Origin of the sequence: Comamonas koreensis, assembly GCF_014076495.1 — a bacterium.
GTDB lineage: Bacteria > Pseudomonadota > Gammaproteobacteria > Burkholderiales > Burkholderiaceae_C > Comamonas > Comamonas squillarum.
The window spans coordinates 3000263-3056580 of sequence record NZ_CP043575.1; the positions used below are offsets into that span (position 1 = coordinate 3000263).

Genomic DNA, 56318 nt, shown 5'->3' on the forward strand with positions numbered 1-56318 from the left:
GAACCTATGAGTGCCCCCATTCTTGAACTTGTTGAACTGCGCAAATCCTACGGCTCGCTGGACGTCTTGCGTGGTGTGAACTTGCGTGTGTACCCGGCAGAGCTGGTGTGCGTCATCGGACCTTCTGGCTCTGGCAAAAGCACGATGCTGCGCTGCTGCAACCGGCTGGAAGAGCCCAGCGACGGCCAGGTGGTCATCAACGGCCAGGACATCATGCGGTCCGATGTCGATGTCAACCAGGTGCGCCAAAACGTCGGCATGGTGTTCCAGCACTTCAACCTGTATCCCCACCTGAACGTGCTGGGAAACATCACCCTGGCACTGCGCCAGGTGCAGAAAAAAAGCAAAGCCGAGGCCGAGACCATTGCCCAGGAGGCGCTGGCCAAAGTGGGTCTGGCCCACAAGGCGAGCGCGTTTCCCAGCCAGCTATCGGGCGGGCAGCAGCAGCGCGTGGGCATTGCGCGCGGCATTGCGCTCAAGCCCCAGGTGATGCTGTTTGACGAGCCCACCAGCGCGCTGGATCCGGAGCTGGTTGACGAGGTGCTGCAGGTGATGCGCGCGCTGCGCGATGAAGGCATGACCATGCTGGTCGTGACCCATGAAATGGCGTTTGCCCACGCAGCGGCTGACCGCGTGATCTTCATGGATGGCGGCGTGGTCGCCGAAGCGGGTACCCCGGCTGAGATTTTTGAGAACCCCCAGCAAGAGCGCACCCGCAGCTTTGTGGGCCGCTACATGCATGGCACGAATGGAGTCAAAGGCGCTGCATTGCAGGCATTCATTGGCGCAGGTGGCAGCCTATGAGCGAGTCCAGCGGCGGTTTTTTATTTACCTTTTTCAACCTTGCCATCGCGCAGGAATACTGGGCCGACATCGCGCGTGGCATGCTGGTCACCATCGGGGTCGGCATAGCGGTCGTCATCACCGGTCTGGCGCTGGGTCTGGCCATGGCAATTGGCCGCGCATTGCAGCTGCGCTGGCTGACGGCAGCCACTGTGATCTTCTCGGACGTGATGCGCTCGCTGCCACCGCTGGTGGTGCTCATCCTGCTGTATTTTGGCCTGCCGACCCTGGGGCTGGAGTTATCGGCCTTTGCCGCGACCTGGGTGAGCCTGTCGATGGTGCTGGCCGCTTATGCGCAAGAAAGCATCTGGTCGGCGATGGCCTCGCTGGCCAAAGGCCAGACCGAGGCGGCGCGCTCCACCGGCCTGTCGTGGTGGCAGGCGATGCGCTGGGTGGTCTTGCCCCAGGCGCTGCGCCGCGCGGTACCGCCGCTGACCAACCGTGTGATCTCGACGACCAAGAACACCGCACTGGGCTCGATCGTTGCCCTGGGGGAAATTCTGAGCAATGCGCAGGCCGCATCGGCGGTGGCGGGCAACCCCACGCCGCTGACGATTGGGGCATTTCTCTACCTGTTGGTGTTCTTGCCGATCGTGATTTTCTCGCGGTGGCTGGAGCACAAAACCAAAACCACCGCGTAAGTGCCAAGCCATGGAAATTTTCTTACAAAACTTCTTCAACCTCGAGGTCTTCCAGCAAGCGCTGCCGTATTTGCTGCAAGGTTTTTGGACCACGATCTGGCTCTCGGTGCTGGTGATTCCGCTGGGTGCAGCTGCAGGCTTGCTGCTGGCCCTGGGCCAGACGCAATCGAGCCGCCGCAGCCTGCGCTGGAGCATCATTGCCTATATTGATTTCTTTCGCGCCTTTCCGCCGCTGGTCTTGCTGATTTTTCTCTACTTTGGCCTGCCTTTTGTCATCGGCGATGTGCCCAAGCTGATTGCCGTGATGCTGGCCTTTACGCTGAACAACTCCAGCTACTTTGCCGAGGTGTTTCGCGCCGGCATCGAGGCCATTCCCAAAGGTCAGATGGAAGCGGCCCGCTCCACCGGTCTGAGCCGTTTGCAAGCACTGCGCTGGGTGATCTTGCCGCAGGCCACGCGCCATGTGCAGGCCGACTTGCTGGGCAACTGTATTGAGGTGGTCAAGCTCACCGCGATTGCCAGCGTGGTCGGGATTCCGGAATTGCTGCGCAACGCCCGCGATGTGCAGTCGCTGGTCTACAACCCCTCGCCCGTGGTGCTGGCCGCACTGCTCTACCTGGCCTTATTGTGGCCGCTGACGCGCTGGCTGGCGCGCCTGGAGCACCGCAAGCTCGCCATGTTCAGCCACTGATAGACGCACTAGCAGGCCTGCCATTGAATGGTTTCAATCGCAGGTTCATTGATCCATTTAATTGCGCACGCCCCATGACCCTGCACGCTACACCCATCCCATTGCCCATTCTCGGCCCCTGGCTGGCCCAGGACCTCAGTGCCAGCTTGCCTGACAGCTTCCTGCCTTTGGTCTTGCACAGTGCACCGGACTTTATGGCCCAGCTCGCACCGTACGTGCCGCGCATTCGCGCCCTGGTGTGTACCAGCGGCGGCCAGGCAATTGATGCGACCTTGATGGAGCAACTGCCCCAGCTCGAACTCATTTTGAACCTGGGTGCGGGCACGGAGTGCGTGGATTTGGCCGCCGCACAGGCACGTGGCATTCAGGTGCTGACAGGCGCAGGCGTCAATGCGGTGGACGTGGCTGAGCTTGCGATTGGCATGATGATTTCGATGGCCCGGCGCATCCATTTTGCCGACCGCGAAGTGCGCGCGCTGCAATGGGGCGCTGACCGAAAGCCGGTGCGCCGCCTGGCTGGCCAGCGCGTGGGCATTGCCGGCATGGGCGCGATTGGCCAGGCGATTGCCAAGCGCTTGCTCGCCTTCGACATGCCGATCAGCTATTTCTCACGCCGCCCAGTAGAAGCGCTGCCTTATACCCACCATGCCGATCTGCAAAGCCTGGCCACTGCGGTGGATTTTCTGTTTTTAGCCTTGCCCGGAGGCAGCGCGACACTGCATCTGGTCAATGCCGACATCCTGAGCGCCTTGGGCCCTCAGGGTTATGTGATCAATGTGGGCCGTGGCAGCGTGGTCGATGAACAAGCGCTGGCCCAAGCGCTGGCCGCAGGCCAGATTGCCGGGGCATCCCTCGACGTGTTTGAGCACGAACCGCAGGTGCCCGATAGCCTGGTTCAAAGCCCCAACACCTTGCTGCAGCCGCACCGTGGCGGCTTTACGGTCGAAGCCCACGAGGAAATCATTGCACTGACTTTGCAGCGTTTAGCCGGTTTGTACGCTAAGAGCTCCTCTCTAATCCGCTAAAAACTCAATCCACTCAATGTCAAGTCGGGGCGGCTGACATCACCTGTTCATGGTCGTCGAGAACAGGGGAGGGGCGGGCGGCTTGCTCGGTGCCGAGGTCGTGACCAGGGCGCAGGCGGATGGCTATACAGTGTTGATAGCTTTGTACCGGTGGTGCTCATTTCACAGTCGCCCAATATCCTGGTGGCCAGGCCACGCGTTGGGTGGCAAGACGCTGCGATACCCGCCAACGGCTTGCCGCCCAAGGCACCGACTTGGTCGCCATGCCATCGGCCCAGTTTGCCGAGAAGATGCGCCGTGAGACCCAGGTCTATGGCGACATCATCAAGCGCTTTGGTATCAATGCCAGCTGAGGTGGGCGCTGATACGGTGACGACCTCACCCACCACCAAAGGCCTGCCCGTATGCAGGCCTTTTTCAATGCTGGAAGCAGAACCAGCCGCTAGGATTCGCGCAGAGAATACGTAAGGAAATGTATGCGCTTTCTGATGGCCCTGGGCCTGCTGCTCGCAGGCTCAGCCGGTGCCCAAGAGGTCTACCGCTGCGGCAATAGCTATAGCGCCGAGCCCTGCAAAAACGCCAAAACCATTGATGTGACGCCCGCAGTCAGCAATCCCGATGGGCCGCTTACCCGGCTGATCTACCTGTGCAAAAGGCCTGACAAAACCGAGCTGTGGTGGATCGATCGGCCTTGTTCGCAGGAGCGTTGGGGCCTGGTCGAGAGCGCCCGAGTGCCGAGCAATGTGGACTGGAAGACCCAAATGGCCATCGCCCAACGAAAACGGGCGGACGATGCTCGGCGCGCTAGCCGGGCCCGTCATCACTACCATTCGGCGGCGCCTGGCAGCGTACGATCCAACGAAGCGCGTTGCGAGGAATTCAAGCAAAGGGTGGAATATCTGGATGCCGCCGCTAGATTTGGCGGTACCGCACGCAAGATGGAATGGATCCGCGAGGAACGGCAAAGCGCGCGAGACCAGCAGTTTCGGGCGGGGTGCTGAGGTTCCTGTTACAGCGCTTGCATGCGCTGGCGGGTTTCAGACCCGCACGCAGCTACACTGCGCGGCAGGAGGAGTCGCAATGGACTGGGCAAGATGGCAGATGGAGATGGATCGACAGTTCGCTTGGATGCTGTTGTGGTGGCTGGTTGGCAGCATCATCTCGTTGTGGGTCGGTTACGAGATTCTGAAGGCCGCCATCAAAAACGGCATCAATGCCTCCAGTCTGGGTGACCGCCGGAGGTCGACGCAGGCGGCGCAGCCACCAGTTGCACCAGCGGGCTACCGTTGGGTGCTGGTCAAGGATGACAAGTCTGACGCAGATATTCGGCCTGAGCGCTAAGAGCAAGAAATTGCAGGTTCTAGGCGGCGCTGAAGGAATGGCAGCTGCAAGTACTGCTGAGCACTGCAGACAGCTCCTTAGTTAATTGATACGATGTATATTACTGTTAACTCCGAGACACAGAATTAACGTATAAACAACATATCAAAGCGCAAAAAACCCACCTAGAAGGTGGGTTTTTCTGTTGGCTTTGCGAAAGCGCAAACCCTTAGGATGCGCGCAAACAAACAGTAAGGGAATGTATGCGCCTGTTAATCGCCATATGCGTGTTTTTCACCGGGCAAGCTGCTGCTCAGGAGATATACAGATGCGGAAACACCTACACCGACGAGCCATGCAGGGAGGGAAAAGTTATTAACCCAGCACCCGCTTTAGCCGAAGCAACGATGGTCACAATCTATCGATGCGACCCGGTTTATGCCAGACCATTCTGGATAGCAAAGCCATGCACAGCACCGAACGGCGGCATCCTCAACGAAATTGACAGAGCTAGAGTACCCGCAGAAATGAGCCTGGAGCAACAAGTTAACCACTTGTACAAACAGAGAGCTAACCAAAATAGCGGCACGAGATAGAACTAGCGTCTACATGGGGTTTGTCACCCCATACCCCGACCCCACCACTACGACACAAGGTCTCCGTTCCCGGGGCCCCTGTTTGTCCTCAGATAAGCACGCTCAACGCTTGAGACTTGACACCACCGTTGCATTACGCGCGGCCATGCGTTCTTCAAATCCGACCAGTTCAGGCGCTTTTTGGTAAGGCTGGGCAGGACGATAGTCGGCCTGCTGCTGTTGCTTCTGCTGTACTGGTTGTGGAGCTTCCCGCTTGCTCCGGCCATCGTCCCAATCCATGAAGTAGCCATACTTCACGATCTGCGAACAGACTTCGCCAGACGTGCGCAGCAGGGTGCCTTGCTGGGTGTAGCAAAGGCATCGCTTGGCGTCTTGCACGCATGCAGCTGGATAAGGCGCAGTCACCGGCTTCGTGACCTCGTCATAGGCAGGCGCGGTATGCGGCAAATCGGGGATGCGTGCTTGCCGCGATTCCAAGTACTCAGCCATGGACATGAACCGGCTTGCCGGTGCACCGCCTCCAGGGCCACCGGCAGACGCTTGCATTGCGGCCCCAGGCTTTGCAACGGGCTCAGCAGCTTTGCCCATGTTCAGGAAGTGTTGCCACACGAAGTAGATCAGCACCGGTATCACGAGCATGCAGGTCAGGAAGATCCACAGCTGCTTTGGCAGCTTGCGTTTGCCGGTATGCAGCGATGCGGACTTGTACCAGTCGTAGACCTCTTTCGGATAGGCCCGCATGCTGACCTGACCGCTCTTGCCCGCATTGGGCTTTTCGCAGCTCATCTCAGCATGGTTGAAGCGCAGCTCAGACACCATATCGGCACCAAACGTCCGCTTGAAGTGACGATGCCAGCTGGGCGATTCGATCAGCCGGCGCACGTTCACATGGATCAGCGACGGATGCGGCGTAATCATCCAGAAGTCAAAGCCACGCTTGCGACGGTACTGCGCTACTGCGTTGATGTAGTCAGGCAACTCGCCCTGAATCTTTGCGGGGAACTCATTCTGGCATTCGTCAAACACGCACACCGAGCCGTCAGGCAGGTCTTGCCACTTCTTTGGGTCAAACTCTTGCCAGCCCCAGTCCAGCAGGATTTGATTGGCCGTGAAGCCGTGGAAATAGACGGGGCGATTTTCTTTGAGCTGCTGAGCTCGCACGTCATGGAGCGTAAACAGCGTTTTGCCCGCGCCATTACCGCCAGTGGTCAGATAGATCATTTACCCACCCACTTTTTCATGGTGTCGCCACTCAGGCCGTTAAGCACTTGGCGAGCGAGTAGGGCAGAAGTCACAATGCTGATGGCCACACCGACTTTCATGGTTGACAGCATGCCCATCACTTCCACGGGCAGCCCGCCAAGAGCTGCTACCGCTTGAGCTTTCATCCAATCGAGCGTGAAGGACAGGCCCGAGTAGGTCACTACGCTGATACCCAGCGCGATCAACACACGGCCAACCAACGTGCCCACCAGATTGATCAACATGCCGCCAATTGCGGCCACGATTAAAGGCATGGCTTACCCCTTAAACAGAATGCGCATGGCCAGCAGCATTGCTACGGCCACCAGGACGTTACCGAGCATGCCCAGGTATGGGCACACCCTCGACATAGGAATCGTGATGGACGAGCTGGCCACCTCAATAGTCAGGTCAGTAATGCAACTGCCGCCGCCCAAAGCATTTGACGTATCAATGCGGCCTGACATGTTGAACAGCTCATTACCGGGCAAATCACCCGTCTGGTTGCCTTGCTTGCCCTTGCTACTTTCGTACAGCTCAGACTCAGGGCTTTTGGTCTCAAACAGTTGGCAATTGCGCACGTGCTGCTCGCGGGCCATGGCGCATTGCACGGCATCGCCCTCACACTTGAAATTCGCCGTGCACGAGCCAACGAACGAGCCTGTTTTGCAGGAGTCGAGCGTTGGGTTTTCTTTGCAGAAATCTTTGCCCTTGTCGCTATCGGGCAGTGGCTTATTGCCGATGCAGACATCACCTTTTTTGGTGTAGCCAGTAGGGCAATTGCCAGCGCTATCGGTAGGCTTCTTCACCTCTTCATTGGGGTAGCACTTACCACCTGATTTATAGGTGCCGGTAGGGCACTTGCCCTCAGTATCGGGCTCAGTTCCAGGCATGGAAGGCTTGGTGCCACCACCGCCAGTCCCACCAGTTCCTCCTGGACCGGTGCCAGGGTCAGTACCTGGGCCAGTCCCAGGGCCGGTGCCGGGATCAGTACCTGGGTTCGTTCCAGGATCACCCGGCTTTGTCGGAGGCGAATCAGAGCCGTTGCAGGTATCGCCAGTGCCCTCATACTGAATCGTGCAGTAGGCCGAACCAGCGCTTGTACCGGGCACACAGACGGTTGCATAGGGCGGTGCACCGATCGAATACAGGCACCCACCATGGCACATCGCAGTTGGCATGTTTGCCGACGTGATTACACCCATGGTGTCACCGCGCTTGCACTTCTTTTCGGGGCACTTACCGTCGACCTTTTTCTGACCATCCGGGCAAATGTCCGGATCAGGGACGCAGACACCAGCGCTCAAAATCTGACCCTCAGGACATTTGTCAGGAACGCAAATAGCGCCCTCAAGGTGCTGGCCTTCAGGGCATTTAATTGGCGCTTTTACACACTGCCCGTCCTTCTCCTCGTAATTAGTAGCGCAAATACAGGCGCCCTTACCATCCGAATTTGAATTAGCAGGACATTGCTGTATGAAATCCCCCTTTTGACACATCGGCCCAGCCTTACCACTACCACCCGCCGTCTTGCCGTACCAGCCGCATGTGTTAGCCCCAAAATCCGCGAGAGGCCCCCCACAAACCCACGTTGCTCCGGTCACTGTCTCCCAGCCCTTAGTGGGTATTGGGTAATTTGTTGGATTGCAACGATCAACTTGTTCAGGAGGGACCGCCGCACGCGCGCTACCCAGAAATAGCAGAGCGGCAATCAAAAATGCTAAGCGGTAAAAACGAGCCATGCCGCCCCCAATACTGCAATGATGACGAACAAGCCCATATGAACCCCTTTGAAGAAACGCACGTTGCATGCGCTTTTGCAAAGGCCCCAGCCGGCCGGTCTGGGGACTCGCAGTCCAGGTTTAGGACATTGCCGAGCGGACCCACTTGAACGCCTTGACTGCGGCATACACCAACAGCACAGCGCCACCCAGCAGCACCACAGCGCCAATCTGGGCCTTCACGTCGGTCACGACAGCAGCGACGTCGATGACTTCTGCCATGGCAGGCTGCGCAATGGTCAGCGCACCAGCGGTTGCGGCCAGAGCGACCAGCTTTGCTTTTTGACCCAGACGGGCGATTGCGAACTTGCTCATATCTCACTCACTTTCATTGGTTGATCCGTCATTAGTTTTGAGCACTTGTATGAGCGCCCGAAAGGCGAACCCAACTGCCCACACCGCGAGGACGGCGCCCGCGATTGCTGCCCCAGCTGCTGGGTCTAAGTCCAGCAGTGGAGTCGTTATTTCGTGCTGCACAGTGATCGTGCAGGCTTGATCGCAGACGATGACTTGTTGAGCCATCACAGCACCAGCCTTTGCACTACTGGCACCTGCTCAACCGGCTGCCCCACGACAAGGCGAGCCAGGAGCAAGGTATTAACCAGGGTCAAGGCCAGCAGAAGCAAAAGCATGGTTTTCATCGCGCTTAGGCTTGCTTCTTGACGACTTCGGTCGGAACGATATCGGTGACGATGGATTCACGCTTGCCGAAGCGCATAACGTCTTCGGTGGTAACGTCTGCGGCAATAGGGAAGGGCAGATGCTGAATCTTGCGGATGATGTTTGCGTCACACTGGTAGCGATCACCCATGAAGCCCTTGGACACATTGTCAGCACCGCCCATTGCAGGTGCGAGCTTGGTCATCGTGTGCACCGTGCCGATGCTGTATGCGTTGCCGGTCTTCTTGGAAGTGCCTTCCATGATTTCAATGCCGACGATCTGTTTGCGTTCTACTGCCATGCTTATGCTGCCTTTCGAGCAAGGTCACAAACCCCTGACCAAGTGGGGCCAGCCGCGACACTAGATAAATTGACCCGGCGAGGCACGCCGATTACTCGGACTTCCTCTACGAGACTCGCGATTTCAAAGCCTTCAACGGTCGACAGAACGTCAATCGTTTTGCCGTAGGTACGGCGCATGTGGTGCAGCAAATGGGCGAGGGTGGTTTCACCTTCGGTTTGCTTGGTAGGAATCTTTTCCGCTGCGCTGTCGATCAGTTCAGCAAGCACTGGATAGGCCCCGGCAAAATACTTGTCTCGCTCGGTGAGGGCTTCCAGTGGGATGACGCGATCACGACTACCAAACTGGACTTCGTAGCGTGTCCAGGGGCTTTGCAGGTTGCCTAGCTGGTGGCCTTTTTCGTAGGCCCGCAGGACTTTGCCGTTTTGAGCTTTGCCGATATACAAGGTGCGCTCTCTTTCGTTCAACCAGTCACCAGCTTGGCTAGTCGCAGGCGGGCGACCGGATGATGTGAACTTGCCTGCGCGGTAGAACGCGACTGCATCCTCTACCGTGTATTCACCGTTGAGAAAATCGACGCACAGATCAAGGCGCGTGATCCTGGCGTCCAGTTCTTCGAGTAAGTCGCGCATCTCGTCCCATGCTTCGATCAGTGAGCAACCAGAGCCAGGAATGGACACCATCCAGGTGCCACGCTGGGCATCGCCACCAAAGCCGATGAAGCCCATAGGCTGCTTGCGAGAGCCGACATGGGCAAACAGCGTTACGCTGCTCTTGTAGCCCCGGATTCCCTTGCCTTCATCAACGCCAGAAATTGGGCGGCGCATGATCTGGGACAGCTTGACAATCAGGCCTTCGATGGTCATTTCACCGGGCTTGAAAGTGGCATTTAGCCAATCGACCCGCGCTGATTGGTTGGGGGTACTTTCCCCCCGTGTTACCGGACGGGGGGAGCGCTTCGCGCTGCTCATGCCACCACCTGCTGTGGAGCCAGGGCTGGCAAGATGATCGATTCGATCACCGCAGCGAACTTGCCGATAGGCATGGCAGCGCCGCGCTCCGCCAGCGGCGCTGCCATCGCCTTACGGCAAGCTGCATCGGCGAATTGCTTTGCAAGACCTTCGGCCAGGGATTGCCATTGGATGCGGTTGTGAAAAGCATTGGCAGGCCAGCACGCATTTGCTGCGCCCTGTGTGCTCTCGATAGCCCCAACTGCCATGTTTGCCCCTGTGGTATAAGTTCGCCATGTACCAAAAATGCGCATCCCAAATTTGAGATGCACAAAACTTGGATGGATGCTATCCCAAAAATAGGATGCCCATGTACGACGCAGAACTTACCAAAACCCTTATTGACAAAGCACGGGATTCGTGCGGCAGTTATTCAGAAGTTGCTAGACGGCTTGGAATTCCGCAGCCTCAAATCACTGATATGAAGGCTGGCCGACGAAAAGCCCAGCCAGCGGATGTGGCCGCTATCGCAGAGCTAGCGGGGCTTGATGCTCTTAAATTCCTAGCAATCGCCCAACTTAACGAGCTTGAAGGATCTAAGAAAGGTCAGATACTTGCGCGTGCATTGGGAAAATTAGCGCTAGCGACTGGCGGGGCACTCGCTGGCGTTTCAGCCCACGCAAGCCCGGCCATTGAGTTGATACGATGTATATTATGTTAAGTCATATTTCTGCCTAGCCAACAGACCAGCACCGAACCAGGAACCATCTACTCGCCCCGCCTGGGCAAGGCGGTCAATTTGTTGCCAAACCGAGGGTTAACCACGGCTCATACAGCCTTTCGATGATTCGTTTTGCTAAGACAATTTCCTGTCAATTGATCCAAGGAAAAGTTATATGAAAAACGAAAAATCGCTGGGCGCCGTACCTGCGCGCTACAGCATGGCCGCATTGGCAGCGATCGTCGCGCTGACGATGACCGCCTGCGGCGGCTCCAGCCACAACGACAAAGAAGACCTGGTGAGCACCGCTTGCGAAGCTGGCACGTCGGACGGCTCGGTAGTGGTGGGCTCCGGTCTGCCTGGCGATCCTTCGTTCCCCGAGCTGGCTTCGGGTTACCGCACCGGCAAGAAGGTCGTCGAAGGCCATAAGTACATGGTGGTGACGGCCAATCCTCTGGCGTCCAAGGCCGGTTGTGAAGTGCTGAAGTCCGGCGGCTCGGCCGTCGATGCCGCAGTGGCCGTGCAGATGGTGCTGGGTCTGGTCGAGCCCCAGTCCAGCGGCATTGGTGGTGGCGCCTTCATGCTGTACTACGATGCAGCGACCAAGAAGGTAACGGCCTACGACGGCCGCGAAACAGCCCCTGCGGCCGCGACACCCGATTACCTGCGCTATATCGACAGCAGCACACAAACCACGCCACTGCCCAGCGCCCGTGCCAGCGGCCGCTCCATCGGCACGCCTGGCGCCGTGCGCATGCTGGACCTGGCCCACAAGGACCACGGTGCCAAACCCTGGAAGGACCTGATCCAGCCCGGCATTGACCTGGCCACCAATGGCTTCAAGATCAGCGGCCGCATGTCCGATGCGCTGGCCGGTGCCAAGACCGCGCTGCAGGCCGATGCCGATGCGCTGGCTCTGTATTTCAACGCCGATGGCTCGACCAAGGGCCTGGGTGAAACCTTCAAGAACCCCGCTTACGCAGCCACTTTGACGAAGATGGCGACCGGCGGTGCCGATGCGTTCTACACCGGATCGGTGGCACAAGGCATTGTCGACAAGATTGCCGTGACCCAGAACGTCACGACTGGCGCGCCCATCACCCCTGGCGTGACCACGCTGGCCGATCTGGCCGGCTACCAGGCCAAGAAGCGTGATGCCGTCTGCACCACCTACCGTGCCAAGTATGTGATCTGCGGCATGCCACCACCGTCATCCGGCGGTATTGCCGTGGCCCAGGCCATGGGTGTGCTGGAGAATTTTGACCTGGCCCCCCACAAGCCCACCGCGCTGGATGTCGAAGGCGGCAAGCCCACCGCCATGGGCGTGCACCTGGTGAGCGAAGCCGAGCGCATGGCCTATGCCGACCGCGACATGTATGTGGCCGACACCGACTTCACCCCCCTGCCCGGCCCGCTCTACAGCACCTTGCTGGACAAGAGCTACCTGAAGTCGCGCGCCGCGCTGATCTCGCCCACCCAGAGCATGGGCACCGCGACTGCCGGCCAGTTTGGCAACACCCGTCTGGGCGTGGGCAAGGTGACCGAAGCGGGTACCACGCACATGACCATCGTCGACGGCAAGGGCAACGTGGTGAGCATGACCACGACGGTGGAAGCGGGCATGGGCTCCTACCACATGACCCAGGGCTTTATCCTGAACAACCAGCTGACCGACTTCTCCGCCGCGCCCACCTCGGCCGATGGTCTGCCGATCGCCAACAAGGTGGAAGCGGGCAAGCGCCCACGCAGCTCGATGGCGCCCACGCTGGTGTTTGAAGCCACGGCGGACGGCCAACCTGGCGCCTTCAAAATGGCTACTGGCTCGCCTGGCGGTGCCACCATCATCCAGTTCGTGACCAAGACCCTGGTGGGCGCACTGGACTGGGGCCTCGATGCGCAGCAAGCCACCAACCTGGTGAACTTTGGCGCCTCCAACAGCCGCACCACCAACCTGGGCGGCGAGCACCCCAACATCAATGCCACCAACAGCGGTGACAACGATCCGCTGGTGCTGGCACTGCGCGCCATGGGGCATACCGTGTCGGTCAATGCGCAGTCCAGCGGTGTGGGCACCGTGATTCGCACCGCCAATGCAGCAGGCGAAGCCCGCCTGAGCGGTGGCGCAGATCCACGCCGTGAAGGTGTGGTGCTGGGCGATACCTACAAGGCCAAGTAAGCCTCGGGTTTCACCATCGTCAAAAAGCCGCTGTGGGTTGATGCCCGCGGCGGCTTTTTTGCTGGTTGGCGCCCTGCTCTTGGCGCTTATCTGATTAGCGCATCAAGCGGCAGTGTGTGCGGGCAGCTCCTGGCGCTGCAGATGCTGGTTGATCTGCTCGATCACTGGCAGCAGGTCAGCCACGCTGTCGATCACAAAATGGGCGCCGGCGCTGCGCAGCTGTTCGCTCGCAGTGCTGCGGATCTCTGATTGCGCGTCCGAGCTCAGTGCCTGCCATTCGGGCAGGGACAGTCCATTGGCATTGCCGCTGACGGCCACACCGACCGTCCAGCAACCGGCATTCAGCCCTTCGGCAATGCCCACACTGGTGTCGTCCACCTTGACCACGGTCGAGGCCGGCCAGATGCCCAGATCGGCAAAGCAGCGGTACATCATCAAGGGGCTGGGGCGGCCAGCGGCCAGGTCGCCGGCGCAGACGATGTTGTCTGGCGCGTAGCCGGCGCGGGCTGCGATGGGCTCGAGCACATCCATGATTGGGCGGTTGTAGCCGGTGGTGCTGCCGATCTTGATGCCATCGAGCCGCAGGCGGTTGACGACTTCGAGCGCGCCAGGGATAAATTCGGCAAAGTCTCCGACCACGCGCGCGTTCATCGGCGTGAACACCTCGTAGAGATGGTCGATATCGCTGCTGGACACCGGCTTGCCATAGCGGCGCTCCCACTGGGCTGCCACCTCGGGCAGTTGGCACAGCGCCGCAATATGGTCCCATTTGGCCGAACCCATAGGGCCCCGGGCCTGGGCAATGCTGATCTCGATGCCGAAATCCTGGAACAGCTGCACAAAGGCGCCCATAGGCGCGCGTGAGCCAAAGTCGACAATGGTGCCGGCCCAGTCAAAAACAACGGCTTGTACGCGTTGGGGGTTGTGAAAATTCGTCATGGTGTCCTCTGCCCCTTGGCCCGGCCACTGGCCAGGGTCCGCGTTGGGGCTGTCTATACAAGAGATGTGTCGTTCTGCGTGCCCGGCAACCCTTACCAATGGGCAAAGGTGTCGTGCGCCACGCCAAAGCCGGTGCTCGCGCCCGTGCCGCTGGTGACGATGGCTACGCGGGTGGCAGCGTCCGGCGCCTCGATAAAGCAGTCCGTGCGTGGGGCCGAAGGGTAGATGCCCAGCCAGCGCTCGGTAATGCGGAAGTCGTCGATATTCAATGCCTCGCGCATGTGGCGCAGCATCAGGGCATCGACCTCGTCCTGCGCAAAGGGCTGGACGGAGGCGCCGTAGTGGTGCGAATCGCCGACCACCAGGCTGCCGTCGGCGCTCTGCACCACGATCAGGTGGATGCCATGGGCAAGGCTCTCGCCCTCTTCCTGCTGCAGTTGCTCAAGCAAGGCGCGGGCCTCGGGCAGCTTGCTGTAGCCGTGGTAGCGCACCAGGCTCAGGTCGCCCATCACCGATGCGTTCAGGCGCAGATCGCCAGCCGGCTGCACGCGCAGCATCTGCAGCTGGCACAGCTGCACCTGGTGTTTGGCAAACAGCTCGCTGTAAAGGCCATGGATGTCGGCATTGGTGCAGACCACCACGCGCTCGGCATGCAGCTGGCCCTTGGATGTCACCACCTTGGGCGTGGCCACCTCCCACACCGCTTCGCCAAAGCGGAAGGTGACTTGCATCTGCTCGGCCAGCCAGCGCGTCAGCTGGGCGATTGCGTCGCGCGATTCGACCCGCAGGTCAATGGGGCTGTGCAACACGGCCTTGGCCTGGTCCAGCCGCAGCTCGGGTGCGTGGCGGGCGGCTTCTTCGGGGCTCCATAGTGCGCAGTTCACGCTCTGGGCCATCTCGGTGTGCATAAAGGCCTGCAACACATCCAGCGCCTTGTCGCGTGTGGCCACCAGGTTCAGGCCCTGGTGCTGCACAGTGATACCGGCCTTGGGCGCAAGCTCGGCCCAGACGTCGCGCGCATGGCGCGCACGGCGCCAGGTGTCCCCTGCCCCCTGGCCGGTCACCGTCACAAAGCCAAAATTGCGGATCGATGCGCTCACACAGGCGGCATCCCGGTCGACCACGCAGACCTTAAGGCCCCGGCGCGCCGCCTCATAGGCATGGGCGAGGCCCACAATGCCTGCACCCACCACCATCACATCAAAACTTGTGCTTCCCACCGTCATTCCTGTCTTTCCTGGTTCTCGAATCATCTTGTCCATCCACGCGATCAGCGCTTGCGCCAAGCCTGCGTGCGCTTGTTCAACCACCAGCCCAGCGCCTGGTAGAGCACGGTCACCACGCAGCTGATCGCGGCAATCATCACCGCCATCGCAGCGGCAGCGGCCATGTCGCCGGCCTCATCCAGGTTCAGGATCGCAACCGCGCCCAGGCGCGTTTCTGGCGAGTAGAGGAAGACGACGGCCGAGATCGTGGTCATCGCGGCCACAAAGAAGTAGCGCGAGACCTCCAGCAAGGCCGGCAGGCACATCGGCAGGGTCACCTTCCACAAGGTGCGGTAGAACGGCACCTTGAGCGAGGCGCTGACCGATTCAAACTCGCCATCAATCGACTTGAGCGCCGTCACCAGGGTCATGTGGCCGGTGGTGTAGTAGTGCATCACCGTGCACAGCACCATCAAGGGCATGGTCTGGTACAGAAAGTTCAGCGGGTTGCCGGGGGCATTGAAAAAGAAGATATAGCCCAGGCCGAGCACCAGGCCGGGCACGGCCATGGGGAGCATGGCCAGCATGCGCAGCACCGGGCGCAGCGCAGGCATGCCCTTGGTTTTTTCCAGCAGATAGGCGCCCATGAAGACCACGATGGGCCCGGCCACCGCAGCGCTCGCAGCCATGGTCAGGCTGTTGAAGACGGCAGTATCCACGCCGGCATCGACCAGGCCGCTGGTGTAGTGGCTCAGGGTCAGGCCCAGCTGGTACGGCCAGAACTGCACCAGCGACGCAAAGATGGCCATGCCGAACATGGCCAGCATCAGCGCGGCCAGCGTCCAGCACAGCAGGCTGCAAAAGCGGTCGGTGGCGGCATGGCGGCTGGGCTGCAGCACCACGGCGCGCGCGGTCAGCACCGCGGTCTGCTTTTTCTGCACCTGGCGGTCAATCGCATAGGTGATGACGGCCGGCAGCAGCAGCAGCAAGGCCACGACGGCGCCACGCTGGAAATCCTGCTGGCCGATCACCAGCTTGAACACATCGGTGGCGAGCATGTTGAAATTGCCGCCGATTACCTTGGGGATACCGAAATCAGTGATCACCAAGGTGAACACCACGAGCGCGGCTGAGACCACGCCGTAGCGCGCCGCCGGCAAGGTCACAGTCAAGAACTGGCGCGTGCGACTCGCTCCCAGCGCGGTGGCGGCCTCGTAGAGGCGCTGGTCGCCCAGGGCCAGTGCGGTGATCAGGATCATCAGCGCATGCGGAAAGGTGGCAAAGCACTGGGCCAGCACGATACCGGGCGCGCCGTAGATGCTCTCAAAGCCCAGCGCATTGAGAACGGACTTGAGCACGCCCTGGTTGCCAAACCAGTAGATCAGCGAGATGGCAGACAGCAGCGACGGAGCCAGCAACGGCAGCAGGCTGATGCTGCGCAGCAGAACCTTGGCGCGGATGCCCGAGCGCGTGATGGCATAGGCAAAGCCAAAGGCGAGCGGGATCACCACGGCGGTGACCACCAGCGATACCCACAGGCTGTTCCAGAGGCTGCCCAGCAGCGCGGGCGACTGGAAATAGCGCACAAAGCGCATGAAGGCCGAGCCGTCGTCAGCCGAGGTGGGCGCAAAGGCCTGGCCCAGCAAGGCGGCCAGCGGTGCCAACAGGCCAAGCAGCAGCAGCGCAGTGATGGCGACCAGCGCCAGTTGCGCGATGCGGTCACTGGGCGCTGCATGCAGGCCGGTATGGCGGGGGAGCGCTGCGGGCGCTGAAACGGATGAGGTCATAGTGTGTCGGTAAGGCCCCGTGACCGGGGACATGGCCGCGAGCGGCCCCTGCCCCGGCGCTTGCCAGGGCAACGGCCGGGCTCAGGCGGCCTGGGCAAAAATCTTCAACTGCTGCGCATGGATGGAAAACTGCAACCAGCGGCCCACCTGGATATCGAGCTGCAGGCACTGCGCCGGGCTCAGCTGCAGCTGCACATGGCGCTCGGGTAGGCGCTGCACATCGACATGGACGATGCACAGCGCTCCGAGAAACTCCAGCTGCTCGACGACACCGGTGAGCACCGGCGCGCCATTGGGCGCAGGCGCGCTGCCGATGGGCGGCATGGCCGTGCAGTCATGCACGCTGCAGTCTTCTGGCCGCAGGTAGACATGCAGGCTTTCGCCGGGGCTCATGCGCGGCGCCTGCGGGCAGTACAGCTTGTGGCCTGCCAAGGTGATGCCGCCATTGCCGGCGGCCAGGGCCTGCAGCTTGTTGGCCTTGCCGATGAACTCGGCCACAAACGGGGTGGCCGGGCGTTGGTAGATGTCGCGGGGCGTGCCCACTTGCTCGACCACGCCATGGTTCATCACCACAACGCGATCGGCCATGGCCATCGCCTCTTCCTGGTCATGCGTGACCATGATGGTGGTGACATACAGGCGCTGCTGCAGCGCCCGGATCTCGTTGCGCAGGTGCACGCGCACGGTGGCGTCCAGGGCGGACAGAGGCTCATCGAGCAGCAGCAGGCCGGGCGACATGGCCAGCGCACGGGCCAGGGCCACGCGCTGCTGTTGGCCACCCGACAGCTGGGCCGGGTACTTGCCGCCACTGACCGACAGGCCCACGGTATCCAGCAGGCTTTGCACCTTCTGGGCCACCAGGGCCTTGGGTTGGCGCTGGCTGACGAGGCCATAGGCCACGTTGTCGGCGACCGTCAGATTGGGAAACAGCGCATAGGACTGGAAGACGATCCCGTAGTCCCGCTGGGAAGCAGGCAGTTGGGAGATGTTCTTGCCGTCCTGCCAGATCTCGCCGCTGGTCTGGGCTTCGAGCCCGGCAATCGCGCGCAGCAAGGTGGTCTTGCCGCAGCCCGAGGGGCCCAGAAAGCACACCAGCTCGCCACGGCGAATCTGCAGGTTGATCGACTGCAAGGCGGTAAAGCTGCCGTAGGACTTGTGCAGATGGCGAATCTCCAAAAAGGGCGGGCCGCCTTCTTCGCGGCCACGGCGCAAGCCCTGCTCGGCGGACTCGAATGCATACGAGGTATCGCGCACGGGCGTGGTCTGCGCCGCCTGGCCCTGCGCTACTGGCAAACGTGCTGTCTCCCTGTCACTCACTTCTTGGCCTCGCTCTTGGCGTCGTAACGCTTGGTCCACTCGGCCAGCACGCGCTCGCGGCTGTCGGCCATCTTGGAGAAGTCCAGCGGAATCAGGCGCGACTCATAGTCGGCAGGAATATTGGCCAGCTTGGGGGCGACGCCGGGCATGGCGGTGACGGCAAAGTTCTTGCCGTACAGCTCCATCGCCTCCTTGCTCACGGCCCAGTCCACCAGCTTCTGGGCGGCATCGGCTTGCTTGGTGCCCTTGTAGATGCTGATGCCTTCCAGATCCCAGCCCAGGCCTTCCTTGGGGAACACCAACTCGATGGGGGCGCCCTTGGCCTTGTTGGCGTGCGCGCGGTATTCAAACGAGATACCGGCGACATACTCGCCCTGGGCGGCCATGTTGCAGGGCTTGGAGCCCGAGTGGGTGTACTGCGCAATGTTCTCGTGCAGCGCATCCATGTACTTCCAGCCGCCGCCGTTGCCGTTGTCGTCGCCAAACAGCTGCAGCCAGGCAGCGACGTCAAAGTAGCCGGTGCCGCTCGAGGCGGGGTTGGGCATCACCACCTGGCCCTTGAACTCGGGCTTGGTCAGGTCTTGCCAGCTGGTGGGCATGGGGATGTTGCGCTTCTTGGCTTCGACGGTGTTGAAGCAGATGGTGGCGCCAAACACATCCATACCGACCCAGCTGGGTGGGTTCTTGCTGTCGCGGTACTTGGCCGTGATGGCGTCGAGGCCCTTGGGGGCATAGCCCTGGAGCATGTCGTTCTTGTCGAAAATCGCCAGGCTCGATGCCGCCACGCCCATGATCACATCGGCCTTGGGGTTGGCTTTTTCGGCCAGCAGCTTGGCGGTGATAACGCCGGTCGAGTCACGCACCCATTTCAGCGCGATGTTGGGATGGTTCTTGTTGAAGGCCGTCTCGTAAGCCTTGAGCTGGTCCATCTCGAGCGCCGTGTAGACCGTCAGTTCCGTCTTTTGGGCATACACCAGGCCCGTTGCTGCCATGGCGGCAGCTGCAGCCACCAGCTTTTTCCAGTTCTTCATTGCGTACTCTCTCGCCTGGGTTAATAGGATCGATGGAGTATCGGAAGCCTTTGTGACAATGGCATGGCGGATTGGCGAATCTTGGATGACACAGGCGCTCGTCATATTGACGAGGCATTTGGGCTGTATCGCAGGCGCTACAGTGGCCTGCCATCCTGCGCCTGAAGGCCGCCATTCCCGGTGGCCCTGCGCTGGATTGGGCGCCACTTTATGCTGTTCGCATGACATCAGCCACCTGGATCGCCTATATCGACGGCAGCGCCCTGCCCAACCCGGGGCGCATGCGCATTGGCGGCATTGCCTATGCGCCCGATGGGGCGAGCCACCGCTTTAGCCAGGCAGTAGGCCATACCGGCTGCAACAACGAGGCCGAAGCACTGGCCGCCATCCATGCCCTTCAATGGCTGCAAGGCATGGGCGCACGCGAGGTGCTACTGCACACCGACAGCAGCATTCTGGCCGCGCAAATGGCAGAGCCCGCCGCCAAGCCGATTGCCCGCCTGGCTGCACTGTATGAACAGGCCCGTTCTCTGCGTGCTGGCTTTGCACAGCTGGAGGTGCGCTGGGTGCCGCGCCACAAGAACACCGTAGCCGATGCCTTGGCGCGCGGTGAAGCGGCACCGGCAGACGATGCGGTAGATGCAGCAGCGATGACCAGCATGGCCTGATCCGGTCTGATGGTGTTTTATCTGGCCTTAGCTGGATTGATCTGGTTGAGGCTGGCCTAAGAACCTGTTCAAAGTCTCCTCGCGCCGCGACAGTGTCTTTGCGAGATGGGATGCGAGGGGGGCGCCCAGCCGCGCAATACCGCAGCAATAGCCCAGCTATTGCGAGGATTTGCAACAACGCATACCGCTCCCTAGCCGGGCGCCCCTTCCCGGGCAGCGCAAAGCCACTGTCCCTGTGGGTTGGAGTGAAATCGGGCGATTTCTTCGCGCTGACCCTTCAAACTCATCCCGATTGCACTCCAACGCGGTTGCGTAGACACTTTGAAAAGGTTCTGAGGCGAGACCCGCAGCGCAGACGGGCTAGTTTTTGCCGCGCAGGCGCGAGCCTGGCAGCCTGCGCAGGGGCCGGGCCGCTGGCGGCACGCTGCGCATGGGGCGGCGGCCGTTGCCTGCTCCAGTGTCTGCTGCGGCGACTGTATCCCCCGCCCTGCCCGCCTGGGCCTGCTCCAGCCGCAGCTGGGCGAGCGCAGTCTCATGCTGGTGGCTTTGGAGCGCCATGGCCTGCGCATGTGCTGCTTGCGCGCTCTGCAGCTGGTGCTGCAACTGCTGCACCTGGGCCTGCGCCTGCTGCAGCTGCGCGGCTTGCTGCTCACGCTGGCCCTGCAGGGTCTGGCGGTCTTGCTGCCATTGGGCTTCGAGCTTGGCCAGCTTTTCTTGCTCGGCGCGCTGGGCCGCCATTGCCTGCTTGGTCTCCTGGCGTGCGCGGTCGAGCTCTTGCAATGCCCTGTGCTGCTGCAGCTGGGTGCTGTGCTGCAGCTCCCGCAGCTGCTCGGCATGGGCCAGGTCGGCCTCATCGCGGGCTTTGCGGTTGGCAAACAGCTCCTGCTCCAGCGCCTGCAGGCGCTGCTGCTGGGTGGCGGCAAACTGGTCTTTTTGCCGGCCGGCCTGCTCCAGATCAGCCAGGCGCCCGCTTTGCATCTTGATCTGGGCATGGGCTACGGCGAGCGCCTGCTCGGTGGCGGCGCGTTGCTGGGCCATCAGGCTGCGCTCTTGCGCCAGGGCTTGCTGAGCGTCGTCTAACGCTTGCTGCTGCGCCTGCAGATCCTCGCGCACGGGCTCCAACAGCGCATCGGCCGCTTGCGATGCCTGCGCTTGCACCTGCTCCCAGACCTGTTGCAGCGCCTGCACCAGCACGGGCGGCAAGCCGTTGCCGAGAGCGCTATCAGGCTCGCCATTGAGGGCGCTGCCCCCGCCTCCCGCTCCCAGGCGCGGCCCCAAGGTCGCAAACCAGGCCTCCAGCATGGGGCTTACCGTATTGGGCGAGCCCCGGCCGATCTTCTGGCGCACCCGCTCAATCGTCGGCCGTTTGCCCTCTAGCAGCAGCGCATCGGCCGCCTGCCAGACATCTTCTTTTTGCACGCTGCGCGTGGCACGCGACATTTCCATTTTTTGACCCCTTTTCCGATTACTATCGATAAGAGATTGTTATCGCAAGTAATTCGTCTGTTGTATGTAATATATCATACATAGCATGTAATATTTAATTAATATGAAGTCTTACATACCACTTCCTATACCGGTAGATACGGATTTGCTGCCCGCAGCGCCGCCTGGCGCCGCGCCATTGCAGCCTGAGCTGCTGTCCGCATCGGCGCAAGACGCATTACATGCGCTGCGGCTGGAGGCTGCCTCTGAAAACACCACCAACAGCTACCAAGGGGCGCTGCGCTACTGGGCCGCCTGGTACTGGTTGCGCTATGGCCAGGCCATTGCCCTGCCGCTGCCGGCCAATGTGGTGCTGCAGTTTGTGGCTGACCACGGCGAGCACCTGGGCGCGCAAGGCGCGCAGTCGGGCCTGCCGCCGGCGCTGGACGCGCAGCTGGTGCAACTTGGCTTCAAGGGAAAACGGGGATCATTGGCGCATTCCACCCTGGTGCACCGGATTGCGGTGCTATCCAAGGCGCACAGCCACCAGGCCCTGCCCAATCCCTGCCACAGCACGGAAGTGCGCGAGGCACTGCAGCACCTGCGCAAGGCCTATGCGCGCCGGGGCATGCTGGAGCAGAAAAAGGCCGCCCTCACCCGCCCCTTGCTGGAGCAGCTGCTGGCCACCTGCGATGAAAGTCTCAAAGGCCGGCGTGACCGCGCCTTGCTACTGTTTGCCTGGGCTAGCGGTGGGCGCCGGAGATCAGAGGTGGCGGACGCGCGCATGGAATGGCTGCAGAGCATGGGCCCGGGCCAGTACCTCTATGACCTGCGCCTATCCAAAACCAACCAGAGCGGATCCGCCCGGCCGGAGAACTTCAAGCCCGTCGTTGGCGTGGCCGGTGCGGCGCTCGCCCAGTGGCTGGAGGGCTCGGGCATCCGTGAGGGCGCGATATTTAGACGCGTGTTCAAGAATGGCCTGGTGGGCGACTCGGCACTGAGCGCGCTGTCGGTCAACAACATCGTCAAGGAGCGCTGCGCGCTCGCGGGGGTTGAGGGGGATTTTTCTGCGCACTCGCTGCGCTCGGGCTTTGTGACCGAAGCGGGCCGGCAGAACATGGCGCTGGCCGACACGATGGCGATGACCGGCCACCAAAGTGCGGCGACGGTGCTGGGCTATTTCCGCGCCGAGGCGCCTCTGGCCAACAAGGCAGCGCGCCTGCTTGATGACCCGCAGGCCGACTGAGCCTGCAGCGCAGTGCCTTGGGTCAATCCAGTGCGGTAGGCAGCAGCAGCACCAGCAGCATCAAACCGCCCAGCAGCACCAGCTGGTGCAGCATGTAGTAAGGCAGGCTGTGGCGCCCCAGCCAGGCGAGGCTGCGGCTGGCCCAGCTTTGCGCAGGCCGCGCCAGGTAGGCCTGCAGCCAGGCACCGGGCTTGGCCATCTGTTGGCGGCCAACGCTCAAGCCCAGCAGCATCACGCCCAACCAAGGCAGGATCGGAACAAAATCCTCGGTCGCGGGCTTGCGCGTCACCAAGCCCAAGGGGCTGAGCGGCTTAGTGTTGAGCCACTCGACAAGCGCGGCAGGCAAGCTGCTGGCGGCATAGTGGTAGAGGCCTGGCGCGAGCATGCAAAGCATCGCCAGGCACAGCAGCAGACGGTCACTGCAGCCATGCAGCAGGCGCAGTAGCAGCAGCATCACGGCCATGCCATGGAGCACGCCAAAATAGATAAAGCTGTTGGGAAACACCAGGTAGGAGCCGGCGCTGACCAGCAGCGCGCAGCCCGCTACCTGCGCCCAGCGCTGGTAAAACCGGGTGGCGCTGGTCTGCTTGCTCTGGGCTGCGGCTTGGGCCAGGCCTGCGCACAGCAGGAACAGGCTGACAATGGCGCTGCGCTGCCAGGTCCAGACAGGGTCGTGGTAGAAATCCTGGCGCCACAGCTGCAGGTGGCTCAGATCAAAGCAGAGGTGGAAGACCGTCATCCAGACCATTGCCAGGCCTCGCAGCACATCCAGGTGGTCCCAGCGATCGCGCGGCGCGCGGGGCTTTGAATCGGCGTAGGTGACAGGGTGGAACTGGGTGGGCATAGGTCAATGATGGAGGCTGCGCTATCGTGCCACATCTGCACCGCAGCTGCTGCCTGGCGTTGCTGGCAAGCAGCAAACCCAGCCACCGTTTTCAAAGATTCCAATATGAAAAAGCCTGTCGCATTTGCATGCAACAGGCTTTTAAATAATGGTCGGAGCGGTGGGATTCGAACTCACGACCCTCTGCTCCCAAAGCAGATGCGCTACCAGGCTGCGCTACGCTCCGACTAAGCATCTATTGTAACCCGATTTTGGAGCGCGTTTGGAGAAATCAGAACTGATCTTCTCGTTGCGCTACGCAAGCCGGGTGTCAGCTCCTGCGATTTGCGCCACAGGCCCCCGCCTTGCTACGGCAACGCAGCCCGGATGGTGGCCGGTGGCGACCGCCGCTTAACCTGCTGCCTTGGCGCTGGCTGCGCCGTTCTCTGCCAGCGGCGCGCTGTCCCAGCTGCCGCCCAGTGCGCGAATGAGCGCAATGGTGGCCGTGTACTGGGCGGTGCGCACCTGCAGCGCCTGGCGCCGGTTGCGCAGCTCGTTGCGGCGGGCGTCGAGCAGTTCGAGCTGGCTGACCAGGCCGTTGCGGTAGCGCACATCGGAGAGGTGCGTGGCGCGCTCGGCCGACTGCACGGCCTGGCCCAGCACCGTGGCTTGGCCTTGCAGCAGGCGCAGGCTGCTCAGCTGGTCTTCCACCTCGCGAAAGGCCCCCAGCACCTGGCCGCGCTGGGCCGCCACTGCCGCTTCCAGCCGGGCCTTGGCGCCCTCTTCCTGCGCCTCGCGCTGGCCGCCGTCAAACAGCGGCAGCGACAGCAGCGCGCCCAGGCCCCAGGAGCGGGCCGACCATTTGAACAGGTCGCCCAGGTCGGGCGAGGCAAAGCCGCCATTGCCGGTCAAGGTGATCGCCGGAAACCAGGCCGCTTGCGCCACGCCCACGCGGGCCTGTGCGGCCAGCACGCTGGCTTGCGCGGCCGACACATCGGGCCGGCGGGCCAGCACGGTGCCTGGCACACCTGCCGGGATCACCGGCAAGCGCACCTCGCCCTGGGCAGCGGGCAGCACAAAGCCGGTCGCCACCTCGCCCACCAGCACTGCCAGCGCATTGCTGAGTGTTGCCTGCTGGCGTTCCAAGGCCAAGGCCTCGGACTCGGTCGCCGACACCTCGCTTTGCATGCGCACCACCTCCAGCTCGGCGGCGTCGCCCGCGTCAAAGCGGCGCTGGATCAAGCGCAAGGTGTCGCGGTAGGCGGACAGGCTTTGCTGCACCAGCTGCTGCTCGGTTTGCAGCGCGCGCAGCTGCAGATAGGTCTGCGCCACATCGGACTGCACCATCAGCCGCGTGCTTTGCAGCAAGGCGGCACGGGCATCGGCGTCAAGCTGGGCAGCTTGGCTGGCTTGCGAGAGACGGCCAAACAGGTCGACCTCGTAGGACAGGTTGAGCCCGGCCGTCACCAAGGTCGCCGGCTGCAAACCATTGCTGGTGTTGGCACCGGCCTGGCGCGCCGCGCCGCCGGAGACGCCCACTTGCGGCAGGCGCTGGGCATCGGCCGAGCGCAGCAGCGCCCGGGCCTCTGCCAGGCGGGCTGCGGCCGTTTGCACATCGGTGTTGGCGTCCGCTGCGCGCTCGACCAGCTGGGTCAGCTCGGCATCGCCAAAGGCCAGCCACCAGGCGCCCCGGGGCTGGGCCTCGGCCGGGGCCGCCGTGGTCCAGGAGGCCTGGTCCTGCGCTGTGCTGAAAGCGGCGGGCACCGGCACGCCAGCGTTTTGTACAGCAGGCGGCAGCGCGGTTGCGCAACCGGCCAGCAGCAGGGCCGCCGCCAGCGGCGTGAGCAGTTTCAAGCGCAGGGGGGCCAGCGCGCGGCGCAGGCTTTGGCCCACCGGGCCCCGCCCGGCGTTGGCATGGGTAAATAGGGTCATTTTTTGCATGTTGTTCTTCTCTTATTCGTCATGTCCGCGCGCCGCGGCCAAGATGGGTTGGCCCGAGCCTGCGCCATGCACGGGGGCTGGCACCGGCGTCGTGATCGGAGCCACATGGGCGCCATGCTGCTTGAGCGGGCGGTTGCCTGCGAGCTTGCGCAGCAGTACATAGAACACGGGGGTCAGGAAAAGACCAAACGCGGTCACACCAATCATCCCGGCAAACACCGCCACACCCATGGCGCTGCGCATCTCGGCACCGGCGCCCTTGGACAGCACCAGCGGCAGCACGCCCATGATGAAGGCCATCGAGGTCATCAGGATGGGGCGCAAACGCAGGCGGCTCGCCTCAATCGCGGCTTGCACGGGGGTGCGTCCGGCAAACTCCAGCTCACGGGCAAACTCCACAATCAAGATGGCGTTCTTGGCTGACAGCCCCACCAGCACCACCAGGCCGATCTGGGTGAACACATTGTTGTCGCCATGCGAGAGCCAGACACCGGTCATGGCGGCGAGCAGCCCCATCGGCACGATCAGCACAATCGCCAGCGGCAAGGTCAGGCTTTCATACTGCGCAGCGAGCACCAGGAACACCAGCAAGATAGCCAGCGGAAAGACGAGCGCTGCCGAATTGCCCGCCAGGATTTCCTGGTAGGTCAGCTCCGTCCATTCAAAGCTGATGCCCTGCGGCAAGGTCTCGGCAGCAATGCGCTCTACCGCTTCGCGCGCCTGGCCCGACGAGAAACCGGGGGCGGGGCCGCCATTGACGTCGGCAGACAGGAAGCCGTTGTAGCGCATCGCACGCTCAGGGCCAAAGCTGGGCTCGAGCTTCATCAGCGCCGACAGCGGCACCATCTCGCCGGTGGTCGAGCGCACCTTCAACGCGCCCACATCTTCGGCACGGGCGCGGAATCCCGCATCCGCCTGAACCCGCACGCTGTAGGTGCGGCCAAACTGGTTGAAGTCATTGGCATACAGGCTGCCCAGGTAGATCTGCAGGGTCTCGAAGATGTCGGTCACCGGCACACCGAGCTGGCGCGCCTTGGTGCGGTCGATATCGGCAAAGAGCTGGGGCACATTGACCTGCCAGCTCGAGAAGATGCCGGTCAGCTCAGGCGTCTGGTAGGCCTTGGCCATGAAGGCCTTGACCGCGCCGTCCATCGCTTCGTAGCCGAGCGACGCCCGGTCCTCGATCTGCAGCTTGAAGCCGCCCGTGGTGCCCAGGCCCGACACGGGGGGCGGCGGGAACATGGCGATAAAGGCGTCCTGGATCTGGCCAAAGGCCTGGTTCAGTTGGCCGGCCACGGCGCCACCGCTTTGGTCGGCGCGGGTGCGCTCGGCAAAGGGCTTGAGCGAGACAAACACGATGCCGGAGTTCGAGCTGTTGGTGAAACCATTGATCGACAGACCGGGGAAGGCGATGGCGTCCTGCACATTGGGGTTGTCTTTGACGATATCGCCCATGCGCTTGATCACGTCTTCGGTGCGGTCCAGGGTTGCGCCATCGGGCAGCTGGGCAAAACCGACCAGGTACTGCTTGTCCTGCGCCGGCACAAAGCCGCCGGGCACCATATGGAACAGGCCCCAGGTGGCACCGACAAGCGCCAGGTAGACCACAAACATGCCGGCCTTGTGGCCAATCACGCGGCGCACGCCGCCACTGTAGGCTTCCGAGCCACGGTGGAAGACGGCATTGAAGCGGCGGAAGAAGCCACCCAGCACACGGTCCATGCCACGGGTGAGCGCATCCTTGGGCTCGTCATGGCCCTTGAGCAGCAGCGCTGCCAGCGCCGGCGACAGGGTCAGCGAGTTGATGGCCGAGATCACTGTGGAGATGGCGATCGTCACCGCAAACTGCTTGTAGAACTGGCCGGTCAGACCACTGATAAAAGCCAGCGGCACAAACACCGCGACCAGCACCAGCGCAATCGCAATGATCGGGCCCGAGACTTCGCGCATCGCCTGGTAGGTGGCTTCACGCGGGCTCAGCCCCGCTTCAATGTTGCGCTCGACGTTCTCGACCACGACGATCGCGTCATCGACCACGATACCGATGGCCAGCACCAAGCCAAACAGGCTGAGCGCATTGATCGAGAAGCCCAGCAGGTGCAAAACGGCGAACGTTCCCACGACCGATACCGGTACGGCCAGCAGCGGAATGATGGAGGCGCGCCAGGTCTGCAGGAACACAATCACGACGACCACGACCAGCGCGATGGCTTCGAGCAAGGTGTGGATCACCGAGTCGATGGAGGCGCGCACGAACTGGGTCGGGTCATAGGCGATGCGGAACTCCACGCCTTCGGGCATGTTCTTTTGCAGCTCGGCCATGGTGTTGCGCACGTTTTCCGAGATCTCGAGCGCATTGGAGCCCGGGGCCTGGAACACGCCCATACCGACGGCCGGTTCGTTGTTCAACAGCGAACGCAGCGAGTAATCTGCCGCGCCCAACTCCAGGCGGGCAATGTCGCGCAGGCGCGTCACCGCACCGTCCGAGCCGGTCTTGACGATGATGTCGCCAAACTCTTCAGTGCTGGACAGGCGCCCCTGGGCGTTGATCGACAGCTGCGTGTCCACGCCGGGCAGACCGGGCGATGCACCGACGACGCCGGCAGCGGCTTGCACATTCTGGCCGCGGATGGCGGCGACCACATCGCTGGCCGACAGGCCGCGTTGCGCCACCTTTTGCGGGTCGAGCCAGGCACGCATCGAGTAATCGCCACCGCCAAAGATCTGCACCTGGCCGACGCCCTGGATACGCGCGAGGCGGTCCTTGACATTGAGCACGGCGTAGTTGCGCAGGTAATCGATGTCATAGCGGCCATTGGGCGAGACCATATGGACAACCATGGTGATGTCGGGCGAACTCTTAACTGTCGTCACGCCCAGGCGGCGCACTTCTTCGGGCAGGCGCGGCTCGGCTTGCGAGACGCGGTTTTGCACCAGCTGCTGGGCCTTGTCCGGGTCGGTGCCCAGCTTGAAGGTCACGGTCAGGGTCATCACGCCATCGGTGGTGGCCTGGCTGCCCATGTAGAGCATGCCTTCGACACCGTTGATGGATTCTTCGAGCGGCGTGGCCACGGTTTCGGCGATCACCTTGGGGTTGGCGCCGGGGTACTGGGCGCGCACCACCACCGAGGGTGGTACCACCTCGGGGTACTCCGAGATGGGCAAGGCCCGCATGGCGATCAGCCCTGCCAGAAAGATCAGCAGCGACAGCACGCCCGCAAAGATCGGGCGGTCGATGAAAAATCGGGATAAATTCATACGCTTGGCTTTTTTGTTATCGGTTTAGGCGGCTGGCTTGGAGCCATCGTTGGCTGCCTGCTGCGCATCGTTCTTGAGCTCGGACTTGCTGGACATGGGCACATCCTGCGGCGCCACCACGGCGCCGGGCCGCACGCGCTGCAGGCCGTTGACCACAATGCGCTCGCCGGCTTTGAGGCCCGAGGTCACCAGGCGCAGGCCTTCAAACGGCGCGCCCAGCTGCACTTCGCGGTATTCGGCCTTGTTGCCCTCGCCCACCACCAGTACAAACTTCTTGCTCTGGTCCGTGCCCACCGCACGCTCATTGATCAGCAGCGCTTGCTGGCTGTGGGGCTGGCCCATGCGCACGCGGGCAAACTGGCCGGCCATCAGCGCGCCATCGGCGTTGTCAAACACCGCACGCACCCGCACCGTGCCGCTGCGCGCATCGACCTGGTTGTCAATCAGCTGCAGGTGGCCGTTGTAAGGGGTGGCGCCGCTCGTGCCCACCCCCATCTGCACGGGAATGCTCTCGATCAGCGCCCGCGCGCTCTTGCCCTGGCGCAGGCCTTGCAGCGCGTTGGTCACGATTTGCTCGTCGGCATCAAAGCTGGCGTACATGGGGTTGACGGACACCAGGGTCGTGAGCACCGGCGCGCCGGCGCCGGCACTGACCAGGTTGCCCACGGTCACATCGATGCGGCCCATGCGGCCGGCCACCGGCGCGCGCACCTGCGTGTAGCCCAGGTTCAACTTGGCCGTCTGCAACGCGGCCTGGGCGGCGCGCAGGTTGGCGTCTGCCTCACGGCGGGCATTGCTGCGCTCGTCGAGTTCCTTTTGCGCAATCGCGCGCTCTTCCCACAGGCGTGCAGCACGCTCGGCTTCGCTTTGCGAATAGCCCATGCGCGCCTTCGCGGCCACTACCTGGGCTTCGGCACGGTCTACTTCGGCGGCATATGGCGCAGGGTCCACCGTGAAGAGCAGGTCACCGGCCTTGACCAGGGCGCCTTCCTTGAAGTGCACCGCCTGCAGCGCGCCGGCCACACGGGGGCGCACATCGACGCGCTGCACGGCTTCGAGCCGGCCGGAGAATTCGTCCCAGAGCTGCACATCCTGCTGCAGCACCTGGGCGACGGAGACCGGCATCGCGGGCGGCGCTGCGGCCTCGGCCGGGGCACTCGCGTGCGAGCTTTGCAGGCCCAATGCCGTGCCGCCGGCAGCTACCACGGCGGCTGCCAGTCCGATGGCCGTCCACCAGCGGCGTTGAGGGGAAGAAGAAGTTTTGTTGTTGCTCATGGCCAAGTCCTGATGTGTGCGTGAATCGTTTTTGAGGTTTCTTGCGGCAACGGCATGCCCCTGCGGCTAACAACAGCCGACAGAAAATCCTTGCCCATCCGGCAATGCGTTGCGAGAAAGCGTTTTTAAGGGTGGTGAAGGCGCAGCCGGCCGCCGCCACTCCCCGGGCTTTACCGGGAAGAGGCGCCGCTCATGCCTTGCGCTTCGTTCAGGGGATCAGGCTTGCGCCCGACATCGGGATGTCTCGAAGAAAAGTGCCAGTTGTTCCAGCACCGCCCCGGCACAGGGACAGGGCTCGGGAGCTCGGGGCTCGAGCAATGCATCGGGCCACTGTTGCGCGACCTTGAACACATGCTGCTGCACCAGATGACCGGCTGCCTGCAGGCGGCTGGCATAGGCCAGTGCCTCGTCGTGCATCGGGTCTTCATCGCCCACCATGATGAGCGTTGCCGGCAGCCCAGCCAGGCGCTGTGCCATCGCGGGCACGGCGTAGGGATGGATACCGTCATAGGTGCAGCCCAGGAACTTGCTCCAGCCCTCGGCCCATTTGCATTCCGTCGCATCGCCATTGGCAGCGCGAAGCGATGCCGTGCCGGCGCAGGGATTGAGCATGGGTGAGAGCAGGATCTGCCCTGCCAGCGGCGGATGGCGTTGATCACGCGCCATCAAGCACACGCCGGCCGCCAGGTTGGCGCCCGCCTCCTCACCAGCCACATACATCGGCGCACCTTTGCCGGCAAGGCGTGTGCGATGTTTGTAGCTCCACTGGAGCATTTCATATCCGATCTCCAATGGACGCGGAAATGGATGCTCAGGCGAGAGCGGGTACGCCACCGACACCACACGGGCACCTGCTGAGGCCAGCAGACCCGCTACGGTGCAGCCACTGTCGAGATCGCCTTCAACAAAAGCGCCGCCATGAAAATGCAGCACCAAGGGCGAAGGCTCGCCCGACTTGCCTTTGCTACCGTACAGGCGCACGGCCACCGACTCGCCCGACGCCGTCGGAGCGACGGTGTCGATGAAGTCAGGAGCCGGTGAACGGGTTTTTACGGTGGTGTCAGACATAAGCTAGCCCGGTGGAAAGTAGGCATGGGGTAAATGTAGTTGCGTTGCTGCAACCGATCAATCCGCAAATTATGGCCGCACTATTTCCAAATCAGGAACAATGGCATGATCTTTGGCGTGTGAGAATCCACCTACTTTGGCGCGCGCGTGCGCGACAGTGCAAGCACAGTGCAAGGAGAGGCAGATGGATCAGATACAGGCAATGCGGGTGTTCGCGCGGGTCGTGGAGTCGGGCACCTTCACGCTTGCGGCCTCGTCGCTGCAGCTGCCCAAGGCCAGTGTGACCAAGCATGTGCAGGCGCTGGAAGACCGGCTGCGGGTCAAACTGCTCAACCGCACCACGCGCCGCGTGACCGTCACCACCGACGGCGCTGCCTACTACGACCGCGCCGTGCGGCTGCTGAGCGATTTTGATGAGCTCGAAGCCAGCATGAGCCAGGTGCGGGCCACGCCGCGCGGGCGCCTGCGTGTGGACGTGGGCACCTCGATCGCCCGGCTTTTGATCATTCCGCAGCTGGCATCCTTCCAGGCGCGCTACCCCGATATCCAGATCGACCTGGGTGTGACGGACCGTACGGTGGACCTGATTGCCGACAATGTGGACTGCGTGATCCGGGGCGGCGAGTTGCGTGACCAGTCGCTGGTGGCGCGCCGCGTGGGCAATGTGGAGTTTTCGACGGTGGCCTCGCCCGGCTATCTGCAGCAGTACGGCACGCCCCAGCATCCGCGCGATCTGGAAAACGGCCACAACAGTGTGATTTATTTCTCGCCAGTGACCCAGCGCCGCTATCCGCTGGAGTTTCAGCACAACGGCGAGGTCATCGAGATGACCAACCCCTCGACCTTGGCCGTGAACGAAGCCAATGCCTATACCACCAGCCTGCTCAGCGGCCAGGGCGTAGGACAGATCACCAGCTACCAGGCGCGCGAATACCTGAAAAGCGGTCAGCTGGTGCAGATCCTGCCGGAGTGGACCCAGCCTCTGCTGCCAGTCTATGTGGTCTACCCGCCCAACTCGCACCTGAGCGCCAAGGTCCGCGCCTTTGTCGACTGGGTGGTGGAGATTTTTGCGGCCGATCCGCTGCTGCAGTGCAAATAGCGCACTGCGCTCATGGATCTGAATCGCTGCAGGGCGGAGGCACGCGGGGCGAATGCACCCGGTGCGCCGCGCAGGCCTCGCTGCCTTCGATGTGGCTTTTGAGCACCGGCACCAGGCTGTCTTCATCGAGGTTGCCGTACCAGACGCCATCGGGATAGACGATCATCAGCGGCCCCTGGTTGCAGGGGTACTGGCAACTGGTCTGCAGCAGCTGCAGCTGCTGCTTGAGGGGCGCACTGGCCTGCACCGCCTGGCTGAGCCGGGGCCATAACGCTGCAGCCCCTTTGGCTACGCAGCGCGGCCCCATGCACCACAGCACATGGCGCTGGTGCGCGGGCACCGTGCTCCACGCCACGGGGTCGGTTTGCCAGCCCTCGTCGCCCTCCTCGGCCACCACATCGGGCTGGGATGTTGCGAGCGCCAGGTTGTTCAGCAAGGCGGGCACCAAGCCATCCGACTGCAGCAGCGGCTGCGCAAATACCAGCTGGGGCCGGGCATCTTTGGCCTGGCTGGCGAGCCAGCGCATGGCGACCTTTTGCAGCCAGCGCCGCAGGGCGGGCTCATCGGGCACCATGACCGGCTGGATGACGATGGTCTGCCGCGCCAGATCGGCCGGCGCAAGTGCAGCGCAAAGGCTGTCCAGCGCCTCGGGCAAGGCCGGCTGGTTGCGGTCCACAAAGGCCAGCTGCATAGGCAGGCCCGGAGCTCCCTGCTGGCAGGCCTGCAGCAAGGCCTGCAATTCGTTCTTGGCGGCGGACCCCAGGCCGCCCCGGCCCAGCAGCAACAAGGCATCGGGTGGTTTAGCCATGGGGTTTGTCCATCCAGTAGCTAACACGGGCCTTGTCCAGGCGCGGATGGCGGTCCACCAGGGACTCGACCTGGAACACCCGTGCAATGGTCTGCGGCGTCAGCACCTGCTCTGGCCAGCCTTCGGCCTCGATCGCGCCGTCCTGCATCACATAGAGGCGGTCGCAGAACTGCGCGGCCAGGTTCAGGTCATGCACCACGATCAGCACCGTGCAGCCCGAGGCACGCACCAGGCTGAGCAGCTCCAGCTGGAACTGGATATCCAGGTGGTTGGTGGGCTCGTCCAGAAACAAAAGCTGGGGCTGCTGGGCCAGTGCGCGGGCCAGCAGCACACGTTGGCGCTCGCCGCCCGAGAGCGAGGACAGCGGATGGCCTGCCAAATTGCTGGCCCGCACCTGGGCCAGGCAGTCGCTGACGATGGCCTTGTCCCGGGCACTGTCCCTCGCCCAGAGCGACTGGTGCGGGTAGCGGCCCATCATCACCAGCTCCTGCACCGTGCAGTCAAAGCCCAGGCCAGACTCCTGGCCCAGCACGGCCGCCTGCTGTGCAAACTGGCGGGCGCTCATCTGCCAGATATCGCGGCCCTGCAGCTGTATGCGGCCACCGGCCTGGGGCTGCAGCACGCGGTAGAGCATGCGCATCAACGTCGATTTACCGCAGCCATTGGGGCCGACCAGACCGACACATTCGCCCTTTGCCACTTGCAGGCTGGCTTGGCGCACGATTTGCGTGGCCTGGGCGCCGTGGCCGGCGGTCCAGGACAGGTTGCTGGCCGTCAGCATCATGCGCTGTCTCCCGGCATCGCACTGGTGCGGCGCCACAGCATCCAGATAAAGAAGGGCCCGCCAATGAGCGAGGTGATGACGCCCACGGGTAGCTCGCTGGGCGAAAACCAGGTGCGCGCGGCCAGATCGACCAGCACCAGAAAGCTCGCCCCCATCAAGGCGCTGACCGGTAGCACGCGGCGGTGGTCGCTGCCCACCAGCATGCGCGTGATATGGGGGATGACCAGACCGACAAAGCCGATGGCGCCACTCACCGCCACCATGGTGCCCGTCAGCAGCGACACCACCACAAACAATTGCAGGCGCAGGCTGGCAGTGTTCAGCCCCAAGGTGGCCGCGCCCTCATCGCCGATCAGCAAGGCATTGAGCTGGCGGGCGCAGAGCAGCAGCCACAGCAGGCCCAGGCCCAGCACGGCTGCGGGCAGGCCCAGGGCGCTCCACTGCGTTGCGGCCAGGCTGCCCAAGGTCCAGGTCAGCAAGGCATTGGCCAGCTCGCGCTGTCCGGCCGTCAACGTGATGAGGCTCGTGACCCCCATCAGCATGTAGCCGATGGCCACGCCGCTCAGGATCAGCCGGGTCGCGTGCAGGCGCCCCTGCTGCTGGGCCAGCGCATAGACCAGGGCGGTAGCCAGCAGTGCACCGATAAAGGCGCCTGCGGTGATCGCATAAAGGCCAGCCGCCGCCAGGCTGCCATAGGCCAGCACCGAGACGGCCCCCACCGATGCCCCCGAGGACACGCCCAGCATGTAGGGGTCGGCCAGCGGGTTGCGCACCATCGCCTGCATCACCACGCCCACGACGGCCAGGCCGGTGCCGACGAGCGCCGCGAGCAGCACCCGGGGCATGCGCACCATCCAGACAATCTGGTAGTGCTGCTGGCTGATGCCGCCCTGCCCAGCATCGGGCTGCCACCCGCCGCCCAGCAGCTGCTGCCAGATGACCGACCACACCGTTGACGCGTGCAGCGATGCCGAGCCCCAGGTGATGGCGGCCAGGCCGCTGGCCAGCAGCAGGGCCAAGAGCAGCAGCAGGCACAGCGCCAAGGACCAGGGCGCGCGCCGCTGGCGTTCATGCAGGCCGTCGCAGCCCGGCGCATGGCTCACGGCTTGGGCTCCGCTGCAGGCAGCCAGGGAACGGAGTCCACGGTGATACGGCGATCCGGGTGCAGGGCGGCAGCCAGGCGCTGGGCCACATGCACATTGCGCGGGCCTGGGGTGGCTTCGGCATAGCTGATGACAAAAAAGCGCTGCTCGCGGATCGCAGACACCCCAGCCAGCTCAGGCTTGGCGCGCAGAAAATCGATCTTGCCCTGGGCGCTGGGCCGGCCATAGTCGATGATGATGATCCATTCCGGATCGCGGGTGATCACATCCTCCCAGTTGCCCTTGGGCCAGTTGCTGGCGATGTCGGCAAAGATATTGCTGCCGCCTGCGGCATCGAGCATGGCCTGGGGCATGCCAAAACCGCCCACGGTCGTGGGTATCTTCTCGCCGCTGTCAAACACAAAGACGCGCGGCCTGTGCGTATTGCCCTGCATCTGCGCGGCCAGCTGGTCGATCGAGGCCTGCAATTTGTCAATCTGCCCTTGCGCTTGGGCTTCGATAGCAAAGATACGCGCCACATTGCGCAGGTCTGCCAAGGTGTCGCCCAGCGCCACACGCTCGCGCTTTTGCACATGGATGCAGGACTCGGACAGCACATAGCTGGCCACGCCATGCTGGGCCAGCAGCTCGGGCGTCACCCCGCCGGGGCGAAAGCCATAGCTCCAGCCGCCAAACACAAAGTCGGCGCGGGCCTCGAGCATGTTTTCCAGGTTCATGTCCTGCGATGACAGCTTGGGCACCTGGGCGAGCTGGGTCATCAGCTCGGGGCTGATTTCCTTGCGCGACGGTATGCCCGAGTAGCCGACCAGCCTGGGCCCCAGGCCCAGAAACAGGAACATCTCGGTGATGTTCACATCGTGCGTGATGGCACGCTGCGGCACCCGGTCATAGCGCTGGGGCTGGCCGCAGACATCGATCTCCAACGGCGCAGCCCGCAGGCCTGCGGGCACTGCTGCCGCTTCGGCCATGGGGATGGCCGCCGCCTGGCTGGGGCGGCTGGGCGGCTGCTGGCCCCCTGGCCGGTCGCAGCCGGTCAGCACCAGGGCAGCAGCTGCCGCCAGGGCACGCAGGGTTTGCCGGGAAGCGCTTGTGGTCATGCTCTACCTTGCTCAGAAACGCAGATGGGCCATTAGCTCAAAGCTGCGGCCATTGCCCATCAGCCATTGCGAGCCGTAGGACGATGCAGCATAGCGTTTGTTGGCCAGATTGCGGCCCACCAGGTTCAAGGTGGTTGTGCGGTTCAGGTTCCAGCCCAGCACCGCATCGGCCACCGTGTAGGCGGGGAGCTGCGCGGTATTGGCATTGCTGGTGTAGCGGCTGGCAACATGGCGCAGGCCCAGCGATGCGCGCCAATCGCCCGTCTGGTAATGGGCCCAGGCATTGGCCGTGTAGCGCGGTACATTGGCCGGCTGGTTGCCAGCGCGGTCAATGGCTGTGGCGCCTTCGAGCAGCTCGTCGAACTGGGCATCCGCATAGCCCAGGTTGCCCTCGAAGCGCCAGGCCTTGGTCGCCCGCCAGCTGCCTGCCAGCTCGATCCCCTTGGACGACTGCTTGCCGCCCTGGATCAACAGCGCTGGCCGGTCCGGATCGCGGGTGATGATGTCCTTCTTGCGGATATCAAAGACCGCCAGGGTCCATTCGCCCTGGCCATTGGGCAGCTGCTGCTTGATGCCCACTTCCACCTGGCGGCCTTTGCTCAATGTAAAGCCGGTTTGCGACTGGGTCAGCGACAGCAGGCTGTTGACCGGGTCATGGCCGGTACTGACCTGGGCATAGAGGCTGGTGTTCTGGTCCAGCTTGTGCGTGAGGCCCAGGCGCCAAGAGGTGCCGCCCAAGGTCTTGTCAAAGCGGGCTTGGCTCAGCAAATCCATGCGGTCAAAATCATAGAGGTCGCGGCGCAGGCCGGCCATCAGCAGCCACTGCTCGCCCAGCTTCCAGGCGTCTTCCAGGTAGAAGGCGTTTTGGCGGATGCGCGAGGTCATGCGCGGCTTGTAAGGGTCTGGGCTGTCCCAGTAGCCACTGGTGCTACCGGTCAGCGGCACATCGGATTCACCGGTATAGGGCGAGCTGTTGAGCGCAGTGAACTTGGCCTGCGACACATCCCAGCCCATCGCTATCTCATGCTGGCCGGGCTTGAAAACGGCGCCTAAGCGGTTGCCGCTTTGCTCCAGGTCGTGGCCGATCTCCAGGTAGTCGTAGCGGTGAACCGTGCGCGTGCTGGCATCGTAGTCATAGCCTTCGATGTTCTTCCAGTGGCGGTCGGCCTTCATATGGTAGGTCTCGTTGCGCAGCACCAGCGCCTCGCTCACATTCCACTCGGCCCTCAATTTGTAGCGCTGGTCCTTGTAGTGGATGTCGCTGTCGAGAAAGTTGAAATTGCGGTCGCCCAGCGCCGCCACCGGCTTGCCATCGACCACCGGGGTGCCAAAGTAGCGCTCGGGCCTTTGGTCGCTGACATCGGCCGTCAGGTCCAGGCGCAGATCGCTGCTCGCCTGCCAGCGGATGGCGCTCATGATCTTCTTGCTGTCGCTGTTTCCCAGTTGGCGCTCGCCATCGGTGCGATCGCCGTAAACATCCAGGCGGTAGCTCAGGCTGTCGCTCAGCGCGCCGGTGCTGCCCAGGCCCGCGCGGGCGGTGCCGTGGGAGCCAGCGCCCAGCAGCACTTCGGTCGATGTACTGCGGCTGGGTTCCTTGCGCACCGCGTTCACCGTGGCGCCCATGGTGCCGCTGCCGTACATCAGCGATGCGGGGCCGCGCAGCACATCAAAGCGCTCATAGCCCCAGCTGGAATTGGGATAGGCCACGGTGCCGGCTGCAACCCCCAGGCTCAGCCCGTCTTCGGCCACGCCGACCGAGTTCACACCGGTAAAGCCCCGGCTGGAGAACGACAGCCCGCCATTGCCAGGCGTGCCATTGGCACTCAGGCCCACGCTGCGGCCCACGGCATCGACCACCTCGTAGTCGGCACGCTCTTGTACCTGCACGGCCGAGACCGAGCTGACACTGGCGGGCAGGTCCTGCAGCGGCACGGCCAGCTTGCTCGCCGAGGTCGACGGCAGCTGGAGCGCATTGGGCTCGCTGCGCTGGTCGCTCACCACCACTTCAGGCAGTGAGGCTTCTTGGGCATGGGCTACTGCGATGCCCAAGGCGGGCAAACACAGAACACAGGAGCTGCCTACCAGGCGCAAGGAGGAAGAGAGCCGCTGGGCGGCCAGGAGCCGGTTTTTCGGAAAAGGAACTGCAGTCATTTGAACAAAAGGCGCTAACTGCCTGATGCGGGGGCTGCACTGCACGCGGTCACCCCCCAAGACGGGGTCGCGCGAAGAACCGCCGTCCACACCCCGCAGACAGTTGAGAGAGCACGTGCTGGCCAGAGGCACAGCGCGCACTGCGACTAGGAACAGGCCGGTCTCCGGGCTTACAGGCGGTGCAGCGCAGGCGCTGACCCGGTAGCCGGTCTTCCCAGGGTGCGGGTGTCTTATTGCCTGGCAGGCGTGGACACTCTCTCAACCCCAGTGACTGGGCCCGCGTGGGAGCGGGCCGCATCGGCTACGTTTCCTGTCTACCGTTGCGGGGGCAGCCAAGGCTTGGGGGAGCGCACTCCCGACCTTGTTCCCGTTTCACTCGCATGCGAGCACCTGTAGATAGGCTTTTTTCAAAGCGCAGCCAGTGTACCAGCCGCAAGCCCGGGCAGTGCCTTTTGGCCATGGCCTGTGTCAGCTGGGCGATACAGCGCATGCCCCAGTGGCTGTATCAGCCCTGCGGCAGCCGCGTCGCATAGCCGATGAAGTCAGTGCTGCGCAGCTGGCCCAGCAGCCACTGCCGAAAGCTGGCCTGGATTGGGCGCTCTCCCCCGCCCCGGCGGGTGTAGAGGTGGAACTTGGGCGTTCTGTCCATCGGCAGTTGGCGCAGCAGCTCGGCCCCAAAGGGTGCGAGCAGCTTGCCGCTGTGGATATAGCTGAGCGCATCGACATAGGACAGCAGGCCCACGCCCTGCCCGCTGAGAACGGCTTGCAGCATCGCATCGTGCGTGTGCAGCAGCATGGGGCTGACATGCTTGCCGCCGGGCTCCAGGCCCAGCATCGCATAAATGTCCTGCCACAGACTGTTGTGCGTCAGCGGCGATATCAGCCGGTGGTGCGGCAAATCCTGCGCTGTCTCCACCGGGTGCTCGGCCAGCAGCTGCGGCGCAGCCACGATCACCTTGAGGTCTTCGAGCAGCGGCGTTTCATCGAGGTGGTCCACACCGCCGTAGCCCCAGACAATGGCTGCATCCAGATCGCCGCTATCGAACGAAGGCAGCTCCACACCGATGGAGATGCGCAGATCGAGCTCCGGGTAATCCTTGGTGAACGAGGGCAGCGAGCGGATCAGGTACTGGGTTGCAAAGTATGGGCTGACCTGGATATGGAACTGCGCAGCCTTGTAGTGGGAGCGCACGGCTTCCAGCCCCTGGCTCAGTGCATCGAGCCCCTGCTCCACATAGTGGTACAAGGTCTGCGCCTCGGCGCTGGCCGCCAGGCCCCGCGCGCCGCGCTCGAAAAGTTGCACATCCAGCGCACTTTCCAATTGCTTGAGTTGCTGGCTGGCGGCCTGTGGCGTCAGGCACAGCTCGTCGGCCGCCTTGCGGATCGAGCCATGGCGGTAGACGGACTCGAACACGCGCAGTGGCTGCAGGGGCGGGAGCTTGTATTTCATGGAGGAGCGCCAGGCCAGGAGAGGCAGAGCCCGGGCTGGCGATGATTATAGGTCGCAGCCCGGCGCCCAGCGGGCCGGCATGCCACCGCTCTTGCCTGCTGCGCCCTGCCCCGCTGATGCATAAAAAAACGCATCCAGAAAGGATGCGTTCGGGCTGGCGCAGCGCTCAGCAGCGCATGGCCTTACTGGACCGGATCACCATGCATCGGCAAACCGGTGCGGTCCCGGCTGCTGACCAGGGCGATGAGGCCAATGATTGCCGCGCCAATGAGGTAGTAGGCAGGCACGACCGGGTTGCCGGTGCGGGCAATCAACCAGGAGTTGATCATCGGCGCGGTGCCGGCAAACATCGCCACAGCCACGTTGTAGCTCAGCGCCATGCCCTTGAAGCGCACGCTGGTGTGGAACATCGAAGGGATGATCGAGTAGATGCTGCCCAGCAGCATGGCCAGACAGAAGTTGAGCACCATCAAGGACAAGATCTTGGCGGCGGTGCTGCCTTCGAGCAGCAGGTGAAAGCAAGGCACGGCCAGTACCGCAATCGCCAGGCTCGCAGCGATCATCATCGTCTTGCGACTGAGCTTGTCGGCCAGCAGGCCCATGATCGGGATCATCACCACCAAAAAGAGCTGCGGGCCCAGCGAGAGCTTGAGGCCGGTGGCCACATCGACATGCAGCGCGCTGACAAAGTAGGTCGGGATATAGGTGACGACGGTGAACAAGGTGACATTGGTCACGATGATGATGCCAGCGGACTGGAACAGCTCTTTCTTGTGCGTGGCGAACAGCACCTTCCAGCTCGCCTGGGCCAGTGCGTCATGCTGCTGCTTCATGGCCATGAAGGTGGGGGTCTCTTCCAGGTACTTGCGGATATAGAGGCCAATGGCGCCCAGCGGCAGCGCAATCAGAAACGGAATGCGCCAGGCCCAGTCCAGGATCTGCTCGGCGCTGAAGAACATCGTCAGAATGGCCGAGACCGAGGCACCGAAGAAAAAGCCCGCCATGCAGCCCACCTCAACCCAGCTGGTGAGCAAGGTGCGGTTGCGGTCGCGGCAGTACTCGGCCACAAAGATGGCCGCGCCACTGGCCTCGCCACCGGCCGACAGCCCCTGCATCAGGCGCAGCACGATCAGGAGCAGCGGCGCGGCAATGCCGATGCTCGCATAGCCGGGCAGCACGCCAATCAAAAAGGTGGAGATCGCCATCATGATGATGGTGATGGTCAGCACCCGCTTTCTGCCGTACTTGTCGCCCAGCGAGCCAAAGAAGATGCCGCCAATGGGCCGGGCAAAAAACGCAATCGCAAAGGCCGCCCAAGATGCGGTGATCTGCATGGTGGGCGAGCTGGTGGCAAAGAACACCTTGCCCAGCACCGCTGCCAGGTAGCCGTAGACCGAGAACTCGAACCACTCGACAAAGCTGCCCACCACCGAGGCCAGCACTACGCGGTTGAGCTCCTTGGACTGCACCGCGCGCGGCGCCGCCGCCGCATGGGGGGATGACCAGTCCGAAAGGCTTGCACTTGGGGGGGCAAAGCCATCTGCCATGGGATTGTGGGTGCGCATCGGGAAGTCCTTGGTGTCCTGCAGGGGGAGAAAAATGGGAAAGGACCAGCGGCTATGCCGCTGGACTTGGGCACGCGATCAGGCCGGGGGCAGCGGCGTGGCCTGGGCGTAATCGGTTTTGGCTTGTTCGGCGCTGATATAGCCATAAGCCACATCGCGCTGCACCAGCGCGGTGGGGCGCAGCGCCGCATCGCCGTTGCCGCCACCGCCGGGCAAGTCCAAAATCAATCGGCGCCCAGCCGGGATCTGCTGCTTGCCCTTGCCGCGCAAGGCGGTGCCGTCGTCCAGCGACACCTTGCCCAGTGCGCCGCTTTGGCCGCCGTTGTGGCCGCGCGCTGCAAAATGCACGCGGTCAAACATGGCGTTCAGGTCAAACTCAAAGCCTTCTGCCGAGCCCACCTCGATGCGCTGGCCCAGGCCGCCCCGCCAGCGGCCGGCGCCGCCCGAGTTGGGCCGCAGCTCCTTGCGCCAGATGATGATGGGGCCGATGCTCTCGGTCACCTCGACCGACATGGCCTGCACGCCACTGGGGAAGGCGGTGGCGCTGAGGCCATCGCTCGAGGGGCGCGCGCCGGTGCCGCCGGTGTTGAACATCAGGATCTCGTGCTGCTGGTTGCGCGTGGCCGGGCTGATGCCCTTGAAGCGCATCTGCAGGTTCCACAGCGAGCTGGCCCCTTCGGCCGGAATCTCACCCTGGCAAATGGGCTGCAGCGCACCCAGCACCACATCGGGGATCAGATGGCCGATGACATGGCGCACCGAGACCGGGCGCGGGCGGTGGGCATTGAGGATGCAGTCCTCGGGCGCGCTGATCTCAAAGGGCTCCAGCGAGCCCCAGTTGTTGGGGATCTCCGGCGCAATCGCGCATTTGAGCGCATAGGAGGCATAGGCCTTGGTGTAGGTCAGCGGCACATTGATGCCGTAGCGGCTGGGATCCGAGGTGCCGGTGAAGTCGGCTCGCAGCTGGTCGGCCGCAATCTCCACGGCCACGACCAGCTCGATGGGCTTCTCGTATCCGTCCACGGTCATCGCGTAGCGCTGCGTGCCGTCGGGCAAGGCGGCGATGCGCTCGCGGGTGGCGCGCTGGCTGTTGGCAAAGATAAAGCCGGCCAGGTCTTCCAGGTCATGGAGCCCGAACTCGTCGAGCATGCCCTTCAAGCGGCGCATGCCCGTGGCATTGCAGACGGCCAGCGAATGGAAGTCGCCAATCACCTGGTCGCGCTCGCGCACGTTGTTGCGCAGGATCTCGATCAGGTCCTCATTGAGTGCGCCGGCGCGGAAGAACTTCATCGGCGGAATGCACAGGCCCTCCTCGTAGACATCGCTGCCGTCCGGGCCAAAGCCGCGCCCGCCGATGTCCACCACATGGGCGGTGGCGGCAAAGTAACCGATATGGGCGCTGTGGCCATCGCGGCCATAGAAGACTGGGGTGACGACGGTGATGTCGTGCAGGTGGCCGGTGCCCAGCCAGGGGTCGTTGGTGACCAGCACATCGCCATCTTGCAGCGTGTTGCGCTCAAAGCGTTTGGCGAAATGCGCGACCGACTCGGCCATCGAGTTCACGTGACCTGGGGTGCCGGTCACGGCCTGGGCCATCATGCGGCCCTGCTTGTCGAACACGCCGGCCGACAAGTCCCCCGCCTCCCGCACGCTGGTGCAAAAGGCGGTGCGAATCAAGGTGACCGCCTGCTCTTCGACCACCGAGATAAGGCGGTTCCACATGATTTGGTAATGAACGTCTGTATTGTTTGCCATGATCACACTCCGCTGTCCATGCGCTCGACCAGCATGCAGTCATCTGCCTGCAGCACCACCTTGAATCCGGGGCTCACATAGGTCGAGGTTTCCTTCTCCACAATCACCACCGGGCCGGGCACGGCCTGGCCCCGGGGCAGGCCCAGGCGCTCATAGATATCGCAGACATAGAACTGTCCCTGTTTGCCGTCAAACACCTCGCGGCGGTCCAGCACCGTACCGGCACCCTTTTGGGGCGTGCCGCCCCGCTGCAGCGCGGCCTTGGCCGGCGGCAAGGTCTTGGAACGCAAGGACAGTGCCCAACTCACCACCTCGATGTCGAGCCCGTCGATCGCGTGGCCAAACAAGGCCACATAGTTCTGCACAAAGGCCGCGTTCAGGGCGGGCACGCTGTCCGCTCCAAAGTGCTGCACCGGCACCGACACAGGGATCTCCCAGCCCTGGCCGCAGTAGCGCATAAAGGCACGCAGCTCCTTGACGGTCTCGCCGTCGTAGCCGGTGTCGTGCAAAAAGGCGCTCACCTCCACCTCCATCTCGCGCAGCATGGCATTGACGGCCTCGCCATCGAACTGGCTCATGCGTATCACCGAGCTGCGCAGCGACTCATAGGCAAAGGGCGCGCGCAAAAAGCCGATGGCCGAGCCCACGCCGGCGCCCGTCGGGATCAGCAGGCGATGGATGCCCAGCTTTTCGCACAGCCGCACGGCATGCAGCGGCGCAGCGCCGCCGTAGGCGATCATCGTGTAGGCCTCCAGGTCCTGGCCGGACTCCACGGCATGCATGCGCGCGGCATTGGCCATGTTCTCGTCCACCACTTCGGCCACGGCATAGGCCGCACGCACCGCGTCCAGGCCTTGCGCCTGGCCGACATGGGTGGCCATCGCGTCTTGCGCGGCAGGCATGTTCAGCCGCATGCTGCCGCCGGCAAAGCGTGCCGGGTCGAGCTTATGCAGCAGCAAGTCGGCATCGGTCACCGTCGGGCGGGCGCCGCCCCGGCCGTAGCTGGCAGGGCCCGGCTCCGAGCCCGCGCTCTCCGGCCCCACGCGCACCTGGCGCATGTCATCCACATGGGCGATGGAGCCGCCGCCCGCGCCGATCTCGATCATCTCGATGACGGGGATTGAGATCGGCATGCCGCTGCCCTTTTTGAAGCGGTAGCTGCGCGCCACTTCAAACACGCGCGCTGTCTTGGGTACATGCTGGTCGATGAGGCAGATCTTGGCGGTGGTGCCGCCCATGTCAAAGGACACCACCTTGTCCTGGCCGTACTTGGCCGCAAAATCGCTGGCGTAGATGGCGCCACCGGCCGGGCCGGATTCGAGCAGGCGCACCGGAAACTCGGCCGCATTGGCCAGCGACATCACCCCGCCGCCCGAGTGGATCAGGTAGAGCGGGCAATGCATGCCCTCTGCCACCAAGGCCTGGGCCAGGCGCTGCAGGTAGGAGGACATCAGCGGCTTCACATAGGCATTGGCGCAGACGGTGTTGAAGCGCTCGAACTCGCGAATCTGGGGCGAGACTTCGCTGGAGATGGACACTGACAGCTGGGGCAGCGCCTCTACAATCAGCGCGCGCACCCGCTTTTCATGGGCCGGGTTCTTGTAGCTGTGCATCAGGCCCACGGCCACGCTGTCGTATGCACCCTCGCGCAGCTGGGCAATCACGTCCTGCACCTCTGCCTCATCGAGCGGCTGCAGCTCCTGGCCCTTGGCATCGAGCCGGCCCTGCACGGTATAGCGGTGGTTGCGGGCAATCAGCGGCGCGGGCAGCTGGATGGCCAGGTCGTACTGCTCAAAACGGCCCTCGTTGCGCATCTCGATCACATCGCGAAAACCTTCGCTGGTGATGAAGGCGGTTCTGGCGCCGCGCCGCTCGATCAGCGAGTTGGTGGCCAGGGTCGTGCCGTGGATCACCGTGCCGATCTGCGCTGGCGCAATGCCTGCCTGGGCTGCCGCCTGTTTGAGGCCTGTGACGATGGCGCGCTCAGGTTTTTCATAGTCCGTCAGGACCTTCTCGCTGAACAGGACGCCATCGACCTCGAGCGCGATATCTGTGAAAGTGCCGCCGATGTCTGCCCCGGCGCGTATGACTTGGCTTGTTGCCATCTGGTATCTCCGAATCATGCAAGCTGTGTGGATCAGAAGCTCTGACCTGGCAGCGATGATCAAGTGATCGCCCAGTCGGCGCAAACAAGAAATTCGAGGGCGGGCACAAGCTGTGCTTCGCGGGTAAAAACCATTACGCGCTTACCCGGTGGCCATGCACGTCGACAGTGCAAAAAGACCATATTTTTGGTCGGCCATGCACCAGCGCTGCACAGTGCTGCAGCATGCGGCGGCATGCTTGCACCAATCAGGGCGGACAGGTGCTGTAAAACCATCAGGACTTGCTTGTGTAAAGCTTTGACGAGGGAGGAAAAACCAGGCGCCTGAGCGCCAGACGGAACCCAAGATCGGCTGCCTTTGCGCTTGCCACCACGCCACAAAAAAAGCCCCAAGCAAAGCTTGGGGCCTGTGCGCAGAACGGCAGAAGAATTACAAGTCCAGGGCCAGCTGGTTCTTATCGTCGGCGCTGGTTTCCACTTGCCGCAGGCTGCACTCCACCTTGATGGGGGTCTTGACCACACAGCAGCAGGGAACCACCTCATTGGGCCCGACAAAGGCCAGCGGCTCCTGGGTGTAGACGACTTCGCCCTCCACCAAGGTGAGGCGGCAGCTGCCGCAATAACCACCACGGCACTGGTACTCCACATCGTGGCCCGTGCGCTCCAGCGCTTCGAGCAGGCTCTCCCCTGGCAGCACGCGTATAAGGGTGTCCGTGGTGCTGACGGTGGTCACAACTCGATTCCGCTCAGGTCATCGAGCGAGACTTCGGCGTTGATCTGGCCCACCAGGTAGGAGCTCAGCTCCACCTCTTGCGGGGCCACCTGCACGGTGTCGGACGACAGCCAGGTGTTGATCCAGGGGATCGGGTTGCTCTTGGCGTTGTCAAACGCCGGTTTGAGCCCGATCGCGGTCATGCGGATATTGGTGATGTACTCCACATACTGGCTCAGGATGTCCTTGTTGAGGCCAATCATCGAGCCGTCGCGGAACAGGTACTCGGCCCACTGCTTTTCCTGCATCGCCGCCGTCTTGAACATCTCAAAGCATTCCTGCTCGGTCTCCTTGGCGATCTTGGCAAAGTCCGGATCGTCCTGGCCCGAGCGCATGATGTTGAGCAAATGCTGGGTGCCGGTCAGGTGCAGCGCTTCATCGCGGGCGATCAGGCGGATGATCTTGGCATTGCCCTCCATCAGCTTGCGCTCGGCAAACGCGAAAGAGCAGGCAAAGCTCACATAAAAGCGGATGGCCTCCAGAATGTTCACATTCATCAGGCACAGGTACATCTTCTTCTTGAGCTGGTACACATCGATCTGGTGTACCACGCCATTGATCGTGTGGCTGCCTGCGCCCAGCTGGGCGTGCAGCATCGCATCGCGGATCAGGTCGTCGTAGTACGACGAGATATCGCCCGCGCGCAGCTTGATGCTCTCGTTGCGCATGATGTCGTCAAAGATCACCGATGGATCGTTGACGATGTTGCGCAGGATGTGCGTGTACGAGCGCGAGTGGATGGTCTCGGAAAACGCCCAGGTCTCGATCCAGGTCTCGAGCTCGGGCAGCGATACCAGCGGCAGGAAGGCCATGTTGGGGCTGCGGCCCTGGATGGAGTCGAGCAGCGTCTGGTACTTCAGGTTGCTGATGAAGATGTGCTTTTCGTGGTCGGGCAGGTTCTGGTAGTCGATCCGGTCCTGCGTGATGTCCACTTCCTCAGGGCGCCAGAAAAACGAGAGCTGCTTTTCGATCAGCTTCTCGAAGATCGGGTACTTCTGCTGGTCGTAGCGGGCGACATTGACCGAATTGCCAAAGAACATCGGTTCCTTGAGCTGGTCATTGTCGACCTTGGAGAAGGTGCTGTATGCCATCGCCTTCTCTCCGCTTAGATCTTGCAGGCGCCGCTGGCGCAGTCGTCTTCTGCCGCTGCGCCCTGCATGTCTTCGGCACCGTCACGGGTGTTGTGGTAGTAGAGCGTCTTCACACCAAACTTGTAGGCCTGCAGCAGGTCCTTGAGCAGTTGCTGCATCGGCACCTTGCCATCGGCAAAGCGCTGGGGATCGTAGTTGGTGTTGGCCGAGATGGACTGGTCGACGAACTTCTGCATCAGGCCCACGAGTTTGAGGTAGCCCTCGTTGTTGGGCATTTGCCAGAGCAGCTCGTACTGGCCCTTCAAGCGATCGATCTCCGGCACCACCTGGCGCAGGATGCCGTCCTTGGACTGCTTGACCGAGACAAAGCCGCGTGGAGGCTCGATGCCATTGGTCGCGTTGGCGATCTGGCTGGAGGTCTCGGACGGCATCAGTGCCGTCAAGGTTGAGTTGCGCAGGCCGTGGGTCTTGATCTCGGCGCGCAGGGCTTCCCAGTCCAGGTGCAGGGGCTCATCGGTCAGCGCGTCGATATCCTTCTTGTAGGTGTCGATCGGCAGGATGCCGGCTGCGTAGTTGGTCTCGGCAAAGGCGGTGCAAGGGCCGAACTCGCGCGACAGCTGCACCGAGGCCTTGAGCAGGTAGTACTGGATGGCTTCGAAGGTGCGGTGGGTCAGGCCATTGGCCGAACCGTCGGAGTAGCGCACGCCGTTCTTGGCCAGGTAGTAGGCGTAGTTGATCACGCCCACGCCCAGCGAGCGGCGCTTTTCGGTCGCAATGCGGGCAGCGGCTACCGGGTAGTCCTGGTAGTCCAGCAGTGCATCGAGCGCACGCACGATCAGGTCGGCCAGCTCTTCGAGCTCATCGGTCGACTCGAGCGCGCCCAGGTTGAAGGCAGACAGGGTGCACAGCGCAATTTCGCCGTTTTCGTCCTTGATGTCTTCGAGCGGGCTGGTGGGCAGCAGGATTTCCATGCACAGGTTCGACTGGCGCACGGGAGCCACGGCCGGGTTGAACGGGCTGTGGGTGTTGCAGTGGTCAACGTTCTGTATGTAGATACGGCCGGTGCTGGCGCGCTCTTGCATCATCAGCGAGAACAGCTCCACTGCTGGCAGGGTGCGCTTGCGGATGGATTCGTCAGCCTCGTACTTGACGTACAGCTCTTCGAACTTGTTCTGGTCGGCAAAGAAGGCCTCGTACAGACCAGGCACATCATGGGGCGAGAACAGGCTGATGCTCTGCCCCTTGATCAGGCGCTGGTAGAGCATGCGGTTGATCTGGATACCGTAGTCCAGATGGCGGATGCGGTTTTCCTCGACGCCGCGGTTGTTCTTGAGCACCAGCAGCGACTCGGCTTCCAGGTGCCATAGTGGGTAGAACAAGGTGGCTGCACCGCCGCGCACGCCGCCTTGCGAGCAGGACTTGACGGCCGACTGGAACATCTTGAAGAAAGGCAGGCAGCCGGTGTGCTGTGCCTCGCCGCCCCGGATCTCGCTGCCCAGCGCACGGATACGGCCGCCGTTGATGCCGATACCGGCGCGCTGCGAGACGTACTTGACGATGGCGCTGGTGGTGGCATTGATGCTGTCGAGGCTGTCATCGCACTCGATCAGCACGCAGGAGCTGAACTGGCGCAGCGGGGTGCGCACGCCCGACATGATGGGCGTGGGCAGCGAAATCTTGAAGCGCGAGACGGCGTCATAGAAGCGCTTGATGTACTGCAGACGGCGGTCGGCCGGGTACTTGGCAAACAGGCTCATCGCCACCAGCACATACAGAATCTGCGGGCTCTCGTAGATGCGCTTGGTCACCCGGTTTTGCACCAGGTACTTGCCTTCGAGCTGCTTGACGGCTGCGTAGGAGAAGTCCATATCGCGCCAGTGGTCGATGAAACCATTGATCTCGTCGTACTCTTCGCGGCTGTAATCGGCCAGCAGGTGCGGGTCGTACTTCTTGAGCTCGGTGAGCTTTTGCACATGATCGTACAAATGGGGCGGCTCGAACTGGCCAAAGGCGATCTTGCGCAGGTGGAAGATGGCCAGGCGCGCTGCCACGTACTGGTAGTCGGGTGCGTCTTCGGAGATCAGGTCGGCCGCAGACTTGATGATGGTTTCATGGATCGCATCGGTGCGGATGCCGTCATAAAACTGGATATGCGACTGCAGCTCGATCTGGGAGACCGACACATTGCTCAGGCCTTTGGCCGCCCAGTCAATCACCCGGTGGATTTTGTCGAGGTCGATAGGCTCAACGCGACCGTCACGCTTGGTGACTCTCATAGTGCTTGTCTGGTTCATTTGCGATGTTTCTAATGGGATAAAAAACGCAGGACCACGGGCGCAAGACGCGGCAGTCCCGCGCCAAAACGCGCCAGGCATGGCTGGCGCGTTTTGGCTGGAGCGAGACCAGCATCAAACAACCTGTGGGGGAAGCGGTGGACACTACATATGGTGTCTATGGGCTTGAGTGTACGCTACCTGTAGCGTTCTTGGCAGCAGAAAATCAGGCTCGATTTCTGCTAGGCACTGGCGGACTGGGCGAAGAATGCAGCAAAATCAACGCGCAGAGCGCCGGTAAATATATGTATCCGGGTGGGCACATTCCCGGTGATGAAGAGGGGCATCATCCCCCGATGTTGATGGCGATCACCATCTGGTTGATGGCCTGGGCCATCAAGCCATAGACCAAGCTGCATAGCGGGCAATGCATCGTCTTTTTCAAGGACTGCCCAAACGAAAAACCTGCTGCACTTGCGTGCAACAGGTTTCGATAAGGATGGTCGGAGCGGTGGGATTCGAACTCACGACCCTCTGCTCCCAAAGCAGATGCGCTACCAGGCTGCGCTACGCTCCGACTAAGCCGCTATTGTATATCGAGCCGGAGCGCCTTCCGGCGAAAAATGATTACTTTGACAACTTTTCATCTGCTGGGGCGGTTGGCGAGACAGCCGCCCTGCCCGCTGCGCAGCAAAACCGAGAGGGCCGCGCCACCCGCCGTGCATGAAGCAGCATGTGAAAGATGCTTGCCGGCGCGCCATCAGGATAAACCGCGCCATATCGCGAATTGCCAAGAATTGCCAAAACAAAAAACCTGCTGCATTTGCATGCAACAGGTTTTTAAATGGAATGGTCGGAGCGGCGGGATTCGAACTCGCGACCCTCTGCTCCCAAAGCAGATGCGCTACCAGGCTGCGCTACGCTCCGACTAAGCCGTTATTGTAACCAGGGTTTGGCAGCTGCATTTCGTATTTGACGATTTTTTTACAGCGGCCACCACCGATGCGGTTAACGTTGTTGGGTCGGTGCCGGGCCACGGCCAGGCAGGTGACGGAAAGTGATGCGGCCCTTGCTCAGATCGTAGGGCGACATCTCCAGCGACACCTTGTCACCGGCCAGAATGCGAATGTGGTGCTTGCGCATTTTGCCGCCTGTGTAAGCGATCAGCTCGTGGCCGTTGTCCAGCTTCACGCGAAAGCGCGAATCGGGCAGCACTTCGGTCACGGAGCCTTGCATCTCAATCAGTTCTTCTTTAGCCATATAAGTCGACGAATCCTTGTCTAGTGGTGCATGTGCGAAACCGGTTCGCCATGCTGTTCTCAGTGCCACCAACAAGCGGTGGCTCTCTCCATGGTTCGGGAGGGCCTTGCCAACTCTCGCCACCCAAGGGGCAAGGGCCTTCAAGGCAACCAAGTGGAAATCTGCCAGCCCGACAACGGGGCGCAACAGCCAGCATCCCACACAATATTGACGGCGCAGCTGCCAGGGCAGCCAACGCCTCCAAGCTATAAAAGCTTGCAAAGCTCTCTATTGTACTATGTTGCTGCCAATTCCGCTGTGGCTTGTCTCGTATAAACGCCGCCGGTGATCCGCAGGCCCGCATGGCTGTGCTGGCAGCAGCAGCGCCGGCGCATCGGCTAGCATGGCGCATGCATGCGCGGCTGGCTCCAGGCCGTGCAACCCGATGGCTCCCTCCCCTTCACCAACGAACACCATGAATGCTGCATCCCCCCGCTACTGGCTGATGAAAAACGAGCCGGACGACTATGCGATCGACCATGCGCTCAGCGCCCCCGATGCCACCATTGCCTGGGATGGGGTGCGCAATTACCAGGCGCGCAACTTCATGCGCGATGACATGCAGGTGGGTGACGGTGTGCTGTACTGGCATTCGAGCTGCGCCGAGCCTGGTATTTACGGCATTGCCCGCATTGCAGGCCAGCTGCGGCCCGATACCAGCCAGTTTGACCCGCAGTCCAAATACTATGACCCCAAGTCCAAGCCGGAGGCCCCGCGCTGGTTGATGCTCGATGTGCAGGCGCTGCGCAAGATCAGGCCGATAACGGTAGCTGCACTGCGCCAGTACCCAGAGCTGCAAGAGATGCGCGTGCTGCAAAAAGGCAATCGCCTGTCGATCACGCCGGTGGACGAGGCGCATTGGCGCTTTATCATGGACCTGGTCAAGGCCCAGGGCTAATGCGCGCGAGGAGCGCTGCCAGCCCCCGTTGGCGGCAAGCGCTGCTGCATAATACAAAACCCGTGAGCTGCCCATGCAATAAGCACCGGCAGCTATTTTTTTGATCCTACCTTTGCGCCCAGGAATCCCCATGGCTTTTGCTGACAACCTCCAGTCCCTGCCCTCCATCGACCATATCGCCGAGCTGCAACTGATCGCTGCCGATGGCCAGGTGGCGGCCACCATTCCCAATGCACCGGGCAAAGCCGGTTCGGTCAAGGTCTACAACGCGCTGGCGGCCAAGCATGGCGACATCAATGTGGCAGCGGCCGAAGAAGGCCTCACGATCTTTGCCGAGCACACGGATGACGCCAAGGCCCGCCCCGGCGCGCATCCCAATATTGATCGCCTGATGGAGGTGATCGCCTCCGGCAAGGGCTATACCGTCAAGATCGTCTCGGCCTGAGGCACCTGGGCCGCTTGCAGCGCCGGCGCAGCTGCTGGCTGGCCGGCATAGGCGGCCACAAAGCGCTGCAGCATCTGCTGGGGCACGGGCGTGTCGCTCAGCTGCGCGAGCATCGCCGCCGGGTCAAAACCTTCAGCTTGCAGCACCTGCGCGCGCAGCTCGATGCAGGCGGCAGCCACAGCCGGGCTGAACTCCGGATGGAACTGGGTGGACACCGCATGGCGCCCATAGCGCACGACCTGGTGCGGATCATGGGCCGAGCGGGCCAGCACCCGGGCGCCGGGCGGCAGCTCCAGCACCGTCTGCATATGGGTCAGGTTGGCTTTGAAGTGCCGGCCTGAGCCAGCGAGCAAGGCCTCGTGCTCTGCGCCTGGCAGCAGCGCAATATCCAGGCACCCCATCTCGCGCCCCTGGGGGTGGTAGTCCACCCGGCCGCCCAGCGCATGGGCCATCAGCTGGTGGCCGTAGCAAATGCCAAAGAGCGGCATGTCCCGCGCCATCGCCTCCCGTATCCATTGGGCGGTCGCCTCGCTCCAGGGCAGCAGGTCCGTCACCATGGCCCAGGAGCCGGTGATGATCGCAGCGCTGTGTGCATCATGCGGCGGCAAGGGTTCGCCCTCGAACACCCGCACCACCTGGAAGGCAGGCCCAGCGGCGAGGACGGCGGAGAACCACAGCGGCAGATCGCCGACCTGGGCACGGATGTCGTCGGGCGGTGTGCCGACCTGGATAAGCAGCAGAGTTTTTTCAGACACGGGTGAAGGCAAAAAGAAGGGCTGGCCCATGCACTGTAATGCAGGCCAGCCCCGGATGGCCTTCAACCCGGTGGATTTAATTGCCGGTTTTGCCTCAGTACCGGAAGCGCAAGGTCGACTGGCGCACCACCTCAGGCAGCTGCTGGGCATGGGCATAGGCTTCGCGCAGGCGGCTCGCGTCGTTGACGCCTTCGTTGACGGTCTTGCGCAACTGCTGCAAGGCCTCCTTGCTGTTCTCCGGCACATAGGACTGGATGCGCTGCAATGTCAGCAAGATATGCTCGCGCAGCCCAAAGGACTCGCTGGTTGCCGGGTCCACATAGGCGCCTTCAAGGCCAAAACGGCAGGCCTGGAAGCGGTTGTAGGTGTAGACCAGGTAGTCATCCTCGCTAGGCTCGAACGGCTCCTCGGCCAGGAACCAGGCGCCCAGCGCCTGCACATAGGCAGCAAGCGCCACGGCGCGCTCGATGGACAGCGGCGTGTCAAACACCCGCACCTCCACCGTGCCGAACTCCGGCTTGGGCCGAATATCCCAATAGAAGTCCTTCATGCTGTGGATCACACCGGTGGCGGTCATCTTGTCGTAGTAGCGCTCAAAGTCCTCCCAGTGCAGCGCAAACGGCGCCCGGCCCGAGAGCGGAAACGCAAACACCGAGTTGAGCCGCGCCGAATCAAAGGCCGTATCCTGCCCCTGCACAAAGGGGCTGGAGGCCGACAGCGCAATAAAGTGCGGGATATAGCGCGAGAGGCGGTGCAGCATCATCAGCGCCGCATCGGCGCCCGGGCAGCCCACATGCACATGCTGGCCAAAGATGGTGAACTGCTTGGTGAGGTAGCCGTAGAGCGCGGTGATCTCCTTGAAGCGCGGCTTGTTGTAGATGCGCTGCTGGTGCCACTGCTGGAACGGGTGCGTGCCGCCGCCGGCCAGCGCAATATTGAGTTTGTCTGCCGCCTTGACCAGCGCATCGCGCGTGACGCTCAGCTGCTGGTAGGCGTCCTGGGCGTCGGTGCAGATGCCGGTCGATATCTCGATCATGCTCGTGGTCACCTCGGGCACGATGGAGCCGGGCACCTGCGCGTTTTTCAGCAAGGCCAGCATATCGGGCGCATAAGGTGTCAGGTCATAGTGGTTGGTGTTGACCAGCTGCAGCTCCAGCTCGACGCCGAGCGTCAAGGCCTCGGACTGGTGGAAGGCTTCAAGCGTCATGGCGTTTCTCCTTGCTGGTGAGGGCAGACAGGCCGATGCCGCGGTGCGCCTCGCCACTGCGCCACAAAGCGAGCGAGGCCAGCAGCACGCCAATCACCTCGCACAGCACAATCATCGGCAGCGCGATGGACGACACGCTCACTGCCACTTCCGGGTTGATCGCAGCCCATTGCGCCACCTGGCCGGAAGCCAGCAGCAAGGCCAGGCCCGAGCTGGGCGACTGTGCGCAGGCCACCGGCCACTGGCGCAACCAGCCAATGCCGGTGCCCGCGCCCAAGAGCAGCACGCCGCCCATCTTGCCCAGCAGCCGCGCCAGGCTGACGGCAGCGACCAGGCTGATCAGCGCCGCGCTGGGTGCAATCTGGCCGGCCATGCTGGCCACCAGCACAAACATCAGCAAATTGAGCATGGTGTTGCCGGCCATAAAGGCCGAGGGCCAGACCATGGGCTTGGGGCTCAGGTTGCGCAGCATGACACCGGCCAGCACAAAGCCCAGCGCCGCCGAGCCGCCAAGACGCTCCGCGAGCAAACTGGCAGCGACCAGCACCGCGAGCATGTAGAGCGCCGTGGAATCACTGCGCGACGATCGCCAGCGCAGCACCGGCCATAGCGCGGCGGTGGTCAGCAGCGCCCACAGCAGGGTCAAACCCAGGCTCCACAGCAAGTGGCCCATGCCAGCTGCCGTCAGCACGAGGCCCGATTGCGCATCCGTGCCCGCGACGGGCGACCAGGCCACGGTGACCACCAGGCCCAGCACCAGCGCATATATGCAGCCCAAGGTGGCCATCAGCAAGCTGCGGTCGGTCACGGCGCCACTGGAGCGCAGGTCGGCCGAGATGCGCAGCAGCACCGAGGGCGAGGCCACCATGGCCACCACCCCTACCCCTAGCGACACCGCCCAACCCATGCCCAGCAATTGCAAAGTGGCCGTGACCAGCACCAGAGCGGCCATCGATTCGACCAGGCTTTGCAACAGCAAAAATGGCTGTCGCATCAGCCATTTCAGGGAGATTTGCGAGGCCGCAATCAGCATGCTGGTGCCCACTGCCGTGTGCAGCAGCACCTGGGTGTTGCCCTGCAGCGGCCAGGGCAGATCGCCAAAGCCCAGCCAGCCAGCGAGCAGGCCCACCACTGTATAGCCCAGCATGCGCGGAAAACCGGTGAGTCGGAAAACCGCGTGCCCGGCAAGTGCCGCAGCTGCAACCAGCACGCACCAACTCATCAAGGGGCCCACACTGTGTTCAAGCCAGCCGCCGATCTGCGGCAGCGGCATGGAAGATGCTGCTTGGGGTGGCATATCTGCACCCTCCTCCAAAAAGTGTGTCCTGCATGCATGGCCGCAGGGCACAGAGCTGTAGATCGCCTGGCAGTGCCGCTGTCTGACGTGGCCAGCTTCAAAAGCCAGACCGTGGCAGGCACTGCGAGGCAGGGGATGCACCAGCGTGGTGCCCAGGCACCTTGTTGCACTTATGCATCAGATCGTTAACCAATCTCAACAACTTTACTGGATGATCTGCCGATTGCCACCACAGCATGCCGGCGCTGGGCACAAAAAGCCTTCAGTCCTACAATGCAGGCCGCATGAGCCGCTCTTTTTACCAGGCAGGTGTGCCGAGCACCCAGCCCTGCATTGGCGCCCAAGCGTGCTATTTGGAACGTAGCATGCGGTGGGTACAAAAGATGCCAGCATCCCATCGGTAAGCTGCACTGGCAAGCCCGGTGCCCGCACCTGCCCCAGCACCGCCAGGCAGTGCGCGCCAATATCCGACTGCGCAGTGATGCCACCCCGCCGCCCGCCCCAACCAGTTGCAGCCGTAACCGTATGATCGCGGCTCTGATGCGGCCAGCCACAAGCTCCCAGCGCCTGCCCGCTACCCACCGGTAGCGCCGCGTTCACCGCCCTTTTGCTGCCCCGGTCCGCTATCCCTGGTCGGGCACCTTGCCCGGCGGACGAGCGTGACAGCGCAGCCGCGACCACGCATCAGCCACTCCCTGCTTTTTGGCCCCTGTGCATCCGGATTTGTCCCTCCGCACAACCTGGGGCCCGTTTTTGGTCTGGATATATCCGTGCTTGCCTTGTTGACCCGTCTTTTCCCCGTCTGGGCGGCTGTGATGGCGCTGATCGCCTACAGCGCGCCCTCGGCCTTCCTGGGCTTCAAGCCCCATATTGCCCAGCTGCTGATGCTGATCATGTTTGCGATGGGCGTGACCCTGCGCGTGGCCGATTTCAGCCGCGTGCTGCAGCGCCCGGCCCCGATTGCGGCGGGTCTGTTCCTGCACTACCTCATCATGCCGCTAGCGGCCTGGCTGATTGCCAAGGCGCTGAACATGCCGCCCGAGCTGACCGCAGGCATGGTGCTGGTGGGCAGCGTGGCCAGTGGCACCTCTTCGAATGTGATGATTTTTCTATCCAAAGGCGATGTGGCGCTGTCAGTGACGATCAGTGCGCTGTCGACCCTGGTGGGGATTGTGGCCACGCCGCTGCTCGCGCGCCTGTATATCTCGGCCTCGATCGACGTGCCGGTCAGCGCGCTTTTGATGGAAATTGCGCAGATCGTGCTGCTGCCCATTGGCCTGGGCCTGCTGCTGAACCATTTCTGGCATGCGCAGATCAAGCGCGTAGAGCGCCTGCTGCCGCTCGTATCGATGGTGGCGATCTTGTTGGTGCTCTCCACCGTGGTGGCCTTGAGCCGTGACCGCATTGCTACCGTCGGCGGCGTCGTGCTGGCGGG

At 62.8% G+C, this 56318-nt stretch carries 48 protein-coding genes, 3 tRNA genes, 1 pseudogene and 1 riboswitch (1 of these 53 cut by a window edge); of the genes and pseudogenes, 15 read left to right on the forward strand and 37 right to left on the reverse strand.

The window, feature by feature from the left end:
* Positions 1-6 precede the first annotated feature (6 nt).
* The 7 genes and pseudogenes from F0Q04_RS13595 (at position 7) to F0Q04_RS13625 (ending at position 4541) form a co-directional block, all read left to right on the forward strand.
* Positions 7-804, forward strand: coding sequence for an amino acid ABC transporter ATP-binding protein (locus F0Q04_RS13595; RefSeq protein WP_116925641.1), 798 nt, complete (start codon positions 7-9; stop codon positions 802-804).
* Positions 801-1484 (forward strand): amino acid ABC transporter permease, encoded by a 684-nt coding sequence (locus tag F0Q04_RS13600; protein WP_116925642.1) that lies wholly within the window; start codon positions 801-803, stop codon positions 1482-1484. The genes F0Q04_RS13595 and F0Q04_RS13600 overlap by 4 nt, the downstream gene beginning before the upstream one ends.
* Positions 1485-1494: 10 nt before the next feature.
* Complete coding sequence (locus F0Q04_RS13605; protein ID WP_116925643.1) at positions 1495-2175, forward strand: amino acid ABC transporter permease; 681 nt, start codon at positions 1495-1497, stop codon at positions 2173-2175.
* Positions 2176-2249: 74 nt separating this feature from the next.
* Positions 2250-3200, forward strand: coding sequence for a 2-hydroxyacid dehydrogenase (locus tag F0Q04_RS13610; protein ID WP_116925644.1), 951 nt, complete (start codon positions 2250-2252; stop codon positions 3198-3200).
* 49 nt (positions 3201-3249) lie between these two features.
* A pseudogene (locus F0Q04_RS24330) lies at positions 3250-3336 on the forward strand (tripartite tricarboxylate transporter substrate-binding protein); the annotation flags it as partial.
* Between the two features lie 340 nt (positions 3337-3676).
* Positions 3677-4201 (forward strand): hypothetical protein, encoded by a 525-nt coding sequence (locus F0Q04_RS13620; RefSeq protein ID WP_182341295.1) that lies wholly within the window; start codon positions 3677-3679, stop codon positions 4199-4201.
* 79 nt (positions 4202-4280) lie between these two features.
* Positions 4281-4541: a hypothetical protein gene (locus tag F0Q04_RS13625; protein ID WP_182341298.1), complete on the forward strand. Its 261-nt coding sequence runs from the start codon at positions 4281-4283 to the stop codon at positions 4539-4541.
* A gap of 677 nt (positions 4542-5218) precedes the next feature.
* Here F0Q04_RS13625 and F0Q04_RS13630 read toward each other — a convergent pair.
* The 7 genes from F0Q04_RS13630 to F0Q04_RS13660 form a co-directional block, all read right to left on the reverse strand.
* A complete protein-coding gene (locus tag F0Q04_RS13630) occupies positions 5219-6337 on the reverse strand; it encodes a zonular occludens toxin domain-containing protein (RefSeq protein WP_182341301.1) in 1119 nt (372 codons plus the stop codon).
* On the reverse strand, positions 6334-6633 hold the full coding sequence (locus F0Q04_RS13635; RefSeq protein WP_182341304.1) for a DUF2523 domain-containing protein: 300 nt from the start codon (positions 6631-6633) through the stop codon (positions 6334-6336). Before F0Q04_RS13635 ends, F0Q04_RS13630 begins: the two co-directional genes overlap by 4 nt.
* Before the next feature lie 3 nt (positions 6634-6636).
* Positions 6637-7167, reverse strand: coding sequence for a virulence factor TspB C-terminal domain-related protein (locus F0Q04_RS13640; RefSeq protein WP_182341307.1), 531 nt, complete (start codon positions 7165-7167; stop codon positions 6637-6639).
* 1053 nt (positions 7168-8220) lie between these two features.
* Positions 8221-8454 carry a major capsid protein gene (locus F0Q04_RS13645; protein WP_182341310.1) on the reverse strand — a complete coding sequence of 78 codons (234 nt, stop codon included), beginning with the start codon at positions 8452-8454 and terminating at the stop codon, positions 8221-8223.
* Between the two features lie 331 nt (positions 8455-8785).
* Positions 8786-9100, reverse strand: coding sequence for a hypothetical protein (locus F0Q04_RS13650; protein ID WP_182341313.1), 315 nt, complete (start codon positions 9098-9100; stop codon positions 8786-8788).
* A 2-nt stretch (positions 9101-9102) separates the two neighbouring features.
* Positions 9103-10071: a replication initiation factor domain-containing protein gene (locus tag F0Q04_RS13655; RefSeq protein ID WP_182341316.1), complete on the reverse strand. Its 969-nt coding sequence runs from the start codon at positions 10069-10071 to the stop codon at positions 9103-9105.
* Positions 10068-10382 (reverse strand): hypothetical protein, encoded by a 315-nt coding sequence (locus tag F0Q04_RS13660; protein WP_182341319.1) that lies wholly within the window; start codon positions 10380-10382, stop codon positions 10068-10070. The genes F0Q04_RS13655 and F0Q04_RS13660 overlap by 4 nt, the downstream gene beginning before the upstream one ends.
* A gap of 564 nt (positions 10383-10946) precedes the next feature.
* On the opposite strand from F0Q04_RS13660, the gene ggt reads away from it, so the two are divergent.
* Positions 10947-12947, forward strand: a complete 2001-nt coding sequence (gene ggt / locus F0Q04_RS13665; protein ID WP_182341322.1) for a gamma-glutamyltransferase — start codon at positions 10947-10949, stop codon at positions 12945-12947.
* 102 nt (positions 12948-13049) lie between these two features.
* On the opposite strand, the gene phnX is transcribed toward ggt, so the two are convergent.
* The 5 genes from phnX to F0Q04_RS13690 form a co-directional block, all read right to left on the reverse strand.
* Positions 13050-13886 carry a phosphonoacetaldehyde hydrolase gene (gene phnX, locus F0Q04_RS13670; RefSeq protein WP_182341325.1) on the reverse strand — a complete coding sequence of 279 codons (837 nt, stop codon included), beginning with the start codon at positions 13884-13886 and terminating at the stop codon, positions 13050-13052.
* A gap of 92 nt (positions 13887-13978) precedes the next feature.
* On the reverse strand, positions 13979-15112 hold the full coding sequence (locus F0Q04_RS13675) for a TIGR03364 family FAD-dependent oxidoreductase (RefSeq protein ID WP_182341327.1): 1134 nt from the start codon (positions 15110-15112) through the stop codon (positions 13979-13981).
* Positions 15113-15156: 44 nt separating this feature from the next.
* Positions 15157-16878, reverse strand: coding sequence for a putative 2-aminoethylphosphonate ABC transporter permease subunit (locus F0Q04_RS13680; RefSeq protein WP_182341330.1), 1722 nt, complete (start codon positions 16876-16878; stop codon positions 15157-15159).
* A gap of 81 nt (positions 16879-16959) precedes the next feature.
* On the reverse strand, positions 16960-18054 hold the full coding sequence (locus F0Q04_RS13685) for a putative 2-aminoethylphosphonate ABC transporter ATP-binding protein (RefSeq protein ID WP_198424372.1): 1095 nt from the start codon (positions 18052-18054) through the stop codon (positions 16960-16962).
* Between the two features lie 137 nt (positions 18055-18191).
* Positions 18192-19226 carry a putative 2-aminoethylphosphonate ABC transporter substrate-binding protein gene (locus F0Q04_RS13690; protein WP_116925662.1) on the reverse strand — a complete coding sequence of 345 codons (1035 nt, stop codon included), beginning with the start codon at positions 19224-19226 and terminating at the stop codon, positions 18192-18194.
* Positions 19227-19447: 221 nt separating this feature from the next.
* Here F0Q04_RS13690 and F0Q04_RS13695 point away from each other — a divergent pair, with 221 nt between their 5' ends.
* Positions 19448-19894 carry a ribonuclease HI family protein gene (locus tag F0Q04_RS13695; RefSeq protein ID WP_182341332.1) on the forward strand — a complete coding sequence of 149 codons (447 nt, stop codon included), beginning with the start codon at positions 19448-19450 and terminating at the stop codon, positions 19892-19894.
* 360 nt (positions 19895-20254) lie between these two features.
* Here the strand turns inward: F0Q04_RS13695 and F0Q04_RS13700 are convergent, their stop codons facing one another.
* A complete protein-coding gene (locus F0Q04_RS13700; RefSeq protein WP_182341335.1) occupies positions 20255-21340 on the reverse strand; it encodes a DNA-binding protein in 1086 nt (361 codons plus the stop codon).
* Positions 21341-21443: 103 nt separating this feature from the next.
* Here F0Q04_RS13700 and F0Q04_RS13705 point away from each other — a divergent pair, with 103 nt between their 5' ends.
* Complete coding sequence (locus F0Q04_RS13705; RefSeq protein ID WP_182341338.1) at positions 21444-22565, forward strand: site-specific integrase; 1122 nt, start codon at positions 21444-21446, stop codon at positions 22563-22565.
* 22 nt (positions 22566-22587) lie between these two features.
* Here the strand turns inward: F0Q04_RS13705 and F0Q04_RS13710 are convergent, their stop codons facing one another.
* The 6 genes from F0Q04_RS13710 to F0Q04_RS13735 form a co-directional block, all read right to left on the reverse strand.
* Positions 22588-23409 carry a DUF1624 domain-containing protein gene (locus F0Q04_RS13710; protein WP_182341341.1) on the reverse strand — a complete coding sequence of 274 codons (822 nt, stop codon included), beginning with the start codon at positions 23407-23409 and terminating at the stop codon, positions 22588-22590.
* Between the two features lie 149 nt (positions 23410-23558).
* A tRNA-Pro gene (locus tag F0Q04_RS13715) sits at positions 23559-23635 on the reverse strand.
* A 164-nt stretch (positions 23636-23799) separates the two neighbouring features.
* Entirely contained in the window at positions 23800-25320 is a 1521-nt protein-coding gene (locus F0Q04_RS13720; RefSeq protein WP_182341344.1) for an efflux transporter outer membrane subunit, read from the reverse strand.
* A 21-nt stretch (positions 25321-25341) separates the two neighbouring features.
* Positions 25342-28587: an efflux RND transporter permease subunit gene (locus F0Q04_RS13725; protein ID WP_182341347.1), complete on the reverse strand. Its 3246-nt coding sequence runs from the start codon at positions 28585-28587 to the stop codon at positions 25342-25344.
* A gap of 24 nt (positions 28588-28611) precedes the next feature.
* Positions 28612-29862 carry an efflux RND transporter periplasmic adaptor subunit gene (locus F0Q04_RS13730; protein ID WP_116925668.1) on the reverse strand — a complete coding sequence of 417 codons (1251 nt, stop codon included), beginning with the start codon at positions 29860-29862 and terminating at the stop codon, positions 28612-28614.
* Positions 29863-30078: 216 nt separating this feature from the next.
* Positions 30079-30930 carry an alpha/beta hydrolase gene (locus F0Q04_RS13735; RefSeq protein ID WP_021028037.1) on the reverse strand — a complete coding sequence of 284 codons (852 nt, stop codon included), beginning with the start codon at positions 30928-30930 and terminating at the stop codon, positions 30079-30081.
* 184 nt (positions 30931-31114) lie between these two features.
* On the opposite strand from F0Q04_RS13735, the gene F0Q04_RS13740 reads away from it, so the two are divergent.
* Positions 31115-32029, forward strand: a complete 915-nt coding sequence (locus tag F0Q04_RS13740) for a LysR family transcriptional regulator (protein ID WP_116925669.1) — start codon at positions 31115-31117, stop codon at positions 32027-32029.
* A 10-nt stretch (positions 32030-32039) separates the two neighbouring features.
* Here the strand turns inward: F0Q04_RS13740 and F0Q04_RS13745 are convergent, their stop codons facing one another.
* The 12 genes from F0Q04_RS13745 to nrdA form a co-directional block, all read right to left on the reverse strand.
* Positions 32040-32837 (reverse strand): (2Fe-2S) ferredoxin domain-containing protein, encoded by a 798-nt coding sequence (locus tag F0Q04_RS13745; RefSeq protein WP_182341351.1) that lies wholly within the window; start codon positions 32835-32837, stop codon positions 32040-32042.
* Positions 32830-33621, reverse strand: a complete 792-nt coding sequence (locus F0Q04_RS13750; RefSeq protein WP_182341354.1) for an ABC transporter ATP-binding protein — start codon at positions 33619-33621, stop codon at positions 32830-32832. The genes F0Q04_RS13745 and F0Q04_RS13750 overlap by 8 nt, the downstream gene beginning before the upstream one ends.
* Complete coding sequence (locus F0Q04_RS13755; RefSeq protein WP_232539341.1) at positions 33618-34724, reverse strand: FecCD family ABC transporter permease; 1107 nt, start codon at positions 34722-34724, stop codon at positions 33618-33620. Before F0Q04_RS13755 ends, F0Q04_RS13750 begins: the two co-directional genes overlap by 4 nt.
* Entirely contained in the window at positions 34721-35821 is a 1101-nt protein-coding gene (locus F0Q04_RS13760; protein ID WP_182341357.1) for an ABC transporter substrate-binding protein, read from the reverse strand. The genes F0Q04_RS13755 and F0Q04_RS13760 overlap by 4 nt, the downstream gene beginning before the upstream one ends.
* A 12-nt stretch (positions 35822-35833) precedes the next feature.
* Positions 35834-37870: a TonB-dependent receptor gene (locus tag F0Q04_RS13765; RefSeq protein ID WP_232539342.1), complete on the reverse strand. Its 2037-nt coding sequence runs from the start codon at positions 37868-37870 to the stop codon at positions 35834-35836.
* Between the two features lie 239 nt (positions 37871-38109).
* A riboswitch (cobalamin riboswitch) is annotated at positions 38110-38381 on the reverse strand.
* Positions 38382-38477: 96 nt separating this feature from the next.
* The gene (locus F0Q04_RS13770) at positions 38478-39422 is read right to left on the reverse strand and encodes a LysR substrate-binding domain-containing protein (RefSeq protein WP_182341363.1); all 945 of its coding nucleotides are present in this window, start codon (positions 39420-39422) and stop codon (positions 38478-38480) included.
* A 182-nt stretch (positions 39423-39604) separates the two neighbouring features.
* Positions 39605-40987 (reverse strand): MFS transporter, encoded by a 1383-nt coding sequence (locus tag F0Q04_RS13775; RefSeq protein WP_182341366.1) that lies wholly within the window; start codon positions 40985-40987, stop codon positions 39605-39607.
* Positions 40988-41065: 78 nt separating this feature from the next.
* Positions 41066-42742 (reverse strand): hydantoinase B/oxoprolinase family protein, encoded by a 1677-nt coding sequence (locus F0Q04_RS13780; protein ID WP_182341369.1) that lies wholly within the window; start codon positions 42740-42742, stop codon positions 41066-41068.
* Positions 42743-42744: 2 nt separating this feature from the next.
* Positions 42745-44847, reverse strand: a complete 2103-nt coding sequence (locus F0Q04_RS13785; protein ID WP_182341372.1) for a hydantoinase/oxoprolinase family protein — start codon at positions 44845-44847, stop codon at positions 42745-42747.
* Between the two features lie 429 nt (positions 44848-45276).
* Positions 45277-45579, reverse strand: coding sequence for a class I ribonucleotide reductase maintenance protein YfaE (yfaE, locus tag F0Q04_RS13790; protein ID WP_116925678.1), 303 nt, complete (start codon positions 45577-45579; stop codon positions 45277-45279).
* Complete coding sequence (nrdB, locus tag F0Q04_RS13795) at positions 45576-46709, reverse strand: class Ia ribonucleoside-diphosphate reductase subunit beta (protein ID WP_116925679.1); 1134 nt, start codon at positions 46707-46709, stop codon at positions 45576-45578. Before nrdB ends, yfaE begins: the two co-directional genes overlap by 4 nt.
* Before the next feature lie 14 nt (positions 46710-46723).
* Positions 46724-48985 (reverse strand): class 1a ribonucleoside-diphosphate reductase subunit alpha, encoded by a 2262-nt coding sequence (gene nrdA / locus F0Q04_RS13800; RefSeq protein WP_420093961.1) that lies wholly within the window; start codon positions 48983-48985, stop codon positions 46724-46726.
* 209 nt (positions 48986-49194) lie between these two features.
* On the opposite strand from nrdA, the gene F0Q04_RS13805 reads away from it, so the two are divergent.
* Complete coding sequence (locus tag F0Q04_RS13805; RefSeq protein ID WP_182341378.1) at positions 49195-49389, forward strand: hypothetical protein; 195 nt, start codon at positions 49195-49197, stop codon at positions 49387-49389.
* A 93-nt stretch (positions 49390-49482) separates the two neighbouring features.
* Here the strand turns inward: F0Q04_RS13805 and F0Q04_RS13810 are convergent.
* The 3 genes from F0Q04_RS13810 to infA all read right to left on the reverse strand — a co-directional run bounded on the left by F0Q04_RS13810 (position 49483) and on the right by infA (position 50242).
* Positions 49483-49559: transfer RNA gene (locus F0Q04_RS13810), tRNA-Pro, on the reverse strand.
* A 273-nt stretch (positions 49560-49832) separates the two neighbouring features.
* Positions 49833-49909: transfer RNA gene (locus F0Q04_RS13815), tRNA-Pro, on the reverse strand.
* A gap of 81 nt (positions 49910-49990) precedes the next feature.
* Complete coding sequence (gene infA / locus F0Q04_RS13820) at positions 49991-50242, reverse strand: translation initiation factor IF-1 (protein ID WP_021028051.1); 252 nt, start codon at positions 50240-50242, stop codon at positions 49991-49993.
* A gap of 454 nt (positions 50243-50696) precedes the next feature.
* On the opposite strand from infA, the gene F0Q04_RS13825 reads away from it, so the two are divergent.
* Positions 50697-51179, forward strand: coding sequence for an EVE domain-containing protein (locus F0Q04_RS13825; RefSeq protein ID WP_116925681.1), 483 nt, complete (start codon positions 50697-50699; stop codon positions 51177-51179).
* A gap of 130 nt (positions 51180-51309) precedes the next feature.
* The gene (locus tag F0Q04_RS13830) at positions 51310-51624 is read left to right on the forward strand and encodes a DUF2322 family protein (protein ID WP_182341381.1); all 315 of its coding nucleotides are present in this window, start codon (positions 51310-51312) and stop codon (positions 51622-51624) included.
* On the opposite strand, the gene F0Q04_RS13835 is transcribed toward F0Q04_RS13830, so the two are convergent.
* The 3 genes from F0Q04_RS13835 to F0Q04_RS13845 form a co-directional block, all read right to left on the reverse strand.
* On the reverse strand, positions 51597-52379 hold the full coding sequence (locus F0Q04_RS13835) for a glutamine amidotransferase (RefSeq protein ID WP_232539343.1): 783 nt from the start codon (positions 52377-52379) through the stop codon (positions 51597-51599). The two genes, F0Q04_RS13830 and F0Q04_RS13835, sit on opposite strands and share 28 nt — an antisense overlap.
* Positions 52380-52473: 94 nt before the next feature.
* Positions 52474-53586, reverse strand: a complete 1113-nt coding sequence (locus tag F0Q04_RS13840) for a YbdK family carboxylate-amine ligase (protein WP_116925684.1) — start codon at positions 53584-53586, stop codon at positions 52474-52476.
* Entirely contained in the window at positions 53576-54859 is a 1284-nt protein-coding gene (locus tag F0Q04_RS13845) for a cation:proton antiporter (RefSeq protein WP_116925685.1), read from the reverse strand. Before F0Q04_RS13845 ends, F0Q04_RS13840 begins: the two co-directional genes overlap by 11 nt.
* A gap of 794 nt (positions 54860-55653) precedes the next feature.
* Here F0Q04_RS13845 and panS point away from each other — a divergent pair.
* Positions 55654-56318: the 5' portion of a ketopantoate/pantoate/pantothenate transporter PanS gene (gene panS, locus F0Q04_RS13850; RefSeq protein ID WP_116925686.1), read on the forward strand. The gene runs 289 nt beyond the window's last position; only the first 665 of its 954 coding nucleotides appear in the window; its start codon is at positions 55654-55656; its stop codon lies off the right edge, out of view.

What these genes read in the sequence shown, in the direction of transcription:
- F0Q04_RS13595 (WP_116925641.1), top strand. Translation starts at nt 7, where the DNA reads ATGAGTGCCCCCATTCTTGAACTTGTTGAACTGCGCAAATCCTACGGC.
- F0Q04_RS13600 (WP_116925642.1), top strand. Translation starts at nt 801, where the DNA reads ATGAGCGAGTCCAGCGGCGGTTTTTTATTTACCTTTTTCAACCTTGCC.
- F0Q04_RS13605 (WP_116925643.1), top strand. Translation starts at nt 1,495, where the DNA reads ATGGAAATTTTCTTACAAAACTTCTTCAACCTCGAGGTCTTCCAGCAA.
- F0Q04_RS13610 (WP_116925644.1), top strand. Translation starts at nt 2,250, where the DNA reads ATGACCCTGCACGCTACACCCATCCCATTGCCCATTCTCGGCCCCTGG.
- F0Q04_RS13620 (WP_182341295.1), top strand. Translation starts at nt 3,677, where the DNA reads ATGCGCTTTCTGATGGCCCTGGGCCTGCTGCTCGCAGGCTCAGCCGGT.
- F0Q04_RS13625 (WP_182341298.1), top strand. Translation starts at nt 4,281, where the DNA reads ATGGACTGGGCAAGATGGCAGATGGAGATGGATCGACAGTTCGCTTGG.
- F0Q04_RS13630 (WP_182341301.1), bottom strand. Translation starts at nt 6,337, where the DNA reads ATGATCTATCTGACCACTGGCGGTAATGGCGCGGGCAAAACGCTGTTT.
- F0Q04_RS13635 (WP_182341304.1), bottom strand. Translation starts at nt 6,633, where the DNA reads ATGCCTTTAATCGTGGCCGCAATTGGCGGCATGTTGATCAATCTGGTG.
- F0Q04_RS13645 (WP_182341310.1), bottom strand. Translation starts at nt 8,454, where the DNA reads ATGAGCAAGTTCGCAATCGCCCGTCTGGGTCAAAAAGCAAAGCTGGTC.
- F0Q04_RS13650 (WP_182341313.1), bottom strand. Translation starts at nt 9,100, where the DNA reads ATGGCAGTAGAACGCAAACAGATCGTCGGCATTGAAATCATGGAAGGC.
- F0Q04_RS13655 (WP_182341316.1), bottom strand. Translation starts at nt 10,071, where the DNA reads ATGAGCAGCGCGAAGCGCTCCCCCCGTCCGGTAACACGGGGGGAAAGT.
- ggt (WP_182341322.1), top strand. Translation starts at nt 10,947, where the DNA reads ATGAAAAACGAAAAATCGCTGGGCGCCGTACCTGCGCGCTACAGCATG.
- phnX (WP_182341325.1), bottom strand. Translation starts at nt 13,886, where the DNA reads ATGACGAATTTTCACAACCCCCAACGCGTACAAGCCGTTGTTTTTGAC.
- F0Q04_RS13675 (WP_182341327.1), bottom strand. Translation starts at nt 15,112, where the DNA reads ATGACGGTGGGAAGCACAAGTTTTGATGTGATGGTGGTGGGTGCAGGC.
- F0Q04_RS13680 (WP_182341330.1), bottom strand. Translation starts at nt 16,878, where the DNA reads ATGACCTCATCCGTTTCAGCGCCCGCAGCGCTCCCCCGCCATACCGGC.
- F0Q04_RS13690 (WP_116925662.1), bottom strand. Translation starts at nt 19,226, where the DNA reads ATGAAGAACTGGAAAAAGCTGGTGGCTGCAGCTGCCGCCATGGCAGCA.
- F0Q04_RS13695 (WP_182341332.1), top strand. Translation starts at nt 19,448, where the DNA reads ATGACATCAGCCACCTGGATCGCCTATATCGACGGCAGCGCCCTGCCC.
- F0Q04_RS13700 (WP_182341335.1), bottom strand. Translation starts at nt 21,340, where the DNA reads ATGGAAATGTCGCGTGCCACGCGCAGCGTGCAAAAAGAAGATGTCTGG.
- F0Q04_RS13705 (WP_182341338.1), top strand. Translation starts at nt 21,444, where the DNA reads ATGAAGTCTTACATACCACTTCCTATACCGGTAGATACGGATTTGCTG.
- F0Q04_RS13710 (WP_182341341.1), bottom strand. Translation starts at nt 23,409, where the DNA reads ATGCCCACCCAGTTCCACCCTGTCACCTACGCCGATTCAAAGCCCCGC.
- F0Q04_RS13720 (WP_182341344.1), bottom strand. Translation starts at nt 25,320, where the DNA reads ATGACCCTATTTACCCATGCCAACGCCGGGCGGGGCCCGGTGGGCCAA.
- F0Q04_RS13725 (WP_182341347.1), bottom strand. Translation starts at nt 28,587, where the DNA reads ATGAATTTATCCCGATTTTTCATCGACCGCCCGATCTTTGCGGGCGTG.
- F0Q04_RS13730 (WP_116925668.1), bottom strand. Translation starts at nt 29,862, where the DNA reads ATGAGCAACAACAAAACTTCTTCTTCCCCTCAACGCCGCTGGTGGACG.
- F0Q04_RS13735 (WP_021028037.1), bottom strand. Translation starts at nt 30,930, where the DNA reads ATGTCTGACACCACCGTAAAAACCCGTTCACCGGCTCCTGACTTCATC.
- F0Q04_RS13740 (WP_116925669.1), top strand. Translation starts at nt 31,115, where the DNA reads ATGGATCAGATACAGGCAATGCGGGTGTTCGCGCGGGTCGTGGAGTCG.
- F0Q04_RS13745 (WP_182341351.1), bottom strand. Translation starts at nt 32,837, where the DNA reads ATGGCTAAACCACCCGATGCCTTGTTGCTGCTGGGCCGGGGCGGCCTG.
- F0Q04_RS13750 (WP_182341354.1), bottom strand. Translation starts at nt 33,621, where the DNA reads ATGATGCTGACGGCCAGCAACCTGTCCTGGACCGCCGGCCACGGCGCC.
- F0Q04_RS13760 (WP_182341357.1), bottom strand. Translation starts at nt 35,821, where the DNA reads ATGACCACAAGCGCTTCCCGGCAAACCCTGCGTGCCCTGGCGGCAGCT.
- F0Q04_RS13770 (WP_182341363.1), bottom strand. Translation starts at nt 39,422, where the DNA reads ATGAAATACAAGCTCCCGCCCCTGCAGCCACTGCGCGTGTTCGAGTCC.
- F0Q04_RS13775 (WP_182341366.1), bottom strand. Translation starts at nt 40,987, where the DNA reads ATGCGCACCCACAATCCCATGGCAGATGGCTTTGCCCCCCCAAGTGCA.
- F0Q04_RS13780 (WP_182341369.1), bottom strand. Translation starts at nt 42,742, where the DNA reads ATGGCAAACAATACAGACGTTCATTACCAAATCATGTGGAACCGCCTT.
- F0Q04_RS13785 (WP_182341372.1), bottom strand. Translation starts at nt 44,847, where the DNA reads ATGGCAACAAGCCAAGTCATACGCGCCGGGGCAGACATCGGCGGCACT.
- nrdB (WP_116925679.1), bottom strand. Translation starts at nt 46,709, where the DNA reads ATGGCATACAGCACCTTCTCCAAGGTCGACAATGACCAGCTCAAGGAA.
- nrdA (WP_420093961.1), bottom strand. Translation starts at nt 48,985, where the DNA reads ATGAGAGTCACCAAGCGTGACGGTCGCGTTGAGCCTATCGACCTCGAC.
- infA (WP_021028051.1), bottom strand. Translation starts at nt 50,242, where the DNA reads ATGGCTAAAGAAGAACTGATTGAGATGCAAGGCTCCGTGACCGAAGTG.
- F0Q04_RS13825 (WP_116925681.1), top strand. Translation starts at nt 50,697, where the DNA reads ATGAATGCTGCATCCCCCCGCTACTGGCTGATGAAAAACGAGCCGGAC.
- F0Q04_RS13830 (WP_182341381.1), top strand. Translation starts at nt 51,310, where the DNA reads ATGGCTTTTGCTGACAACCTCCAGTCCCTGCCCTCCATCGACCATATC.
- F0Q04_RS13840 (WP_116925684.1), bottom strand. Translation starts at nt 53,586, where the DNA reads ATGACGCTTGAAGCCTTCCACCAGTCCGAGGCCTTGACGCTCGGCGTC.
- F0Q04_RS13845 (WP_116925685.1), bottom strand. Translation starts at nt 54,859, where the DNA reads ATGCCGCTGCCGCAGATCGGCGGCTGGCTTGAACACAGTGTGGGCCCC.